We start from the raw sequence: 56,727 nt of genomic DNA, 5'->3' as shown, positions 1-56,727 counted from the left end.
GCCCGGCCCGCGCGCTCAGCCTGCTCGACCAGGTCGCCGACGCCCTCGACACGCTGCACAACCACGGCCTCGTGCACCTCGACGTCAAACCGGCCAACGTCCTCGTCACCAGCCGCGAGACCTCCCGCGAGCACGTCTACGTGGCCGACTTCGGCCTCACCCGCCGCGGCGCCACCGGCCACCGCACCCGCGGCGGCGACTTCCTCGGCTCGCCCACTTACGCCGCGCCGGAACACCTGCGCGGCGAACCGCTCGACGGCCGCACCGACCAGTACGCCCTCACCTGCGTGCTGTTCGCCTGCCTGACCGGCAACCCGCCCTTCCGCGGCGACGTCCCCACCGTCATCAAGGGCCACCTCGGCGGAGAACCGCCGTCGGTGGCGGCCGTGGTCGCGCTCCCGGCCGCACTGGACGACGTGATCCGCAAGGGCATGGCGAAAAGCCCGAACGACCGCTACCCCAGCTGCGTCGCGATGATCGCCGCCGCCAGGGTGGCGCTCGGCCCGCTCGCGACCTCGGACACCCCGCCGGGCCCCGCCCGGCCGAACGGACTGCCGGAGGCGGGCATGCAGCAAGGACCTGGCGCGGCTGGCGGGCCTGGCTCCGGTGGGCAGGGCGGTCCTGGTGGACCCAGCGGTCCGGGCGGACCGGGGACTGGCGGTGCCGCTGGACCCGGCGGGCCTGGTGCCGGTGGACCGGCCGGACCTGGCGGACCGGGCGCTCAGCCGGGAGGCCCCGGTGCGGGTGCGCCCGGCGGTCAGGGCGGTCCCGGTGCTTGGGGCGCCCCGCAACCCGGTCAAGCCGGATACGCCCAGGGCTACGGAGGCCCCGCCGGTTACGGCAACCAGCTCCCGCCCGGTTATCCAGCACAGCCCGGCCAGCCCCAGCCCGGACAGTCCGGCCAACCGGGCCAACCACAGCCCGGACAGCCGCAACCAGGACAACCCGGTCAGCCGCAGCCCGGCCAGCCTGTCCAGCAGGGCTACCCCGGCCAGGCGCCGGCAGGCCCCCCGCCCGGCTACGGCTACCCGGGCCAGCCGGGTCAACCCGGCCAACCCGGTCCGGGCCAGCAAGCTCAGCAAGGCCCCCCGCCCGGCTACGGCGGCTACCCGAACCAGCCCGGCTACCCCGGCCAGAACCCGAACCAGCAGAACCACCCGAACCAGGCCTTCGGCGACCCGATGCGGCTGCGCCCGCCGTCCCCGGCGGGCGGCGCGGGCGCGTTCGAAACGAAGCCCAAGAGCGGCGGCCTGAAGTGGCTGTGGATCGCGCTGGGGGTGCTCGTCGCGGCCGGACTGGTCGTCGGCGCGATCTTCCTCTTCGGCGGGGACGACAACGGCAGCGGCGGCACCGCTCCGACGTCGTCGGCTCCCAACATCCCGGTCGGTCCGGGCGGCTCGAAGTCCGCCGGTCCGTCGTCGCTGCGCCCGCCGCCGTCGTCGATCCACATCCAGCCGAGCCACTGACCCGGCTTCCCCGCTCGAGCTGGGCACCGGCGCTGACCTGCGCTCCTTGCACTCGACCCCGGAGAGTGCTAAACACGGCATTGGCACTCGACGCCGTCGAGTGCTAGGCGAGCGGTCACCGACCGCCTGCCTGAAGGTCGGGACGGTGAGGCTGACCCACCGGTCAGTCGTCCGTCGCGGGCACCGAGCCTGGCCGAGGACGTGTCCTGCTGCCGCCGCTGGAGACAGCGCGGCGGTGGCGCCCAATACCGGAGGACCACACCGCAATGGCCAAACTGATCGCGTTCGACGAGGACGCCCGCCGCGGTCTTGAGCGCGGCTTGAACACCCTCGCCGAAGCCGTCAAGGTGACCCTCGGCCCGCGGGGCCGGAACGTCGTGCTCGAAAAGAAGTGGGGCGCGCCGACGATCACCAACGACGGTGTCTCCATCGCCAAGGAGATCGAGCTCGAGGACCCGTGGGAGAAGATCGGGGCCGAGCTCGTCAAGGAAGTTGCCAAGAAGACCGACGACGTCGCCGGCGACGGCACCACCACCGCCACCGTGCTCGCCCAGGCGCTCGTGCGCGAGGGCCTGCGCAACGTCGCGGCCGGTGCCGACCCGATCTCGCTGAAGCGCGGCATCGAGGCGGCCGTCGAGGCCATCACCGAGCAGCTGCACAAGGCCGCCGTCCAGATCGAGACCAAGGAGCAGATCGCTGCTACCGCCTCGATCTCGGCCGCTGACCGCACCATCGGCGAGCTGATCGCCGAGGCGCTGGACAAGGTCGGCAAGGAAGGCGTCGTCACCGTCGAGGAGAGCAACACCTTCGGGCTTGAGCTGGAGCTCACCGAGGGCATGCGCTTCGACAAGGGCTACGTGTCCGGTTACTTCGTGACCGACCCGGAGCGCCAGGAAGCCGAGCTGGAGGACCCGTACGTCCTGCTCTTCGGTTCCAAGATCTCCAACGTCAAGGACGTCCTGCCGCTGCTGGAGAAGGTCATCCAGTCCGGCAAGCCGCTCCTGATCATCGCCGAGGACGTCGAGGGCGAAGCCCTGGCGACCCTGGTCGTCAACAAGATCCGCGGCACCTTCAAGTCCGTCGCCGTCAAGGCCCCGGGCTTCGGCGACCGCCGCAAGGCGATCCTGCAGGACATCGCGATCCTGACCGGCGGCCAGGTCATCTCCGAGGACGTCGGCCTCAAGCTGGAGAACGCGGACCTGTCGCTGCTGGGCCGCGCCCGCAAGGCCGTCATCACCCGTGACGAGACCACCATCGTCGAGGGCGCCGGCGACGCCGACCAGATCCAGGGTCGCGTCAACCAGATCCGCGCGGAGATCGAGAACTCCGACTCGGACTACGACCGCGAGAAGCTGCAGGAGCGGCTCGCGAAGCTGGCCGGCGGCGTGGCCGTCATCAAGGCCGGCGCCGCGACCGAGGTCGAGCTGAAGGAGCGCAAGCACCGCATCGAGGACGCGGTGCGCAACGCCAAGGCCGCTGTGGAAGAGGGCATCGTCGCCGGCGGTGGCGTGGCCCTGATCCAGGCTGCCGAGGCCGCGTTCGCGGGCCTGAAGCTGACCGGTGACGAGGCCACTGGCGCGAACATCGTCAAGGTCGCCGTCGAGGCTCCGCTCAAGCAGATCGCGATCAACGCCGGTCTCGAGGGCGGCGTCGTGGCGGAGAAGGTCAAGAGCCTGCCGCAGGGCCACGGCCTGAACGCCGCCACCGGCGAGTACGAGGACCTGCTCGCGGCCGGCGTGCCGGACCCGACGAAGGTCACCCGCTCCGCGCTGCAGAACGCCGCTTCCATCGCGGCGCTGTTCCTGACCACCGAGGCTGTCGTCGCGGACAAGCCGGAGAAGGCTGCTGCCGCTCCGGCCGACCCGTCCGGCGGCATGGGTGGCATGGACTTCTGAGTTCGGCTGCTTTCCGGCGAAGCCCGGTTCACCCTCGCGGTGGGCCGGGCTTCGCCCGTTCTGGGGCCAGCAACCGCCGGGCTCAGTCTTCGGGGGTCAGTACGGCGGCCGCGGCGTAGACCGGGAGGATCACCCCGGCCGAGAGCACGGCTCCGGCGACCGCGGCGATGCGCACCATCGAGGGGTCGACGTTGAGGTAGTTGGCCCATCCGCCGCACACGCCGGTGAGCATGCGGTCGGAGCGGCTGCGGAAGATCTTCTTGGCCGGTGCGGCCTGCACGTTGTCCGTCATGCCAGCAATACTCCGCGACCGGGGCGCCCCGCACATCCGGGATCGCCCCGGACCGCGACCCTGAAGTCTCCCTTACCCGCTGATCCGGCGGACCCGTTCGAACCGGTCCAGCCACGCCGCTTCCACCTCGGGCGACGCGGCGAACCCGGCGTAGGCGTCGGGTTCGGGTGCTTGCCTCGGCACCGGCAGATAACCGTCCACAGGGGACAGTGTGTTGGTGCAGACATCCCCGCGCAGCAACGACATCGTGCCGAGCCCGCAGGCGAAATCCAGCTCCGGCAGAGCCCCGGCGAGCGCGAGCCCGGCGGCCAGCCCGACGCTCGTCTCCACCGCCGACGACACCACGCAGGGCAGCCCGCACGCCTCGGCGACCTCCAGCGCGCGGCGCACTCCGCCGAGTGGGGCGACCTTGAGCACGGCGATGTCGGCGGCTCCGGCGACGGCGACCTTCAGCGGATCTTCAGCGCGGCGGATCGATTCGTCGGCCGCGATCCGCACCGAGACCCGGCGCCGGACTGCGGCCAGATCGTCAATCGTCGGACACGGCTGTTCGGCGTACTCGAGTCCACCGGCTGCGCGGTCCAGTTCGCCCAGAGCGTGCACGGCGGTGTCGACATCCCACGCCATGTTGGCGTCGACTCGGATCGCGCCGGACGGACCCAGCGCGTCTCGTACCGCTTCAATGCGCGCGCAATCCTCAGCCAGCGTCGCGCGTTTGTCCGCGACCTTGACTTTCGCCGTGCGGCAGCCGGAGTCGCGGACCAGTTCGTACGCGCGTTCCGGCGGCACGATGGGGACCGTCGCGTTCACCTCGATGCGGTCGCGGACCGGCTCTGGCCAGCCCTTTTCGCTCGCTTCGAGCGCGGCCGCGAGCCAGGGCACGCTCTCGGCGTCCGAATAGTCGGCGAACGGGCAGAACTCGCCCCAGCCGGCGGGGCCGCGGAGCAACAGTCCTTCACGGACGGTGATGTCCCGGAACCGGGTGTGCAGCGGGAGCGCGTAAACCTGCATGACTGTCGATCATGCCATCGCCGCGGCGAGGGGAACCGAGGTGCCGCGGGGGCCGTCTCAACGCCACAATGGAACGTGTGGACGGCCTCGACTTCCGGGTGCTCGGCCCGGCCGAGGTGCTGGCCGGGGACCAGGTGGTGCCGCTTGGCGGCAGCCGCCCGCTGATCGTGCTCGCCGGACTGCTGCTGCGGGCGAACCGGCTCGTGTCGGTCGACGTGCTCAGCCACTGGCTGTGGGGCGACGACCAGCGGCGATCGAAGGGCGCGCTGCAGACGTATGTCCTGCGGCTGCGCCGGGCGCTCGGCGACGGCGCGGCGATCCGCACCGAACGCGGCGGCTATTTGTTGGAGATTGACGAGAACGCGCTGGACCTCGGACGGTTCCGGCAATTCGCGGCGAGAGGCCGGAGCGCGGCGGAGCGAGGCGAACACCGTCGGGCGGCGGGTTATTTCGAGGACGCGCTGGGGCAGTGGCGGGGTTCGGCGCTGCAGAACGTCGAGTCGGACGCTCTGCACCGGGACGAGGTCGGGCAGCTCGCCGAGGAACGCACGCGGGTTCGTGAGCTGTGGGCCGAGACGATGCTGACGGTCGGCGAGTACGACACTGTCGTGCCGGAGCTGGAGCGGTTGACGCGCGAGCATCCGCTGCGGGAACGGCCCCATGAGCAGCTGATGTACGCGCTGCTCCGCTCCGGGAGGCAGGCCGAGGCGCTGGACGTCTACCGGCGGATCAGCGGGTTGCTCGCCGAGGAACTGGGCTTGGATCCCGGCGCTGGATTGCAGCGAGCACACCGGCTCGTGCTGGGCGGCGACGAGGGCACTCGCTTCCGGCCGCCGTTGGAACCCCATGTGCCGCACCAGCTTCCGGCCGACCTCGGTGCTTTCGCCGGTCGAGCGGCGGATCTGAAAGCCCTGCGCGCGTTGCTGCCGGAAGCGCTCGACGACGGCACTTCCACGCCGATCGCCTCGGTGGAAGGCATGGGCGGACAAGGGAAAACCACCCTGTCTGTCCACTTCGCACACCAGATCGCCGACCGTTTCACCGGCGGCCAGGTATTCCTGGACCTGCGCGGCTACGGTCCAGGCGCACCGGTGTCGCCGCTCGCCGCACTGGAGACGATGCTTGTCGCGCTGGGCGTACCCGCCGACCGAATCCCGTCCGGTTTGGACGAACGCGCGGCGACCTGGCGTACCTACACCACTGGCCGACGGCTGTTGATAGTGCTGGACAACGCGAACAGCACCGAGCAAGTGCGTTCTCTGCTGCCTGGCCCTGGATGTCTGGTCGTGGTGACAAGCCGATGGCAGCTACGCGGACTGGTCGCGACACACGGTGCCCGGCGAATCGCTCTGTCCGAATTGGACAGCGAAGAAGCGGTGGAGCTGCTCGCGTCGGCCATCGGCGTCGAACGGGTGCACGAGGATCCGGACGCGGCCAGCCGGTTCGTGCAGTATTGCGGCGGACTTCCGCTGGCGATCCGCATCCTCGCCGTGCGCGCGGCTCAGTTCCCGCGACTGCCGCTGGACGAGTTCGTGGCGGCGCTGCCGTCGGACGCCGGCCGGTTGAGCACGTTCGACCTCGGCGACGGCGACGAGACCAATATCCGCACAGTTTTCTCGTACTCGTACCGAGTTTTGTGCCCGTCGGCAGCGCGGTTGCTGCGGTTGCTGGCGCTGTCGACCGGGCCGGATTTGTCGCTGGGCATGGCAGTCGCGCTCAGCGGACGGTCCGAAAAGGAGACTCGCGGCGCTCTCGACTCGCTCGTTTCCACCCACCTGCTCATCCAGCCGAAGCCAGGCCGGTACCAGTTTCACGACCTGATTCGTGCCTACGCGACTGAATTGTCGGAGCAGGAAGACGACGCCGCTGAACGCGCGGCAGCCAGTTCGCGGCTCCTTGACTGGTTCATCACGTCGGCGCGGAACGCAGGCCTGGCGATGCGCCCGCACCAGCTGATGGACGAAATCGGCCCGATCCCCGCGGACGGTGCGCTGGAGTTCAGTGATTTCCATCGGGCGCTGGCCTGGTTCATCGAGGAACACGGGAACCTGATTTCGGTGATCCAGTGGTCGTTCCGGATCGGCCGGTACGCGCAATGCTGGCGGCTGGCGTGGTCGCTGTTCACCTATTTCGCCGGACGCGCCCGGGTGGACGAATGGCGGTATGTCTTCGAGATCGGCCTGCGCGCGGCGCGGAATTCCGGTGAACGGCACGGCGAAGCGGCAATCCTCAATGGACTCGGCGTGATCGAAGGAGTGGCCCGGAACTACGTGCTGGCGCGTGAATATCTGGAGCAGGCGCTGGCGGTGCAGCTGGAGCTGGGCTCGCTGCCCGGGGAGGCGCGGGCGCGCTACAACCTGGCGATGACCGCGCAGAACATCGAAGACTTTCCGGAGGCTTACCGGCACGGCCTGCGGTCGCTGGAAATCACGCGCGAACTGGGTTTCACCTCGGTGGAGGCGAACGTTTTGCGCGCTTTGGGCGACCTGTGCGCGATGATGGGCGACTACCCGCAGGCGCTGTCGCTCGCGGACGAGGCGCTGGCCTTGGTCCCGCCGGACGATCTGCCGCAGGGCCGGTTCTCGCTGGCCGCGCGGGCGCGCGCGTTGCTGGGTTTGGGACGGCACGTCGAGGGGATCGAGTGCCTGTCCGAGGCAGTCGACATGTTCTTCGCGATGGACGAGGAGTACGAGGCCGCGGACGTGCTCTCGGAACTGGGCACCGCACACCTGCGCTACGGCCGCACCGCCGCGGCGCGAGACTGCTGGCTGCGCGCGGTCCGCTTGCTGACACGGCTGGATCATCCCGACGCGGACCGGGTGCGGGCGTTGTTGGCGGGGTTGGTGCGGGGGTAGGTTCGGGCTTGGTGGCTGCGCTGATGCGGCCCGGCAGATTTGCTTCGGTCGCACTGCCGCCTGCAGTTGCTGACTGCGCGCGGTTCGGTTGTTGGTGAGGCGCTGCTGGCCGGGTGCGGGCACGGGCGGGTTTCGTGCGGACGCTTTCGACCGGGGCGTGAGGCTGGTAGCTGCGCTGATGCGGGGTCGCACCGCGGGCCGCGACTGCTGGCTGCGGACACGGTTGGCGGATGTCGTGCGTAGGTAATTTCGGTGAGGCGCGAGACTGGTAGCTGCGCTGATATGGGCCGGGCGGGTTTGGTGCGGGGTCGCTTCGGCCTGCGATTGCTGGCTGCGTCCGGTTCGGTTGTTGAGGAGGCCGGAACGTCCGCGCGGATTGAGCGCGGTGCGGCTGGCTAGCTCGACTCCGGGCAGCTTCGGCCGTTCAGCGGGATGTTCCCCGCTAGTCACCTGAGGGCAGCCGGGCGCGGTGGTCCGCGTGCCGACCCCCAGCGGCAGCACGTAGACCACCGGCGGCCCGTGCCACCACCCAACCGAAGTGCGCTCACTGTCCGCTCACTGTGCCGGGTCGGTTTCGGTGGGGAGGCCGAGCAGGCGGGTCAGCGTGACGGCGTTGTGCGGGGCCGCGACTTTGCTGTCGTTGTCGAAGTAAACGTGCACGTCCCGGCGGCCGCCGTCGTGCCATTCGGTGATCTTCGCGGCCCAGGCGCGCAGGGCTGAGTCGGAGTAATTGCTGGTGTAGAGCTCTTCCGAGCCGTGCAGGCGGACGTAACTGAAGTCGGTGGTCTGGTCCTCCCGGTACGGCCACGGCGCGTCGGCGTCGGCGGTCACCAGGGCGATCCGATGCTTTCTGAGCAGTTCTGTCGCTTCGTTCGTGGTGAAGCTCGGGTGGCGCACTTCGAGCGCGTGCCGCACCGGACGGTCGGGTCCCGATTCCAGAAACGCTCGGGACTTGAGCTTGTCGTCGTGCTTCGCCCCGAGCGCGGCGGCTTCCCCAGTGGTCCGGGGGAGCTGGCTGAGAAACGTGGAGACCCGATCGGGATCGAAGGCCAGGCGTGGCGGGAGTTGCCAGAGAAACGGACCCAGTTTGTCGGCGAGCGCGAGGACGCCGGATGCGTAGAAGTTGGCGAGCGCGGTTTCGACGTCGCGCAGCTGCTTGAGATGCGTGATGAACCGGCCGCCCTTGACCGCGAACAGAAACCCGGCCGGGGTTTCGGCGTGCCAGCCGAGGTATCGCTCCGGGCGCTGCAACGAGTAGAAGGAGCCGTTGATTTCGACGGCGTTCGTCCGGCGGGAGAGGTACTCGAGTTCGCGGCGCTGCGGCAGGCCGGACGGGTAGAACGCGCCACGCCACGGGGGGTACCGCCAGCCGGACGTGCCCACTCGGATCTGGCCGATCTTGCTCACCGCCTTTCGCCGCCGAGGGTTCCCGTGCGGACGGTTGCGGTAAACCCTTCCGCGCGGCTGTTTTCCGGACAGATGGGCTAAAGATCGGGACAGCTGTCCTGACTGAAGGGACGTAGGTCTCATGGGGCTGACTCCATTTCCTGGCCGTCGGGACTGGACTCGGAGGGGGACGGAGGAAGAGGCGACGCGGAAGTGCGGTGCGGGAGGGGAAGCTGAAACACGGGGGGTGCTGGGGCGGGGACGCGGTGAGCGGGAGTTGTGCCGTTTGGCTCCGGCCTTCCGGTTGCGGGGCATGGCGAACCTGACGCGGCCGCTTGCCGCGTTCTCGCGTCCGGTCGCGCTGAGCCCGGCACGGCTCCGGCGGAGCTGACTCCGGCTTGGCGGGCCCTGCCTCGTCGTGGCGGACCGGGCCGCGCGCTGGCGGAACGCCTTGCCTCGGCAGGGCTGGCGTTGCCTTGACGGACCGGGCTTCGTTCTGGCGGAACGTCTTGCCACGGCAGGATTGGCCTCGCCCTGATGCGTCTGCCCCCGGCTCGCGGGCCCGGCCTCGCCTGACGGACTCGAGCCCGGCGCGGTGGATCCGGCCGCGTCTTGGTGGGCTCGGTCCTGTTCCGGTGGAGACAGTCTCGTCTTGGCGGGTCTGGCCGCGCCTGACGGATCCGAAGCCGCCTCGGTGGATCCGGCTTCGTCTTGGCGGCCCGGGCCTCGCTTCGGTGGAGTCAGTCTCGTCTTGGCGGGCCTGGCCGCATCTGACGGATCCGATCCCGGCTCGGTGGATCCGGCTTCGTCTTGGCGGCTCGAGCCTCGCTTCGGCGGAGTCAGCCTCGTCGCGGCGGGCCCGGCCGCGTCTTGGCGGCCCAGGTCTCGCTTCGGCGGAGCCGGTCCCGTCTCGATGAACCCGGCAGCGTCTCGGCGAACCCGGTCTCGTTCCGGCGGAGCCAGTCGCGTCGCGGCGGGCCTGGCTGCGTCTTAGCGGTCCGGGTCCCGCCCCAGCGGAGCCAGCCTCGTCTCGGCGGGCCCGGCCGCATCTCGGCGGCCCCGGTGTCGCCCCAGCGGAACCAACCGTGCCTCGACAGACCCGCCTGCGTCTAGGCGGCCCCGGTCTCGCTCCAGCGGAATCAGCCGTGCCCCGGCGGACCTGACCCCCGCTCGCCAGGCCCGCCCCCGCCCTGACGGACCCATCCCGCCCCGGCCCAGGCACCCCGCTCCCTCACCCCCTCAGGCCCACGAGAACCGCCACCGGCGACTCTGCACCAAGGACGTCGCGTACTCCCGCAGGTTTCCCGGCTGGGTGAGGTACGTCGGGAGGCTGAAGGCGCGGTGCTCGGCCGCCACCGTCAGGGCCCTGGCGTGGGTGCGGGGCGGGGCGGAGACCGACAGTTCGAGCGAGTCGAAGCCCAGCGTCACCAGGGTCGCGCCGAAGCGGTCTTCCCAGCTGCGCAGGACCGCCGACAGTTCCGCGACCTGATCTGTCGACTTGATTATTCCCGTCCAGCCGATGAGGGCCGGGACGTCGGCGGGGCGGTCGGCTTGGACCAGGCCCAGCCGGTGCGGCGTGCGGGCGGCCAGGATCGAGCCGGTGTTGCCCGCTTCGGCCAGTGGGTCCGAGCGGCGGTGCGAGCGTTTCGCCAGCCCGGGGAAGCGGGTGCCGAACGGGCGCAGGCAGGCTCCGTCGCAGCAGGAACCGTCCCACCAGCGGGCCAGTACCTCGGCGGGGTCGGCGTTGCCGACGCGGTGGCCGGCGGGAGCGAGGCGGCCGCGGTCGTCCAGCCAGTCTTCGCCGCGGGCGGCGAAGCGCTGGTCGGGCGGGATCAGCACGGGCCACAGACCCGACCGCTCGAACTCCGCGACACAGCTCAAGTACCGCTGCGGCCGCGTGAGCGGCTCCTCCGACACCCAGATGCGCCCGTGCCAGCGTCCTGGCGGCAAGGTCTGGACCGGCGGTGCCCCGACGCCGGGGCGGAACGGTGCGATCGTCATGAGCTTCCCCTCGAACTGGTGTTCGGTGCCTGCATATCGAACAGTAGTTCGAACCACCGACAATTTCCAGGGCACCGGTCGCTCATCCGTTCGAGTGAACCTGGAAGAATCCCAGGTCGAGGGGCAAAAACACTCAGCGCCGGGAGACGCGGCGCACCCGGACCGCCACGAACAGGCCGACGGCGACCGCCACCGCGGCCAGCACGAGGTACTGGAACACCGACGCATACCGGTCAACCAGCGACCAGCTCTCCCCGAGCAGGTACCCGGCCACGACGAACGCGGTGTTCCACAGCAGGCTGCCCGCTGTCGTCAGCAGCAGAAACCGGCCGAACGGCATCCGTTCGACGCCCGCCGGCAGCGAGATCAGGCTGCGGAAGATCGGCACCATCCGGCCGAGAAACACCGCCTTCCCGCCGTGCCGGGTGAACCACGCCTCGGTTCGGTCGAAGTCGGTGACGTCCATCAGAGGCAGGCGGCTGAGCAGGGCCCGGCAGCGGTCTCGGCCGAGCAGGGCGCCCAGCCAGTAGACGATCACAGCACCGGCGAGTGAGCCCAGTGTCGTCCAGAAGAGGGCACCAGCCAGGCTGAAGGTGCCGCGGCTCGCGGAGAAGCCGGCTAGCGGGAGGACGAGTTCGCTGGGGATCGGCGGGAACAGGTTGTCCAGGCCGACGACGATCGCGGCGCCGACGCCGCCGAGCGAGTCCATCAGGCCGACGGCCCATCCCGCGAGGCCGGTGAGGGGTTCGGCGGGGGTGGCGAGCAAGAGGTGCACGGGAGTCCTTTCAACGAGTAACGCAACGCCGTTGAAGGTAGAAAGCCAAGGGGCGCAACACATTGCTGTCGGCCACCCGGAGAAATGCGGAAAACCTCAGTACGCGGCACCCATCGGGCTGGCTAGCCTGGCCAGCGTGAACAAACCGCGAGTGCTGCGCCGGACGGCGGGCGTCGGCTTGGGTGCGCTGACCGCGCTCATCGAGGTGCCGTATCTGGCACTTACTGCACCGCTCCTCGTCATCCCTGCCGCGCGACCGCAGGTGTTCCGTGGCGCGCGAAAGCTCGCCGAAACCGAACGCGCCCGGCTGCAGCGGTTCTTCGACGCACGGAACGGCGACGACTATGACGGCCGCCGCGCCCTGCAATACCTCGTTCCCCGCAGCTTGACCGGGCTTCTCGCGCTGGGAGTGTGGGTGTGCGTCGGCGCGGGGGTCGTGACCGGTGCGTTCTACTTCGTCCAACTGGTCACCGGGCAGGCTCCCGGCGGGTCAGGAGACGGGACGCTGCTGGACTGGCTCCCGGTACTGGTACTCGGCGCGATCGCGGTATTCCTTTGTGGACAGGGTCTGATCGGCACAGCTGCGCTCGATCGTCGGCTGGCGCGGCGGTTTTTCGGGCCGAGCAGTCAGGAATTGTTGCGGCGCAGGGTGTCCGAGCTGGCGACCACCCGGAGCGAAGTGGTCGAGGCGGTCAACGGCGAACGCCGCCGCATCGAGCGCGATTTGCACGACGGGGTGCAGCAACGGCTGGTCGCACTGGGAGTGTTGCTCGGCCGGGCGCGCCGCGCGAATGACGCCGACCGGACGGCTGAGCTGGTCCGGCAGGCCCACGAGGAAGCGCAGGAAGCGTTGCGCGAGTTGCGAGAGGTGAGCTGGCGCGTCTACCCGATCGCGCTTGACGAAAGCGGTCTTGAGGCCGCGCTGGAGTCGTTGGCCGAGCGCGCCACGATCCCGGTCGACCTCCGTTACGCGCTCGATGAGCCATCGCCGGAGTTGGCGACAGTGGTCTACTTTGTCGCTTCGGAGTCGGTCACCAACGCTGCCAAGCACAGTGCGGCCAGCAAGGTCATCATTGACGTCCGGGAGGAAGAAACGAGGCTCCTGGTCGAGATCACTGACGACGGTTGCGGCGGCGCAAAAGTCGGCGCGAGTGGCGGATTGTCCGGGCTGGCAAGGCGAGTGGCGGCGATGGACGGCGAATTCTCCGTACAGAGCCCCGAAAACGGACCGACCACAGTGCGGGTGACGCTGCCGTGCGAGTGATCTTGGCCGAGGACGCGATCCTGCTGAGGGAAGGCCTCGTACGGCTGCTGGCGGAGGAAGGCCACGAGGTGGTCGCCGCGGTAGGCGATGGTGAAGCGCTCCTCGAAGCGACCGCCGAACACCAGCCCGACGTGGTCGTCACCGACGTCCGCATGCCGCCGACCCACACCGACGAAGGACTGCGCGCAGCACTCGAAATCCGCGACCGCTGGCCGGACACGGGCGTGCTCGTGCTGTCCCAGTACGTCGAGAAACGCTACGCCGCCAAGCTGATCGGCGGTGACGGCGGCCGGGTCGGCTACCTGCTCAAGGACCGGGTGGCGCAGGTCGGTGACTTCCTCGACGCACTGGACCGGGTCGGGGCCGGTGGCGCGGCCTTCGACCCGGAGGTGGTGCGCAGGCTGGTCGCCCGCTCGTCACACGAGGACGCGCTCGCCCGGCTGACCCCGCGCGAGCGCGAAGTGCTGGAGAAAATGGCGCAGGGTCACACGAACGCGAGCATCTCGGCCCTGCTGTTCGTCTCGCAGAGCGCCGTGGAGAAGCACGCGAACGCGATCTTCGACAAGCTCGACCTGCCGCAAGCGAAGGGGTACAGCCGTCGCGTGCTGGCCGTTCTCCGTTACCTCGGTTCGTGAATCACAGCGGCCGACGCAAATCCTCCGCGTCGACAATGTGGTACGCGTAGCCCTGTTCGGCGAGGAACCGCTGCCGGTGCGCCGCGTACTCCGTGTCCACAGTGTCCCGCGACACGATCGAATAGAAGTGCGCCTGTCGTCCGTCGCCCTTCGGCCGCAACAGCCGCCCGAGGCGCTGCGCTTCCTCCTGCCGCGAGCCGAACGTCCCCGACACCTGGATCGCCACCGACGCTTCCGGCAGGTCGATCGAGAAGTTCGCCACCTTCGACACCACGAGCGTGCGCAGTTCGCCGCGGCGGAACTTGTCGAACAGTTCCTCCCGCTCCTTGTTGCGCGTCGAACCCTGGATCACCGGGGCCTCCAACTCCGCGCCCAGCATCTCCAACTGGTCGAGGTACGCGCCGATCACCAGCGTCGGCTCGCCCTCGTGCCGGTCCACAATGGACCGGATCACCGGGATCTTCGTCATCGCCGTGGCGGCCAGTTTGTACCGCTCGTCGGAGTCCGCGGTGGCGTACTGGAGGCGTTCGGATTCGGTCAGCGTCACCCGCACCTCGGTGCATTCCGCGGGCGCGATCCAGCCCTGCGCCTCGATGTCGCGCCACGGCACGTCGTACCGCTTCGGGCCGATCAGCGAGAACACGTCGCCCTCGCGGCCGTCCTCGCGCACGAGCGTGGCGGTCAGCCCGAGCCGGCGCCGCGACTGCAGGTCCGCGGTCATCCGGAACACCGGCGCGGGCAGCAGGTGCACCTCGTCGTAGACGACCAGGCCCCAGTCGCGCGAATCGAACAGCTCCAGATGCCGGTACTCGCCCTTGGTCTTGCGCGTGACCACCTGATACGTCGCGATGGTGACCGGCCGGATCTCCTTCTTCTCGCCGGAGTATTCGCCGATCTCGTCCTCGGTGAGCGACGTGCGCGCGACCAGTTCGCGTTTCCACTGCCGCCCGGCGACGGTGTTGGTGACCAGGATCAGCGTGGTCGCCTTGGCGTGCGCCATCGCGGCCGCGCCGACCAGCGTTTTGCCAGCGCCGCACGGCAGCACGACGACGCCGGAGCCACCCGCCCAGAACGCTTCCGCCGCCTTCCGCTGGTAGTCGCGCAGCTGCCAGTCGTCCTCGGCGAGGTCGATCGGATGCGCTTCGCCGTCCACGTACCCCGCGAGGTCCTCGGCGGGCCAGCCGACCTTCAGCAGCGCCTGCTTGAGCCTCCCGCGTTCGGACGGGTGCACGATCACCGTGTCGTCGTCGATCCGCGAGCCCAGCATCGGGCTGATCTTCTTGTTGCGCGAGACCTCTTCCAGCACCGCGCGGTCGGTGGTGGTCATGACCAGGCCGTGCGCCGGGTGGTTGGCGATCTGCAGCCGCCCGAACCGGCCCATCACGTCCACGACGTCGATCAGGAGCGGCTGCGGCACCGGGAAGCGCGAGTACGTGGTGAGCGCGTCGACCACCTGTTCCGCGTCGTGCCCGGCCGCGCGCGCGTTCCACAACGCGAGCGGCGTGATCCGGTAGGTGTGCACGTGCTCGGGCGCTCGTTCCAGTTCGGCGAACGGCGCGATGGCGATCCGCGCGTCGTCGGCGCGCGGATTGTCGACCTCGAGCAGCACGGTTTTGTCGGACTGGACGATCAGGGGGCCATCAGTCACCTCTCCTTTATACGTTCCCTCCCGGCCCGCGGCCCGGGGATGCCAAGATGGCGGGACGAAGCCGCGGGAGGGGACCCAGTGACCACACCACCGTTCGGCATGCCGCCGGCCGCGAACCCGTACCAGCCGCTCCCGCAGCAGCCGGTCCAGGGCGGCCCGAAGCGGGTGTCGGGCAAGCAGATGGCGCTCTTCGCCGCCCTCGTCGTCGCGGCGCTCGGCCTCGGCACGCTCGGCGCGTTCGGGTTCGCCGCGGTCGTGCGCTCGGCGGGACCGCCGGTCGCGGGCAGCTGCCTCTACCTGTCCTCGCTCGGCTCGGAAACGCAGACCTACACCGGAGCGGACTGCTCCGACCAGGCCGCCACCTTCCGCGTCGACACCGTCGGCACGGGCCGGTCCTCCTGCCGAGGCGAGGACTATGTGCGGTTCGAGCTGTACTTGTCGTCCCGCAACAGCACCAGCAGGCCGACGCAGACGCTGTGTCTCGCGTTGAATGTCGTGTCCGGCGAATGCGTGCGCGACGTTTCGGACGAGTCGAAGGTCAGCAAGGTCGCCTGCGACGACCCCAAGGCGGAAGCCCGCGCGGTCGTGCACGACGGGGAGCGGTCGGCGGACAGCTGTGAGGACAAGGACTTGTCGCTGGTCTACGCGGGACCGCCGGTGCGCACGATCTGCCTGAAGCCGACCGGGGCGAGCATCTGACGCCTCGTGAGTGTTTGTTCCGGTTCTAACCGGCGTGAACACTCACAAGGCGTTGGGAAGCATCGCCGCCACATCCAGCCGATTGGCTAGCTGCCCGGAGCTGTGCATGAGATCGGCCACGCGCTGCAGCCGGGTCGCCGACAGCGTGGTCGGGTAGCTGCCGAGCGAGATCAGCGCGGCGGTGGTCTGGTCGATGTCGGAGAACGTCGGCAGCGCGTCGCGCACCTTCGCCGAGTCGGACGCGGCTAGCTGCGCCTGGGTGAGGACGTTCCGGAAGACCGTCAGCGTGCGCGGGTTCGCCGCGGCGAACTGGCCGGTCGCGGCGTAACCCGACGCCGGGAAGTCCAGCGTCGCGCCGGTCGAACCGTCGGCGAGCACCTGCGCGCCCAGTTCTTTCTCCGCGCGGGTGATGTACGGCTCGACCATCAGCGCCGCGTCCGCGTCCCCGGACTGCAAAGCGGCGGGCATCTGCGAGAACGGCCGGGTCACGAACTCGATCTTCGACTTGTCGACGCCGGCGGTGCCGAGGACCGCCCGCGCGGTGAGCGCGCCGATGTCGTCGGGGGAGTCGACGGCGATCGTCGGCGATTTCTTCGCGGTGGGCTCGGTGTAGCTGGAGCCGGGCAACGTGACGAGCGCGATAGTCGTGCGGCCGAAGGTGTACGCCTCGCCTTGCAATTGCAGTGCGGTGCCGGATCCGGCGGCGCGGAACAGGGACACGTCGCTGCCGAACGTCACATCGACCTGGCCGGACTTCACTTTTTCCACGCCGTCGCCGTCGCCGAGTTCCACCAGTTGGACGTTTAGCCCGGCCTGGCGGAATTTTCCCGCCGCCGCCGCGATCCGCAGCGGGGCGGTGTCGATCGGGCTCCCGACGCCGACCCGCAGCGTCGCGCGTTCCGGGGGTTGCGCTTGTCCAGCGTCACTGGATCCGAACATGGAACAGCCGCTGAGTGCGAACAACGTCGCCACCAGCGCAAACCTCAGACCGGTCGCTTTCACATGCCATCCCCTGCCGGGAGAATCTCTGCCTCGTGCTGGATCGTATGGGCCGCTGCCCATACGATCGCCCGCAGGGCTGTGCCCCCGCCAGGGTGACTTCCCGATCTTTTCGCCGGCAACTACCAAGCGGTAGTTTCCGGCCGGAGCCCGATGACGTCCGTGGGCAGAGGTCCCCGCGGTGGAAAAGGAAGCACAGGTGACCCGTCGCGACGACCGTCCCCGTTCGGGTGACGCGACGGATCCGGCTGTCTCGCGACCGGTCGGCGGCCGGTGGCGGCTGCGGAACTGGCGGCTGCGCACCAAACTCTTCGTCGTCTTGCTGATCCCGGCGCTCGCCGTGGTCGTGCTGGTCGGCCTGCGGGTCAACAGCGACCTGCGCGACGCCCGCCAGCTCGCCGAGTTCGCCGCCCGTTGCCGGGTCGACACGAAGGTCGCCGAGGTCGTGCACCAGCTGCAGCGGGAACGCGACGTCACGGTGCGGTTCGTCGCGGGCGACCGCAAGGGGGCCACCGACGTCCTCGTCGGCCAGCGTGGCCGCGTGGACCTGGCGATCGGTGCGTTCGAGCGGTCGCTCGCCGACAGCAAGCCGCGGCTCGACGCGGCCGCGGCGGGCGATCTGCAGCAGAGCGATGACCGGCTGAGAGTGCTTGGCGGCCTTCGGTATTCGGCCGAACACTCGGCGTATCCGGCCGACGCGGTGCTTCGTTCCTACAGCGAGCTGATCTCCGGTCTGCTCGACATCAGCGACACCGCCGCGGCCGACGTCACCGAACCCGACCTGGCGCGGCTGCGGCTGGCCGGGAACGCGCTGGCGCGGATCAAGGACCAGATGTCGGTCAAGCGCGCGGTCATGGCCGCGGCGATCGCGCAGGGCACGCTCAACCGCGACCGGACGCGCGCCTTGCTCGGTGCGGAGGCCGAGCTGGCCGCCGCGCGCAGCGACTACCGCACCTTCGCCACGCCGGACGAGCAGCGGATGTACTCGGACACGGTGATCGGCATCGTCGTGGACATCGGCAACGACATGGTCGAGTCGGCGCTCACACGCACGGAGAACAACCAGTCGCTCTCCGGGCTGGACGCGGACCAATGGGACACCGCGTCGACGTACACGGTCAATCTCGCCCACCAGGTGCAGCAGGCGCTGCTCGTCCAGCTCCAGGAGAAGACGGACGCCCGTGCCGCCAGCGCCCGCGCGTCGACGATCTGGGACGGCGGAATCGTCATCGGCGTCCTGCTGGTCGCCGGCGTGCTGTCGGTGGTGATCGCGCGCTCGCTGCTGCGGCCGCTGCGGATCCTGCGCCGTACCGCGCTGGAGGTCGCCGACCACCGGCTGCCCGAAGCCGTGCAGCGGCTGCTCACCGAGCCCGATCCAGCGCCGGAAAACCTGCGCCACCGGGCGGCGGTCGCGCCGGTGCCGATCTTCACCCGCGAGGAAGTCGGCCAGGTCGCGCGGGCGTTCGACGCGGTGCACGGCGAGGCCGTCCGGCTGGCCGCCGAACAGGCGATGCTGCGCGAGAACGTGAACGCGATGTTCGTCAACCTGTCGCAGCGCAGCCAGGACCTGGTGGAGCGGCAGCTGTCCGTGCTCGACCGGATGGAGGCGGGCGAACAGGACCCGGACACCCTCGGCGGGCTGTTCGAACTGGACCACCTCGCCACCCGGATGCGGCGCAACAGCGAGAACCTGCTGGTGCTGTCCGGCACCGACCTGGTGCGCGAGGACACCGGGCCGGTGGTGGCCGACGAGATCATCGGGGCCGCACTGTCCGAAGTGGAGGATTACCAGCGGATCGAGATCGGCCCGGCCCCGGCGCTCGCGGTGCGCGGCAACGCGGTCAACGACCTGGTGCACGTGGTGTCCGAGCTGCTGGAGAACGCCACCCGGTACTCCGGGCAGCAGTCGGCGGTCACCGTGGAGAGCGCGCGGACGCCGGACGGCGCGTGGCGGATCGAGATCACCGACCGCGGCGCGGGCATGCCGCAGGCGGAGATCGACCGCACCAACGCGCGGCTGGCGCATCCGCCGGAGGTCGACGTCGAGGTTTCGCGCCGGATGGGCCTGTTCGTGGTCGCGACGCTGGCCGAACGGCACGCCATCGCGGTGAAGCTGAGCCCGGCCGAGGGCCGCGGGCTCACCGCGACAGTCGTCGTCCCGGCGGCGTTGATCACCGAAGCCCCGCCGCTGCCGCAGCCGCCCCCGCCGGTCGAACCGGAACCAGCGCCGGAACCGGAGCTGCTGGCCCCGCTCGCGCCGCTGACGCCGGTGGAAGAGCCGGAGGAGCCCGCCGAACTGGTCGCGCCGACGTTGGAGGACGCCGGTCCGCTGCGGCGCGCGCCGGTGGTCGAGGAAGCGCCGTCGTGGCCGGCCGAGCCGGCGCGGTCGCATCTGGAGATCGACGCGCCGACGGATCGGATGCCGGCTTATCGCGATGTGCTCTCGCGCTGGTTCGATCTCTCCGCGCCGCCGGAGGAGCCGGTGGTGCCGGAACCGCGCGTCGTCGCGCCGATGCCGGAGGTGCCCGCGTTCGAACCGGAGCTGGAGCCCGAGCCCGAAGCCGCCGAGCCGCGGCACGCCCACGAGGCTCCGGAGTTCCCGACCGAGGACCCGGACGAGGCAGCCCCCGAATGGCCGACGCCGGAACACCTGGAACAAGAGGACGGGGCCGAGGACACCTGGCCGTTCCTGCGGGTCGCCGACGTGACCGGCGGCCCCGCAGCGGAGCCGGAGGAGCGGCCGATACTCTCGCTTTCCCCCGACGCTGTGCGCGCCCGGATGACGAGCCTGCAAGGCGGCTTCCGGCGCGGCAGGCACGCCCGGGGGGAAGACACCCCGCCACTGGATCGAAACGGATGAGGCATGAGTTCGAACACCGCCCTGCTGGAAGTGATCGCGCTGGGCTCCCGCGACGCGGAGCGGGCGCAGGAGGGCGGAGCGGACCGGCTCGAACTGGTCGCCGACATGGCCAGCGACGGGCTCACCCCGAGCGAGGCGACGGTGCGCGAGGTGCTCGCGGCCACTGATCTGCCGGTACGCGTGATGCTGCGCGCGGAGAACACTTTCGACGCCCGCGCGATCGACGAGGTGCGCGCCTCGGCGGCCCGGCTGGTGGCCGCGGGCGCGCAAGAGTTCGTGTTCGGCTTCCTGACCGAGGACGGCGAGGTCGACGCCGAAGCGTGCCGCGTGCTGCTGAAGGAGATCGACGGTCGGCCGTGGACGTTCCACCGCGCCATCGACCGCTCGCGCGACCCGATCGCCGCGTACGACGTGCTGGCCGAGCTTGGCTGCGACACCGTTCTGGCGGCGGGGCACGCGAACGGGGTCGCGAGTGGACTGTCGGTGCTGCAGCAGCTCGCGCGGCGGACCGACGGCCCGGCCCTGCTGGTCGGCGGCGGCTTGCGGGCGCAGCAGGTGCATTTGCTGCGGGCCGGCGGCGTGCGCGGCTTCCACGTCGGCGGCGCGGTGCGTCCGTCCGGCTGGGACGCTCCGGTGGACGCGGCGGCCGTGCGCGAGTGGGCCGAACTCGTCAAAGGCTGACGCTCCAGCTCATTGAAGAAGGGAACCTCGCCGGGAATTCCAATTCCGGCAAGGTTCCCTTTTTTGCTTGACGAGCACACTGCGAGTGTGTGCGCAAGCAGTCCGGAATGTCCGCGGCTTCCGTCTTCCGACCTCCGGGGGTTTCCGGATTTAGCGGGACGCCGCGGCGTGAATCAGTCATAAATCGTGCAAGTGGAAAACAAACCAACCCCGATAAGGTCAGCCAAAAGTAGGTTTCTTTGTTTCGAGCGGTTTTTTAGGGTCAGTGATACGGGTCGGTACCGCGATTTCGCCGGCCCGGTCCCCGCCTCTCGAGAGGAATTCCCATGCGCTTGCGCAAGCTTGTCGCCGCCGCGGTCCCGCTGCCGGCGTTGCTGTGCCTGTCCGTGGCCGGCGTCGCGAACGCCGATCCGCTGGTCGCCCTTTCCGGCAACGCCGCACCGCTCGCCGCCAGCGCGCGGTCCGGCGATGTCGCCGCCGAGCAGCAGATTCCCGCCGCACTGTCCCTCAAATTGCACAACCAGCAGGCGCTGGCACGCTTCCTTTCCGACGTGCAGGACCCGGCCTCGCCGCAGTACCACCGCTTCCTGTCGCCGGAGCAGTTCACCGCGGCGTTCGGCCCGACGCAGGCCGAGGCCGACCAGGCGGTGAATTTCCTCAAGCGCAGCGGGGCGCAGGGCATTGAGGTTTCCGGAAACCGTCAGGCGATCACGTTCTCGGCGACTGCCGGACAGCTGGAATCCGCCTTCCATACGCGCATCGGCAATTACACCGACACCGTCACCGGACGGAAGTTCTTCGCGAACGACTCCGCGCCGGAACTGCCCGCGTCGGTGTCCTCGGTGGTCGATTCGGTGGTCGGCCTCGACAATCACGCGGTGAAACACCACGCGAAGCCGACGCAGGCGCCGCGCACGGTCAAACCGGTGACTCCGACCATCCTCAAGACCGCGTACGGCACCAGCGGAATGTCCGCCACCGGAGCGGGGGTGAATGTCGGTTTCGTGGAGTTCGACGGGTACAAGAAGTCCGACATCACCGCGTACGACACGAAGTACGGCCTCAAGGCGGGCACGGTCAGCACGGTTTCGGTCAACGGAGCCAACTACGACGCCAGCCCCGGCGACGGCGAGACCGAGGTCGACCTGGACATCGAGGTCGTGCACGCGCTCGCCGCGCCGGCGAACGACTACGTGTACGAGGCCCCGAACTCCAACGCGGGCGAGCTGGCGATGTACCAGAAGATCGCGTCGGACAAGAAGGTCAGCGTCGTTTCGATCTCGTGGGGCTCCTGCGAGGCGGCGGAAGGCTCGGCCGCGGCCAACAGCGTCGACAAGGCGCTCGCGACCGGCACCGCCGAGGGCATCAGCTACTTCGCCGCCGCTGGCGACGACGGCACCACCGACTGCGCCCGCCAGACCGGCAGCAAGGCACAGGCGGTGGACTTCCCGGCGTCGAGCCCGAACGTCTCCGGCGTCGGCGGCACGCAGCTGACGGTGAACTCGTCCAACGGCTACAGCAGCGAGACGACGTGGAACGACGGCGCTTCGGGCGGGGCCGGCGGCGGTGGCATCTCGACCATCTTCGCCGCGCCGTCGTGGCAGTCGAAGCAGAGCACGACCAAGCGCAAGGTCCCGGACGTCGCCGCGGACGCCGCGCAGGGCTCGGCGTACACGATCATCTCCGGCGGCCAGGCCGGGAACGTGTGGGGCACCTCGGGCGCGGCTCCGCTGTGGGCGGGCTTCGCCGCGCTGCAGAACCAGGTCCACCAGGGCGGGCTCGGCAACCTGAACGCGAAGTTCTACAGCATCGGAAACGGTTCCTCGTACGGTTCCGGTTTCCATGACGTGACGACCGGCAACAACACGTTCAACGGCACCACCGGCTTCTCCGCAGGCAAGGGTTACGACCAGACGACCGGCTGGGGTTCGTTCAACGGCTCCGGACTGTCCAAACTGATCGGCTGAACAAGGTTGTCGCGAGTGCCTGTCCCGGGAGACCGGGACAGGCACTCGCTCGTGTCATGTGGACTGAACCGGCTACGGACAATGGCTGATTGACCAAGATCCGGGACGCTGTTTTGATGGCCGGGTGCAGCCTCTCCTGACGCCTAAGCAGCAGGCCCTCGTCGACCGCGCCGCCAAGCTCGCGGACATCTTCGCCGAGCGCGCGGCCGAGCACGACCGGGACAACACCTTCCCGCACCAGAACTACGACGACCTGCGGGAAGCGGGCTTCCTCCGGCTGTCGGTGCCGGAAGAGCTGGGCGGAGACGGCGCCGGGCTGCCGGAAATCCTGCCGGTGCTGGAACGGCTGGCGATGGGCGACGGCGCGACCGCGCTGGCGTTCACGATGCACCTGTCGCCGCTGGGACAGTGGGCGAGCGTCTGGCGGCGCACGAAGGCGCCCCGGCTGGCGGAACTGCTGCGCAAAGCGGTGGACGGCGAACTGATCTGGGCGTCGATCACCAGCGAAACGGGCCTGCGCAACGACATGACGGACGCGAAAACCCGCGCCGTCCGCGTCGAGGGCGGCTTCGAACTGACCGGCCGCAAGAGCTTCGCTACGAATTCGGCGGTCGCCACGCACTGCTCGACCACCGCCCGCTACGAGGACGCCGACGGCGGCCCTCGGCTGCTGCTGTGCCAGATCGCGCTGGACCAGCCTGGCGTCACGATCCACCAGACGTGGAACACCATGGGCATGCGCGGCACCCAAAGCAACGACGTCGAACTGAACAAGGTGTTCGTCGAGGACGCGGCGGTCGTGCACTCGCTGCCGGTGAAACACCTCGACTCGCGGGTGCTGGAAACCGTGTGGGCCTGGGCGATGCCCGCGTTTTCGGCGGTCTACACCGGAATCGCGGCGGGTGCGCTGGACTGGACCGTGCAAATGCTGATCCAGCGCGGCAAGGCGGAAGACCCGGTGCTGCAGGACGTGATCGGCGAATGCCAGATCCTGCTCGAAAGCTCCCGCGCGCTGATCTATCGCCAGGCTGACGAGGTGATGAGCCGCCGCCTGTTCACCGGGGACATCCAGGACGGCGTCGCCCGCAGCGCGGTGGTGAAGTACACGGCGGCGAACAACGCGGTCCAGGTGATGCAGCGGCTGGTCGACGCGCTGGGCGGGATGTCTTACACGAAGGCGTTGCCGTTCGAGCGCATGTGGCGGGATGTACAGGCGAGCACGTTCATGCCGATGGGCAATCTGGCGACCCGGAAGCTGGTGGGGGCCAACGTGCTGGGCGTGCGGACGCTGCCGGAGATCGGTCCGGACGAGACGGGGCCGGGGTCTCGGGCCAAGGGGTGAGGGGGAGGGCGCGAGTGGGGCTTGGGTTGGGTTCTCGTGAGTGTTTACGCCGGTTCTAACCGGCATAAACACTCACGAGGCCCTCAGCCCTCTGCCGCGGCCTTTTCCTCCGCTGTCTCTGCTTCGGACGCCGCAGCGGCCTCCGCCGCCTCCTGTTCCGCCAGGTCCGCCGCCGCCTGCATCGCCGGGCCGTGCAGCAACCGGGCCACTTCACCGCGCAGGGAAACGAATTCCGCCGATTCCCGCGTCGTGATCTGGTCCCGCTGGGCAGGCAGGTCGACCTTCAGATCGGCCACGATCCGGGCAGGCGACTTCGACAGCACCAGCACCCGGTCGCCCAGGTACACGCTTTCGTCGATGTCGTGCGTCACCAGCAAAACCGTCGTGCCCTGTTCGACCTGGACCCGGCGCAGCAGGTCTTCCAGCTCGAACCGCGTTTGCGCGTCCACCGACGCGAACGGCTCGTCCATCAGCAGCAGCGCCGGACGGCTCGCGAGCGCGCGAGCGATCGAAACCCGCTGCTGCATCCCGCCGGACAGCTGCCACGGGTACTTGTTCTCCGCGGCGGACAGCCCGACCGCGGCGAGTGCTTCGGCGGCCCGGGCACGCCGGGTCGCCTTGTCGAGTTTGCTCCAGCGCAGCGGGAATTCCACGTTCTTCGCGACCGACAGCCACGGGAACAGGGAACGGCTGTAGTCCTGGAACACCACGGCCAGATCGTCCGGCACCGAGGTGACGCGGTCGCCGTGCAGGCTCACCGTGCCCCCGCTCGGCGGGATCAGGCCGGCGATCGCGCGCAGCAGAGTGGACTTGCCGCAGCCGGACGGGCCGACGATGCACGCCAGCTGCCCGGTCTCCACCGTGAACGACAGTTCGTTGACCGCGACGTGCGCGGACTCGCCGCTGCCGTAGCGGTGGCTGAGGCCGGAGACCTCGAGCATGGTCGACATAACGGGAAACCTTCCTAGTTCCGGCCGGGCTGCCAGCCGAGCACCCGGCGTTCGATGCCGAGCAGCGCGGCGTTGAACCCGTACCCGAGGATGCCCAGCAGCACGATCCACGCCCACATCTGGTCGAAGTCGTAGGCCCGCTGGGCGGCGAGCAGCGCGTAGCCGATGCCGTTGAGCGCCCCCACCAGTTCGGAGATCGCCATCAGGATCAGCGCGATCGAGAGCGACAGCCGCAGCCCGGCGAAGATCTTCGGCAGTGCCGCGGGCAGCACGACCAGCCCGATCCAGTACCGCTTCGGCGTGCGGAACGCGCGCGCCGTCTCCACCTTGACCTTGTCGACCGACCGCACCCCGTCCACAGTGTTCATCAGAACCGGCCACAGCGAACCGAAAATGATCGTCGCGGTCTGCATGCCCGGCCCGATGCCGAACAGGATGATGAACACCGGCACCAGCGCGGGCGGCGGAATGGCGCGGAAGAACGCGAACAGCGGTCCCACGTAGTCCATCGCGGTGCGCGAACGGCCCAGCGCGGTGCCGAGCGCCACGCCGATCACCACCGCCAGCAGCCAGCCGCCGAGCACCCGGCCGAGGCTCGGCAGGATGTGGTCGAAGACCGGATCGCCGAGGAACAGCTGCGAAGCCGGGCCGGAGAACCACAGTTTCGCCGCCGCGGCAGCGATTTTCGACGGCGGCGGGAAGAACACGCTTTCGCTCAGCCGGGTGGCGATCTCCCACAGCACCACCAAAATGACGAACAGCAGCCACTTGCGGGCGAAGCCGCTGAGGCCGCGGCCCACCCGGCGCGTCACGGTGGACGGCTTCTCGACCACACTCACGCGGCGGCTCCTTCGACGGCGCTGCTCCAGCGGAACAGCCGGTGGCCCAGCCGTTCCAGGCCCTCGTTGACGAGGAAACCGAGGATCCCGGCGATGACCGTCCCGGCGAGCACCAGGTCCATCCGGCCCGGCCCGGAACTGGCTTCGAGCACGAACTGCCCGATGCCGAGTTTCGCGCCGGCCAGGAATTCCGTGCTGATCACCAGGATCAGCGAAATGGCCGCGGACAACCGGATCCCGGTGAACACGAACGGCGCGGCGTGCGGCAGCGCGACCGAAGTCAGCACCCGCGCGCGCGGAGTTCCGTACGTGCGCGCGGTTTCCAGCAGCAGCGGGTCGATCTCAGCCAGCGCGTAGATGGTGTTGAAGAGAATCGGCCACACCGCCGCGTACACGGCCAGCGTGATCTTCGCTTCCGGGCCGCCGCCGACGACGATCAGCACCAGCGGAATCAGTGCCACCGAAGGGATCGGCCGCAGGAATTCGACGATCGCCTTGGTCGCGTCGCGCAGCCAGCGGACGCTGCCGAGCAGCAGACCGGCGGGGACCGCGATGGCGATCGAGATGAGCAGCGCGATCATCCACGCGAGCACCGAGGCGATCACGTCGCGGACGAATTCGACGTCGCCGAGCAGTTCGCCGATCCGGGCGAACACGACGGTCGGCGGGGGCAGGTCGTTCTGGTCGATCAGACCGGCCCGCACGACGGCCTCCCAGATCAGGAGGAAGCCGAGCAGGCCGGTCAGGTTCCGGACGAGGCGCACGTCAGGACGCGTTCGCCTGCGGGACGATCATCGACTGCACGTCGATCTTCGACTGGATCGAGCCGAACTGCTGCAGCAGGTCGGGCACCCGCTGGATGCGCCGAGCGTCCAAAGTGGACTGGAAGGTCAGCAGGTTCGTGATCTTCGCGGTCGCCTCGTCCACCTTCGAGTACTGGATCATCAGCGGCTCGATCTTGGAGCGGTCGGACGCTTCCTTCGTGGCCCGCAGCATCGCGCGCTGGAACGCGGCGACGGTCTTCGGGTTCGCGTCGGTGAACTTGCCGAGCGAGCCGTAGCCCGCGGTCGGGAAGTCCTTGGTGCCGCCGGAAGCGGTGTCGATGACCTCGACCGTCCCGTTGACCTTCGCCGACTGCGTGATGAACGGCTCGGTGAGGAAGCCCGCGTCGATGTCGCCGCGCTTGACCGCGGGGCCGATGTCCGGGAACCGCAGCGAAACCCACTGCACGTCGTTGAAGTTCACGCCGTTGTCGCGCATGACCGACTTGGTCAGGGTGTCGCAAATCGTGTTGGTCGCGGTGATCCCGATCTTCTTGCCCGCGAGGTCGCGCACGGTCTTGATGTTGCTGTTCGGCATCGCCACGACCTCGGTGCTCTTCGGGCCGGCCGAGGAGGCGTCGGCCACGAGCTTGATGTCCGCGCTGCCCTTGCTCTTGGCGATGAAGAACGGCGTGTAGCTGGCGTAGGCGATGTCGACCCCGCCGGACAGCAGCTTCTGCAGCGAGGCGTCACCGCTGGCCGCGTCGACGGCCTCGACGTCGAGCCCCTCGTTCTTGAAGTAGCCGTTCTGGACCGCGAGGTGGAAGGGCACCACGTCGATCGTCGGCATGATCGAGACCTTGATCTTGGCCTTCTCGACCCCGGAGCCGCCCTTCGAGCTGCCCGAATCGTCCGATCCGCCCAGCAGGCCGCAGCCGCTGGCGGTCATCGCGACACCACCCGCCATCGCGAGCGACAGGAACCCTCGCCTGCCGTAACTGCGCCGGCTGCTCACCGCTTCATCAAACAAGGTCGCTCCTAGCAAATGGGCCCGCGTCTGACATGGACGCGGGGGGAAGGTGGCTCATTGTCCGGAGTCACGCGGCTACTGTAGAGAACCAGCACGATCACTTACAATGGGTGTTCATATACGATTCAGAAGTGGCACTCGTCACTCGATCAGGTGATCGAATCCCCTGGTATGCCCGGGTATGTGAACGACCCGTGGGTGCCCGATGAACCTTGATCCGCTGCCTGGGTGCTCTCCGGGCAACTTCTGGAGGGTTACAAATGGGCCAGGCGTTCGCTACCCTCTGCTCCTGCAATGTGAGGTGTGGACCACCGATGTAGTGAGAGCAGGACTTGCGAAAAGGCTCTCCGCACACGTCGGCGACAAGCCGGCGGAGGGTGGCCTCGGCCGAACGGACCAAGAGATCGACCACGTGCGGGGACCGAACGTCATGCCAGACCTGAACCGATTCCGCGCCCGAGGTGACGGGCAGCCGCACCGGGAAGTCGATCTTTTCACTCGAAAGGGTGTAACAGTTCGGGCCGCGGTCCAGACCACTCAGGTGGCGGATTACCTGCCGGGAGCGTGCGCGTAGTGGCCACGAGCACGGCAGGTTCGGAATCAACGGGCCCCTCGGGCCCGGACGGTGGTGCGGCGGTGCCGAACGAAGACACCGCGGGGGCAGGGGAGGCCTCCGCTCAGGAGAACGCGGGGACCGCGCAGCAGCGGTCCTGGCTCGCGCTCGGCAACTGGCGGCTGCGGTCGAAGCTCGCGCTCATTCTCCTCATCCCCACGATCACCGCACTGGTGCTCGGTGTCCTGCGCGTGGTCGACGACGTGCGGTCGGCGGTCGACCTCAACCACACCGCCAACCAGGTCGCCTTCGCCGAGAAGGTCACCGCGGTGGTGCACGACCTGCAGCGCGAGCGCGCGCTGGCCGTGGTCCGGATCGCCTCCGGCGACCCGCTGCGCCAGACCGGCCTCGACGCGCAGATGGCGAAGGTCGACCGCGACGTCGACGACCTGCGCAACGCCGCGGTCAACCTCGAAAGCGACGACCAGGCAGCCAGCGACCGTTACGCGCACGGCCTCCAGCGCCTCGACGCGCTGCGCCCGCTGCGCGCGGCGATGACCACCTCGGCCTACTCCGACCGCGCGGTGCTCGACACCTATTCCTCGGTGCTCGACTCGCTGATCCAGCTCGGCCGCGAGGTCTCCACCGCGACCACCGACCGCGACCTGCTCCGCCTCGGCACGAGCACGCAGTCGATCAGCGAGGCGAAGGAGTTCATCCTCCGCGGCGACTCCGCACTGCAGATCGCCGCGTTCCGCGACAACTTCCCGGGCAACCTGATCGACGAGACCCGGGCCGCCGAGGCCAGCGGCGACGCGGCGATCACCGCGTTCCTCGCCAACGCCACCGGCGACCAGGTCCAGCTCTACAACGACACCTACTCCGGCCCCGAGGTCGACGAGCGCCGCCGGTTGCAGACGCAGGGCTTCTCTTTCGCCCAGCAAGGCCAGCCGCTCAACCTCGACGGCACGAAGCTCGGCCAGGACTCCACCGTCGCCGCCGACAAACTGCGCGCGGTCGAGGTCAACCTGCTGACCCAGCTGCGCGCGCAGGCCGACGAACTGGCCAGCAACGCGGTGCGCTCGGCGTGGGTCGGCGGGGTCATCGTCCTCGCCGCGCTGGTCGCCGCGCTGATGCTGATGCTCGTCATCGCCCGGCTGATGCTGCGCCCGCTGCGGGTGCTGCGGAAGACCGCGCTGGACGTCGCCTACACCCGGCTGCCGGAAACGGTGCAGGCCATCCTCGACGACCCGGACCCGGTCAACGCCTCGAAGAAGGCGGTCGCCCCGGTGCCGGTCCTCACCCGCGACGAGATCGGCGAAGTGGCGCGCTCGTTCGACGTGGTGCACGAACAGGCGGTCAAGATGGCCGCCGAACAGGCACTGCTGCGCGAGAACGTCAACGGCATCTTCGTGAACCTCTCCCGCCGGTCGCAGCGGCTGGTGGAACGCCAGCTCGGCGTGATCGACCGGCTCGAGGCCGACGAGCAGGACCCGGACCATCTCGCGAGCCTGTTCGAACTCGACCACCTGGCGACCCGGTTGCGCCGGAACGGCGAATCGCTGCTGGTGCTTTCGGGTGCGGGCCTCGCGAAGTCGGTGCCGAAGCCGGTGCCTGCGGCCGACGTGATCGGCGCGGCGGTGTCGGAGATCGAGCAGTACGCCCGCATCGAGATCGGCATCGTGCCGGAGGTCGCGGTGCAGGGCCTCGCGATCCACGACCTCGTGCACGTGCTCGCGGAACTGCTCGACAACGCGACCTACTTCTCCGAACCGGAAACCAAGATCACCGTCCGCGCGGTCATCACGCGCAAGAAGGCGCTGGCGATCCAGGTCACCGACCACGGCGTCGGGATGAGCGAGGAGCGCCTCGCCGAGGTCAACGAGCGCCTCGCCGACCCGCCGGACCTGGACGTGTCGGTGACCCGGCGAATGGGTCTGTACGTGGTCGCCCGGCTGGCCCAGCGGCACGGCATCGAGGTGCGGCTGCGCGAGAACGAGGACATCGAGGGCGGCGTGATCGCCCGCGTGGTGGTCCCGGTCGAGCTGCTCACCCAGGTCCGTACTGTTCCGCCGGCGCTGCGCAACACCCCGCCGCCGCCGAACCGCAACGAGGTTTCGCACCCGAGCCTCCCGCCGCTGAACCGCGAACCGGCACCGCAGAACCCGCTTCCGCTCGCGCCGCCGCCCTCGTCCGCCGAGCTGACCGAGGCGATGGGGTCGGCCGGTTCCGGCGGGGCGGCGGAGAACGGCGGCCTGGTCCCGCTCGACCAGCCGATCAGCCTCGACGACCTCGTGGCGGGCAACCGCGCGGCCGGTCCGTTCCTCAGCCCGGCGACGCCCGCCGCCGAAGCCCCGGCGTGGCCGACCGCGGAGGACCTCGCCCCGCTCACCCGCGAGTCGTACGGCGAGGGCGCGAGCCTGGCGCAGACCGAGTTCCCGCCGCTGGTGCTGCCGAAGCGGGAGCCGAAGTACGTCGCTCCGGAAGCGCCGAAGGAGCAGCCGGCCTCCGAGTCGGACGGTTCCGCCGCGCTCGAGGACGACGTCCCCACCCGGCGGCTGCCGATCTACCAGTCGGTGCTGTCGCGCTGGTTCAGCGAGGGCGAGGACGGCGACACCGGCACCGGCACCGGCACCGGAACGCCCCAATCCGCCGCGCCGGAGCCGGAAACCGCCGAAGCCCCCGCGCCCAAGCCGGAGGAGATTCCGGCGGCCGAGCCGAGACCGCAGGCGGCCGAGGCGCTCGAATCGACGCCGCTCTACCCCGGTTCCGACGAACCGGAGGACGACAGCTGGCACAGCGTCTCCGACGAGGGCTGGCAGGCGGCGCAGTCGCTGCTCGAATCCAAGAACGAGGAGATCACGTCCGCCGGGCTGCCCAAACGCGTGCCCAACGCGTACCTGGTCCCCGGCTCGATCGGCAACGCACCGGAACCGGCGCAGCAGAATTCGTTCACCGACGCGACCACCGGAATGCCCGGAACGGGTGCGATCACCCGCTCGGCGACGGCTGCCCGCAGCCGGATGGCAAGCTTCCAGCGTGGGTACAAGTCCGGAAGGCACGCACTGAAGGAGCGGCCGCCGGACGCCCGGCTCGACGACGACGGGGTTCGCGTCACCGGGGCCGGGTATGTGAGCGACAGCAGTGAGGAGCGAGAGTGACACGGGCGGGAGTGCAGCCGGGAGGCGGCTCGGTGCAGCCGAACGGCAGGCAGGCCGGGGGCAGTGCGGCGAGCAGCTTCGCATGGCTGATCACGGACTTCGTCCACCGGGTGCCCGGTGCGGCGCACGCGGTGGTCGTCTCGGCCGACGGTCTGCTGCTCGCGTCTTCGCGCGGGCTGCCGAAGGACCGGGCGGACCAGCTCGCGGCCGTCGCTTCGGGGCTGACCAGCCTCGCGCGCGGCGCGGCGAAGGTGTTCGAAGGCGGCCCGGTCGCGCAGACCGTGGTCGAAATGGCGAACGGATTCCTCTTCTTGATGTCGGTGTCCGACGGCTCGTGCCTCGCGGTGCTCGGCTCGCCGGAGAGCGACATCGGCTTGGTGGTGTACGAAATGACTCTGCTGGTCGAACGGGTCGGCCAGCAGCTGACACCGGAGATGCGGGCACAACTGCAGGGCGCTGCGGTCCGTCGCTAGGCGGACCTAGGACTACAGGAGTAAACCGTGGACGACGGGCGCTTGCGCGGCGATGGCCGGCTCGGTGACGAGCACACCGGGGGCTGGGGCGATCGGGACCAGAGCCGGGAGGACTGGAAGTCCTTCCGGGACCGGGTCGACCGCGAATGGCGTTCAAGGGACGTCCAAGCCGCGGATTCCGAGCCGGTGCGCGAACCGCCGAACTGGCTGACCGATTCCAACGCCGGGCAGCAGCCGGGCATCACCGCGGTGCCCGGGTACCGCGAGCGGCTGCTCGGCGGACCGGGTTCGGAGCTGTTCGGAGGGGCGAGCGGACCGCTGTACGACTCGGCCGAGTTCGCCGCGTTCAGCGCCGACCGCGACCGGGCGGGACCCTCGTCGAACGAGCTGGCCGCCGCGCTGCCGATGCAAGCGGCGGGCGAATACGCGGACGAGCCCGCCGAGGTGGAGACCTCCGGGCTGGTCCGGCCTTACTTTCGTACCCGCGGTCGCACGAAACCGACCTACGACCTCGCGATCGAGGCGCTGGTGTCGACGAGCGAGCAGGGCAGGGTGCTTGACCGCGTCCGTGTGCCGGAGCACCGGTCGATCTGCGACCTGTGCCTCGACACCCGGTCGGTCGCCGAGGTGGCCGCGCTGCTGCGGCTGCCGCTCGGCGTCGTGCGGGTGCTGATTGGTGACGTGGCGGGCCTCGGCCTGGTGCTCGTGCACACGAGCAGCAGCACGAATTCGGGCGACCGCCCCAGTATCGAGTTCATGGAAAGGGTGCTCAGTGGGCTTCGGAGAATTTGACTCCGACGCGAACACACCGCAGACGGGTCCGACCTCGTCGGCCAAGATCGTGGTCGCGGGTGGGTTCGGTTCGGGCAAGACGACTATGGTCGGGGCGATCTCCGAGATCGACCCGCTGACCACCGAGGCCATGATGACCGAGGCCAGCGTGGGCCACGACGACGTGTCGGCGACGCCGAACAAGTCGACCACCACGGTGGCCATGGACTTCGGCCGGATCTCGCTCGACTCAGACCTGGTGCTGTACGTGTTCGGCACGCCGGGCCAGCACCGGTTCTGGTTCATGTGGGACGACCTCGCCGTCGGTGCGATCGGCGCGGTCGTGCTGGTGGACACGCGCCGGCTCGCGGACGCGTTCCCGTCCATCGACTTTTTCGAGAACCGGAAGCTGCCTTACGTCGTGGCGATCAACTGCTTCGACCGGCTGCTGCACCACCAGATCGAGGACGTGCGGCACGCGCTCACGATCTCGCCGTCGGTGCCGATCATGGCGTGCGACGCGCGGGAACGGGAGTCGGCGAAGCAGGTGCTGATCTCCGTCGTGCAGCACGCGATCGCGCACGACACGGCTTTGCGGGCGGGCTAGTCCCCGCCTCCGGTCCCCGCCGCCGTCTGCGAAGGAGGCGTCCGCCGACTCCCAGATTCCCGTTACACCCCCGGCTCGGGTGCGGCCGTTGGAGTGAACTCCGAGGGCTTCACCCGCTTCGGGGAGTGGTGCCTCCGAGCGGGCAGGCCGAGTAGTCCTGTCCGCTTGCGGCCGAGGCCGACCGCCCCTGATCGGGGCGTCGGACCGGCGGTGACCTGCACGGACATCCCGCTGCGCACGGTGGCCGCCGCCACCACCGAGTGACCCGCGAATGCGTGGTTGTGCATGCGTTCGCGCGACGTTACATCCGGCAGACACGTACCGTGCCCGGGCACACGCTCGACACGACCGGGTGCGTGAATACGCTGGAACGACGACTTCACCGCGGCCGGGCGAGGATGGACTCGCACGCCGCGAGGCGGGCGTCCGGCAGCGTTCGAGGAGCTTGGAGGGGCAGTGACCGATTCCGACCGGCCAGCGGACCAGGGCACGTTCAGCTGGCTGATCTCGGATTTCGTGCGCCGGGTCCCGGGTGCGGCGCACGCGGTGCTGGTGTCGGCCGACGGACTGATGCTCGCACCTTCGGAGGGTTTGCCGCAGGAGCGCGCCGAGCAGCTGTCGGCGGTGGCGTCCGGGCTGATCAGCCTCACCCAAGGCGCCGCGCGGTGCTTCGAGGCGGGCGGCGTGAACCAGACCGTGGTCGAGATGGAGCGCGGGTACCTGTTCCTGATGTCGGTCACCGACGGGTCCTGCCTGGCTGTGCTCGCCGCGCCGACGTGCGACATCGGAACGGTGGCGTACGAGATGACCCTGCTGGTCGAGCGGGTCGGCGAGCAGATCACGCCGGAGCTGCGCGCCCAGCTGCAGGGCGGCGGGGTGCTGGGGTAGCCGATGAAGATCTCGGGTTTCGGAGACCAGGACACGGGCGCCTGGGACGCCCTCCACAAAGGCACGGAACGGGAGTCGTTCGACTCGCCGAGCCGGTATGAGCTGAGTTCGCTGAGCCTGCGGTTGCCGCACCGGCAGCCGCGGCCCTCGCCGCCTCCGCCTCCGCCTCCGCCGCCCGCTGCTCGACGACCGGAGCCCGTTCGCCGTCCGGAACCTGCCCGCCGTCCGGAACCCGCTCCTCGTCCGGCTCCCGCGCCCGCGCCGCGTCCGGTGCAGCAGGCGGTCGCCCCGCGTCCGGTGGCCCCGGCTCCCGCTCCGGTTCAGGAAGAGAACTGGGACGACGGTTACGAATGGGTCGAGGACGGCGAATCCGGTTACTGGGAAGAGCCCCGGCAGAACCACCGCTGGGAAGAACCGCCATCGCGGCCTGCGGCGCACGACCCGTACTCGTTCGACGAATACGCCGGTTCGCCCGGCCCGGACGACCGCGTGGTGCCGGAAGGTTCGGCGTACCAACGGCAGCACGTCGAACAAGCCACCCGCAGCAGGCACGCGCTGGTCGAAGAGCCTCCGGCGGAGGACCAGTATTCCTATGGCGGCCCGCCTTCTGGAGTGTCCGAATTGGACCGGTTCTGGTCCGAAGAGGAGTCGGCGCAGCCTGAACCGGAACCGCCCGTCCAGCCGGCGAAGTCGCGGGTGCGGCCGTACGCGCGGACCCGAGGCCGGACGCATTCGGACCACAACCTCGCGCTGGAGGCCCTGGTCTCCACCAGCGACGAGGGCCGCCGCTACCGCGGGGTGCGCTCGATCGAGCACCGGCGGATCTGCGATCTGTGCCTGGAGACCCGGTCGGTCGCCGAGATCGCCGCGCATCTGCACCTGCCTCTTGGAGTGGTGAAGGTGCTGGTGGGCGATATGGCGGACATCGGTCTCGTCATGCTGCACCAGACCGATCTGGTGCTGGGGGACCGGTCTTCGCGGGAGTTCATGGAGCGGGTGCTGCAGGGGCTGCGGAATCTCTGAGCGCCCGCTCTGCTCCCGTTCCGCCCGCTCCCGCCTCGCCCTGCCCCGCCTGCACTCGCGCGTCGGCTCCGCCCCGCCTTGTCCCCGCTCCGCCCCGCCTTGTCTTGCGTTGCCTGCTCACTTCCGGGCCCACCCCAATGTGGCATTGGGTGCGTCAGACGCACCGAACGCCACATTGGGTGCGTCACATGCACCCAATGCCACATTGGGGCGCTCTGGCCCGAACGCCACTTCGGCGCACCCAACGCACCGAATGCCACTCCGAGGCCCGTTCAACACACCCAACACCGCCTCGATGCGCCGGATGCCCCAAACACCACAACCGACGCACCCAACGCCACTCCGGAGCGGCCTCAGTCCTCGACCAACGCCGCGGAAGTGATGCGGTGCAACGGATACCGCTCGTGGTTCGCGCCCTCAAGCACCCCGCCGCCGACTCGCAGCGGGCGTACGACCCGTTGGCTCGCCGTGCCGCGTGAGTCGACGAAGCCGATCCACACCTCGCGCTGTTCGAGCGTCGCGCGCGACAGCAGGTCCAGCGTCGCCGTGGTATCCGCCCCGCCGCCGCCCGGTGCGCGGACTGTCGAACCGCGCCGCCGTGCCGAAGCTTGGTCTCCTGCGCGGAGGTTCGACACGATCCGCGTCGCCTGTTCGTCGGTCAGCACAGCCTGTTCGCCGGGCCGTGCGCGAGCCGCGCGGGCGCGAGCGGGGAGCCTGCGTCCGGTGGGCCGCAGGTCGACCACCCGGCCGTCCGGACCTTCCGCCGCGGGGGCGAAACCCGCGCCACGCAAGGCTTCCAGTACTTCGGCCAGGGGTGCGGAGCTGATCAGCACCGTCGGTGCGATCAGCCGCAGGTCGTACTCCGCGGCTACCGGGTTCGCGAGGACCTCGGCGAGCAGTGCCTCGTCGTCGCAGCGCAGGAACGATCCCGCGGTGCCGCCGCGCAATCGGCCGTGGCGGCGGGCGACGTCGTCGATCAGGTACGTGAGGCCTTGCGGTATCGGGGTCGCCGACTTGTCGCGGAACATCGCGTGCAGTTCGTCGGCGGTCCGTCCGGTGTCGAGCGCCCGCCGCACCGATTCCTCGGTGATCCGGTAAACCGTTGCGTGCCCAGCGGATTCGACGTTCGCGACCGCGGCCATGTCCGCCGCCAATTCCGGCTCCAGCGGGCCCGGCGCGACGACGGTCAGGTCAGCTTGCACCAGCACGTGATCGATCGGCGCGGGCAGTGCGTCGTGCATCGCCTCGACCGCGCCGGAGCGGTCGTCCTCCAGCAGCAGCCGCGTGGCGGTGGTGAGCGCACCGAGACCGACGAGGCCCAGTGCGGTTGCCTCGGCCATTGTCCAGCGGACGGTTTCGTCGCGCAGCCGGCCGCCTCGCCGGGGTGCGCGCCAGGCAAGGACGGCCACCAATTCGTCGACGCTTTTCACGCCTGCGCCCGGATTCAGCTCGGCCAGCGCGGAAAGCACGCGGTGTCGCGAAACCGGCGCGAGCGGCCGTCGCAATTCCTCGGACAGCGGCGCGATCGGCTTGTCTTTCCCGTCCCGGCCACCGGCGAGACCGGGCAGCCGCGGCAGTTCCAGCCACGCCTGCGCGAGCGTCATCCACCGCTGCACCGACGGCGACGCGAGCCAGCTGTCGGTGAGCATGGTGGGCACGTACTCCGGGGTGGTGTTTTCGCTGTCCGCAACGAGTCCCGCGCCGACGACCAGCTCCACGAGCAGCGTCGCACGGGTCTCGTCGATTTCGAGATCCTTGGCGATCTTCTTCAGCTCGCGCACTCCGAGCCCGCCCGCCTTGAGCACCGGCGGCGGCGCAGCCGACCACATCCGCAGCAGAGATTCCGTCTGCCGCAACAACTCCATCGCTTCGCCGGCCGCCGTTTCGTCCACAGTGTCCGTCCGATGTGGATTGACGGGCAGCTCTGGCTCAACCAGCGTGTCCGGTTCGAACGCGCGGCCGCCGCGCAGCAGCAGGCCGAGTTCGCGCGGAAGCTCGACGGTTTGGTCGTCGCGGCGCAGCAGCAGGCCGCGCGCGAGGAGTTTCTGCACCGGCGTGGCCGCGTCGGACAGTCCGACGTCGAAGCTCGCGTCGCGGGTGCGGCCGATCGGGGGCCCGGCGGCCAGCGCTGTCAGGACCGCCCGCTCGTCGTCGCCGACCTCCGCGAGGCGCGCGTCGATGTCGGTGGCGGCCAGCGCGGGCGACGGCGCGCCGAGCCCGGCGGGGAACGGCCCGAGCGCGTCGCGAGCCGCGGGCGGCACTCGCAGTTCGTCGTCGGTGCCCCAGACGAGAGCCCGAGCGCGCAGGCGCGCGAGCGGTTCGCTGACGTCGCGGCCGACCAGCGCCGTCACCGCGGACACCGGCGTCGGCTCGACATCGGCACCGGCGACCAGCAACGCGTCGATCACCGCGAGCGTGAACGTGTCGAGGTCTTCGCAGGCTCGGGCGACCGACCCCGGCGTGCCCGCGCGGGTGGCGAGCACAGTGGTGTCGGACGGAGGAGGGGTGGACAGATCGCGACGTGTGCGCAGCAGTTCGGCGAGTGCGTCGTCGGACTCCGCACGCAGCCAGTCCGCCAGAGAGGTCGCGGGCATAGACACCCAGGATACCGGGCGGGTGCGCGCGCACGAGCGGTGTTCGGGCAGACTGTGTGCGAGTTTGCCGGACGAGGGCCTCGGAGGAAGCAGTGGCGAAGGGCGACAAGCAGAGCAAGGGCATCGACCCGACGTGGCCGGGCGAGCCGGGCGAGCACCCGGTCACCGAGCTGTCCTCGGACCGGCAGGGAGCGCTTTCGCCGTTCGGCGACCTGGCCTTCCCGCTCGACACGGTGCCCTACGTGCACCCGGAGACCGAGATCAACCGCTGACCTGCGGACGCGTTCGGGGGCACCGCGACCGGCGGAGCCCCCGATCCTGAAGTTACTGGTCAGTCACCCGGTTGGGGTGGGGTGGCGCGGGTCACCGGACTAGATTCGAGCCGTCCGAACCCACTCCACCAGCGGGGAGTACGTGTCATGCCGGTTCCCGGTCCCGGGTATTCGATCACCGTCCGGGTCGAGGCCCCGGCCTCGTCCACGGCCGCGGGCGATCTCACCACCGCGGTCGGCCGCGTCGGCGGGGTGCTGACGGCGTTCGACGTCGTCGAATCGCACCCGGAAACCATCGTGATCGACATCAGCGCCAACGCGCTGTCGGAGAACCACGCCCAAGACATCACCCAGGCGCTCGATTCGCTGCCGGGCGTGCGCGTGCGCAAGGTCTCGGACCGGACGTTCCTGATCCACCTCGGCGGCAAGATCGAGGTCAGCCCCAAGGTCGCGCTCCGCAACCGTGACGACCTCTCCCGCGCGTACACGCCGGGCGTCGCCCGCGTGTGCCAGGCGATCGCCGCGAACCCCGAGGACGCGCGCCGGCTGACCATCAAGCGCAACACCGTCGCGGTGCTCACCGACGGTTCCGCCGTGCTCGGCCTCGGCAACATCGGCCCGGCCGCCGCGCTGCCGGTGATGGAGGGCAAGGCGGCGCTGTTCAAGAAGTTCGCCGACGTCGACGCCTGGCCGGTCTGCCTGGACACCCAGGACACCGAAGAGATCATCATGATCGCGAAGGCGCTCGCCCCGGTGTACGCGGGCATCAACCTCGAGGACATCGCCGCGCCGCGCTGCTTCGAGATCGAGAAGCGGCTGCGCGAGCAGTTGGACATCCCGGTCTTCCACGACGACCAGCACGGCACCGCGATCGTCGTGGTCGCCGCGCTGCGCAACGCGCTGCGGGTGGTCGGGAAGAACATCGAGGACTGCAAGATCGTGGTCAGCGGCGTCGGCGCGGCCGGTTCGGCGATCATCCGCCTGCTGCTGCGCAAGAACCCGGGCGACATTGTGGCCGCCGACATCGACGGCGTCGTCTACCCCGAGCGCGGCAACCTCGACGACAACCTGACCTGGATCGCCGAGCACACCAACTCCGACCGCAAGTCCGGCACCCTGCACGACGCGCTGGTCGGCGCGGACGTCTTCATCGGCGTCTCGGCCCCGAACCTCTTCGGCGCGGAGCAGGTCGCCACGATGAACGACAACGCGGTCGTTTTCGCGCTGGCCAACCCGGACCCGGAGATCGACCCGCTGGAGGCGCAGAAGCACGCCGCGGTCGTCGCCACCGGGCGCAGCGACTTCCCGAACCAGATCAACAACGTCCTGGCGTTCCCGGGCGTCTTCCGCGGCCTGCTCGACGCCGCCGCGCACAACATCGACGACAACATGCTGCTGGCCGCCGCCGACGCGATCGCCGACGTGGTGGACAACGGCAAGCTCAACGCGTCGTTCATCGTGCCGAGCGTGTTCGACAACGCGGTGGCCCCGGCGGTCGCCGAAGCGGTGCGCAATGCGGTTAAGGCGGAACGCGCCAGCTGACCCAAACTCGCTCCGTCCGTGAAGGGCTCCTTGAGGGAATCAGATTCCCTCAAGGAGCCCTTCACGGACTTTGGGCGAAGTTGCGCAGTAGCCTCGCGGGCGTGAGTGAACTCAGCCATGTCGACGAGTCCGGCGCCGCCCGGATGGTCGACGTTTCCGGCAAGACCGCGTCCGCGCGCACCGCGCTCGCCGGCGGGACCGTCCACACCACGGCGGAGGTCGTCGGCCTGCTTTCGGCCAACGGCCTTCCCAAGGGCGACGCGCTGGCGACCGCGCGGATCGCCGGGATCATGGGCGCCAAACGCGTGCCCGAGCTGATCCCGTTGTGCCACCAGATCGCGCTGTCCGGGGTCAAGGTGGAGTTCGAACTGGACGGTGCCGCGGTCCACATCAGCGCGACGGCCAAGACCAAGGACGTCACCGGCGTCGAGATGGAGGCGCTGACCGCCGTCGCGGTCGCCGGGCTGACGCTGCACGACATGATCAAGGCCGTCGACCCGGCCGCGACGCTCGACAACGTGCGGCTGATCCGCAAGGACGGCGGCAAGACCGGAACCTGGGAGCGGCCATGACCAAGACCGCGCGCGTCATCGTCGCCTCCAACCGCGCCGCCCGGGGCGTCTACGAGGACAAGACCGGCCCGGTGCTCGTCGGCTGGCTGGCCGGCCGCGGCTACGAGGTGCCGCCGCCGGTCGTCGTCGAGGACGGCGACCCGGTGGGCGTCGCGCTGCGAGCCGCGGTGGCCGACGGCGTCGCGGTGATCCTCACGACCGGCGGCACCGGCATCTCGCCGACCGACCGCACCCCGGACGTCACCCGCGCGGTGCTCGATTACGAACTGCCCGGCGTCGCGGACGCGATCCGCGCGGCCGGACTGCCGAAGGTGCCCACCGCGGTGCTGTCGCGCGGTGTGGCCGGAGTCGCGGGCCGGACCCTCGTGGTGAACCTTCCGGGGTCGAGCGGCGGCGTGAAGGACGGTCTGCGGGTCCTGGAGGACATCCTCGAGCACGCGGTCGACCAGCTCGCCGGCGGAGACCACCCGCGCGAGGCCGCTCCGTCCGGCCCCGCAGTGCGGATCCTGCGGGCTGACGTGAGCGACCAGCCGCTGTCGGTCGAGGAACACGCACAGCTGGTGGAGGACGACGCGGCGGGCGCCGTGGTCACGTTCTCGGGCGTGGTCCGCGACCACGACGGCGGCAAGGGCGTGCGCGATCTGACCTACGAGGGCCACCCGACGGCTCGCGACGTGCTCGCCGAGGTGGTCAACGACCTCGCCGCGCGCTGGAAGGGCGTGCGGGCGGTGGCGGTGAGCCATCGGGTCGGCGCGCTGACGATCGGCGACGTCGCGCTCGCCTGCGCGGTCGCCGCCGAGCACCGCGGCCAGGCGTTCACCGCGTGCGCGGAACTGGTGGACGAGGTGAAGGCGCGGCTTCCGGTGTGGAAGCACCAGCACTTCACCGACGGCACCGACGAATGGGTCAACTCGCCCTGACCCCCCTCGTGAGCGGCTGAACCCACGGGGAGGCCGCTCACGAGCCCGGACACGACGAAGGGCCCCACCGCCAGGGGATTTGACGCGGTGGGGCCCTTCAGACGTTCTGTCACAGCAGCAGCTGCGCCGGAACCCGCCTCACGAGGAGGCTCGGATTCACTTGGTGGCGAGCTTCTGGCCGACCACGATGAAGTTCGCGTTCGACACGTACTGCTTGTTCAGGTCCTGCAGCTTCTGGTAGCCGCCCTGGATGTTGTGCTCCTTGGCGATCTTCGAGAGCGTGTCGCCCGCCTTCACGGTGTAGTCACCGTTCGGGTTGGAGTTCGCCACCGCCGCGGCGACAGGCTGGGTGACCTGCTGCTTCTTCGGGGCAACGCTCTTCGGGGTCGCCTTCTTGGTGGCGGTGCTCTTCTTCGGGGTCGCCTTGTGCGCGGAGGCCGAGCTGCCGGCCTTCTTGCTGCACACCGGCCACGCGCCGGGGCCCTGGCCCTGCATCACGCGCTCGGCGACAGCGATCTGCTGCTCGCGCGAGGCGCCCTGCGGGCTGCCGGTGCCGCCGTAGGCCTTCCAGGTGCTCTGGGTGAACTGGAGACCACCGTAGTAGCCGTTTCCGGTGTTGGTGTTCCAGTTGCCGCCGCTCTCGCACTGCGCGATGGCGTCCCAGTTGGTCGCCGACGCGGGGGTCGCGGCGATCGCGAGGGGAGCGCCGACCGCGATACCCGCGACTGCGACACGGGCGATGGTGCGGGTGGCGGCGGACATCTTGCGGTGCTTGCCTCGGTAAGACATCTGAAAACTTCTCGATTCCTGCGCCTACGAGCACGATGCTGCGGGTCGGGTTGGGAGCCCGTCCGCCCGTTGCCGGGCGGCTGACGCGGACGTCGCACGACGCGCCGTCTTCGTCCCCTCGTCTCTGTCCGGAAATGCTTTCGCTCGGGGTATGGGTCCGGGGATCCGTCGGACAGAGCTGGGCGCTACGGATTCCCGGTGTTGCTTGGTCGGTCGGGGCCAACCGAAAAGCGACGGTACGTAATTCGCGGCGTGATCGGAAATCATTCGGGCTGTGACCTACGTCACAGTAACGGCACGCAACCTGTCTCGATCCGCCTGTTTTCGCAGGTCAGAGCGCCGTTATCTGGCCGTTTTCTAGCCGAGATATTTCACGGATCGTGAGGCTTGGGTCACGTCGATAACGCGTCAAGGGGCCATTCGCAGCAGATAAGGGCGGGCACTCTAAACCACTCGTCAACGGTCGGCCACTGCCCGCCGAGTGGTTCTTTGAGCTGCGGAAATACGCCGTGAGCGAAACGCTTCGGAGAGTAGGGATAAAGCGCGTTGATCGCTCAGCGCGCCAGTGCCGCCATTCGCCGTGGTCCGGACCAATCGGCCGGAAACCGCCGCTCCGGCGGCCAGCGCGGCGCTCAGCCGGGTGAACGGGGGCTTTCCGGCGGCTCATCCGCCGGCGAACGGCGGGAGGACGTCCAGACGGGCCCCGTCACTGAGCGCGCGGCCGCGATCGCGGACCGCCACCTCGTTGACCAGGAAGCTCGCCGCGTCGAGAACGCGGGAAAGTTGCCCGGGGTGCAGCTCGCGCAGTGCCTGGACGGCGTCCGCCACCGTCGCGCCTGCCGTCAGCTCCACCTTCTCCTCTTCAGTGCCTGCCGCGGCCCGCGCCGAGGCGAAGTACCGGACGACGACCGTCAGCGGGGCAGAGGACGCCGAGGGAGAGGTCATGGCTCAACCGCCGATCGCGCTCATCGGCCGGATCGGCTGTGCGAAGCCGGCCTCGTTGATCTCGTGGCCCGCGAGCTTGCGCCACATCGTGTCCCGCCACGCGTCCGCCACCTCCTCATCGCGCGCGCCCGCGCGCACGAGGGAACGCAGGTCCGTCTCGTCGTTCGAGAACAGGCAGGAGCGGACGGCGCCGTCGGCGGTCAGCCGGGTGCGCTCGCAAGCGGAGCAGAACGGCCTGGTCACCGACGCGATGACGCCCACGTCGCCCGGTCCGCCGTCGACCAGCCAGCGTTCGGCGGGGGCGCCGCCGCGCGGGGCCGGGAACGGGGTGAGGGCGAAGGCCTCGCCGAGCATCGCGAGGATCTCCTCGGCGGTGACCATGTCGCGGCGGTTCCAGCCGTGCTGCGCGTCGAGCGGCATCTGCTCGATGAACCGCAGGTGGTAGCCCTCTTCGAGGCAGAACCGCAGCAGCGGCACCGCCTCGTGCTCGTTGTAGCCGCGCATCAGCACGGAGTTGATCTTCACCGGCGACAGCCCGGCGTCGCGGGCGGCGGCGAGGCCGGCCAGCACGTGCGGCAGCCGGTCGCGGCGGGTCAGCTCGGCGAAGCGCTCGCGGTCGATGGTGTCGAGCGAGACGTTGATCCGGTCGAGCCCGGCGGAAACGAGGCCGGGGGCGCGTTTGGCCAGCCCGATCCCGTTGGTGGTCATGGACACCCGGGGCCGCGGTTCGAGCGCGGTGATCCGCTCGACGATCTGTTCCAGGCCCGGGCGCAGCAGCGGTTCGCCGCCGGTCAGCCGGATGTCGGTGACGCCGAGCTGTTCGACCGCGATCCGGATGAGCCGGACGAGTTCGTCGTCGGTGAGCACCTGGTCGCTCGGCATCCAGTCGAGACCCTCGGCGGGCATGCAGTACGTGCAGCGCAGATTGCACCGGTCGGTGAGGGAGACTCGCAGGTCGGTCGCGACGCGGCCGAAGGAGTCGACGAGGCCGGGGTGCTCGGGCCGGGGCGTGCCGGACGGGCCTCGGTTGCCGGGGACGCGAGGAAACCCGAGATGTACTGCCGTCATTACGCTCACGATAGCTCGCGCCGCCGGAAAAGGCAGTCTTGCGAAAAACCTGGAAACCACCCTCGGTTCCGATGTGGAGGCACTCGGTGAGCACCGGCGAGACGAATGGTGAGCTGACTCACTTCGCGGCGGTGGCGGCGCGACTGCGCACGCACATCGTCCTCCGGCACGCTCGCGACGCCGCGCTCGAAGGGCTCTCGGCGACCGAACTGCAGGCTCTCGAACTCGCCGGGCAGGCCGCGAATTCCCTTACTCCAGGCCGGATCGGGCAGCTCACCGGCTTGTCGACGGGTGCGGTGACCGGTGTGCTCGACCGGCTGGAGAAGGCCGGTCTGGTGCTCCGCGAACGCGACCGGACCGATCGCCGGAAGGTGCTCGTGACGATCACCGAGGCCGGTTCGCGGCGGCTCGACGCGATCTCCGCGCGGGTCGCCGACCGGCTTGCCGGGGTGCTCGCGGAGTTCACTTCCGCGGAACGGAAAGTGCTCGGGCGTTATCAGTTCGCAATGCTCGAAGCGTGGGGCGAAAATAGGGACCCCGCATAGCTTTTCCGCATCTGCGGGGATAATGTTCCAGCCATGCCGCAATTTCGGTTGTCCGAGGCCGCTCGACTGCTCGGCGTAAGCGACGACACCGTCCGCCGGTGGGTCCGCGCGGGTCAGCTGACCGCGACGGACGACGCCGCTGGCCGCAAGGTCGTCGACGGCGCTCAGCTCGCCGCGTTCGCCCGGGCGCAAGCCACCGGACCGGACGACCCGTCGGCGGTCGGCCGCTCCGCCCGCAACCGCTTCGTCGGGCTCGTCACCGAGGTCATCGCCGACAAGGTGATGGCGCAGGTCGAACTGCAGTGCGGGGCGCATCGGGTGGTGTCACTGATGAGCACCGAGGCGGTCCGCGAACTCGGGCTGCGCCCGGGCGTGCTCGCGGTCGCCGTGGTCAAGGCGACCACCGTCGTGGTGGAAACCCCGGAAGGATCCAGATGAAGAAGCTCGCCCTCGCCGGTGCCGCGGCGATCGCCTTGGCCGCCAGTGCCTGCAGCTCCGGCGACCAGCCCAGCTCGGGGTCCGCGCCCGCCCCTGGCGGTGGCGCGAGCGGCACGCTGACCGTGTTCGCCGCGGCCTCGCTCACCGAGTCGTTCACCGTGCTGGGCAAGCAGTTCGAGGCCGCGCACCCGGGCGTCAAGGTCACCTTCGACTACGAGGGTTCCTCGTCGCTCGTGCAGAAGCTGGACAACGGGGCCAAGGCCGACGTCTTCGCCTCGGCCGACCAGAAGAACATGGACAAGGCCGTGCAGGACGGCGTGATCGACGGGCAGCCCTCGGTGTTCGCCACCAACAAGCTCGCGATCGCCGTGGCCAAGGGGAACCCGAAGGGCATCAAGACCTTCGCCGACCTGACCAAGCCCGGCCTGAACGTGGTCGTGTGCGCGCAGCAGGTGCCGTGCGGTGCGGCCACGAAGAAGATCGAGCAGAGCACCAAGACCACGCTGAAGCCGGTCAGCGAGGAGACGAACGTCAAGCAGGTGCTGGCCAAGGTCCAGTCGGGCGACGCCGACGCGGGCCTGGTGTACGTCACCGACGCGACCTCGGCCGCGGGCAAAGTGGACAAGGTCGACTTCCCGGAGTCCTCGGGCGCGGTGAACCAGTACCCGATCGCGGTCGTCAAGAACGCCCCGCAGGCGGCGCTGGCGAAGCAGTTCAGCGACTTCGTCCTCGGCGCGCAAGGCAAGGCCGAACTGGCCAAGATCGGGTTCGGCCCTGGCAAGTAAGGCGGGCGCGGCGGCCGAGACCCGGCCGCCGCACGCCCGGGTGCCCCTGGTCCTCTGGTTCCCCGCCGTCGCCGCGCTCGCGCTCGTGGTGCTGCCGGTCGTCGGCCTCCTCGTGCGGTCGGATCTCACCCGGCTGCCGTCGCTGCTGGTCACGTCCTCGTCGCTGAACGCGCTCCGGCTGTCGCTGGTGACCGCCGCACTGTCCACAGTGGCCTGCGTGCTGCTCGGCGTGCCGCTGGCGATCGTGCTGGCCCGCTCCCGGGTGCCCGGCGTCCGGATGCTGCGTTCGATCGTGCTGCTGCCGCTCGTGCTGCCGCCGGTGGTCGGCGGTCTGGCGCTGCTGTACCTGCTGGGCCGCAAGGGTTTCCTCGGCATCCTGATCACCTGGCTGACCGGCGAGCAGGTGCCGTTCACGACGGCCGCGGTGGTGCTCGCGCAGACGTTCGTGGCGATGCCGTTCCTCGTCGTCAGCCTGGAGGGCGCGTTGCGCGGCTCCGGCGACCGTTACGAGCAGGTCGCCTCGACCCTCGGCGCGCGCCCGTGGACGGTGTTCCGCCGGGTGACACTGCCGTTGCTGCTGCCGGCTTTGGGTTCCGGAGTAGTGCTGAGCTTCGCTCGCGCGCTCGGGGAGTTCGGCGCGACCATCACGTTCGCGGGCAGCCTGGAAGGCGTGACCCGGACGCTGCCGATCGAGGTCTACACGCAGGCCGAAGTGGACATCGACAGCGCGGTCGCGCTCGCGTTGCTGCTCATCGTGGTCGCGATCCTGGTCATCGCGGTCGCGCGGCCGCGATCGTGGGAAGGCGGGCTGCGGTGACGCTTTCGGCGAAGCTGGCGCTGACCCGCGGCGAGTTCTCGCTCGACGTCGAGTTCACCGTGCCCGGCGGCACCGTGCTCGCGCTGCTCGGCCCCAACGGTTCCGGGAAATCCACTGTGCTCGGCAGTCTCGCCGGTCTGCTGCCGGTGACCTCGGCCGACGTCACGCTCGCCGATCGACGGCTGGCCGGCAACGGCGTCGACTTGCCGCCGCACGACCGGCGGATCGGCCTGCTGTCCCAGGACGCGCTGCTTTTCCCGCATCTGTCCGCAATGGACAACGTCGCGTTCTCGCCGCGCTCGACCGGTGCCAGCCGGGCGGAGGCGCGGGCGATCGCTTCGCGGTGGCTGGCTGAAGTGGACGCGGTTCAGTTCGCGGGCCGGCGGCCGAGCCAGCTGTCCGGCGGGCAGCAGCAGCGGGTCGCGATCGCGCGAGCGCTGGCGTCCGCGCCGGATCTGCTGTTGCTGGACGAGCCGTTCGCCGCGCTCGACGTGGACGCGGCACCGGCGATCCGCGGCCTGCTGCGCCGGGTGCTGCGCGACGGTCCGACGACCGTGCTGGTCACGCACGATCCGCTGGACGCGTTGGCGTTGGCCGACCACGTCGCGGTGATGAACGGCGGCCGGATCGTGGAACGCGGGCCGACCCGGGAGGTGCTGGCCGCCCCTCGGACGGCGTTCACCGCGCGGATCGCCGGGCTGAACCTCGTTGCGGGCACAGCGGTCGAGGGCGGTCTGCGCACCGCTTCGGGTGAGGTGGTGACGGGTATTCCGGTGCCGGACGTGGTCGTCGGGGAACCCGCGGTGGCCGTCTTCGCGCCGAACGCCGTCGCTGTTTATCCACACGACGGCGAGCAGCACGGCAGTCCGCGCAATACGACGGACGCCGTCGTCGCGGCGCTCGAACCGCACGGGCCGGTGATCCGCGTCCGGGCCGAGGGCGACGGCTGGGCGCACGGCCTGACCGCCGACCTCACCCCGGCCGCCGTCGCCGAACTCGCGCTGGAACCCGGTTCGGCGGTGATGCTGTCGGTGAAGGCCGCGACCGTGGCGGTGCATCCGGCCGCGGCTTCCTGACCCGGCCCGCCTATTTCGTTCGACGGCGAAATATGTCTCATCAAGACAAGAGACGGAAAGAATTGCGCGCCGGCGAATGCACCGGTGTTTGCGGAATTTCCGCTGTGGCCGTTTTCGTCGTCCGCCGCGAGGGTCTCGCGCGCGTGATAGGTTTTCGCGTATGAGCGAAGGCCGGTGGACGTATCTCTCCGACATGGACGGTGTGCTGGTCAGGGAGGAACACCTCGTCCCGGGGGCGGACGAGTTCCTCGCCGAACTCCGGAACAACGAGATCGACTTTTTAGTGCTCACCAATAACTCGATCTACACCCCGCGCGACCTTCGCGCGCGGCTGTTGCGCACTGGTCTGGACATCCCCGAGGAGTCGATCTGGACCTCGGCGCTGGCCACCGCGAAGTTCCTGTCGTCGCAGCGGCCGAACGGCTCGGCGTTCGTGATCGGCGAGGCCGGGCTCACCACGGCGCTGCACGAGGTCGGCTACGTGCTGACCGAACGCGACCCGGACTACGTCGTGCTCGGCGAGACCCGCACGTACAGCTTCAGCGCGATCACGCGCGCGATCCGGCTGATCGAGGGCGGCGCGAAGTTCATCGCGACCAACCCGGACGCGACCGGCCCGAGCGTCGAGGGCTCGATGCCGGCCACCGGGTCCGTCGCGGCGCTGATCGAGCGGGCCACCGGCCGCTCGCCGTACTACGTCGGCAAGCCGAACCCGTTGATGATGCGGTCCGCGCTGCGCCGGCTGGGCGCGCATTCGGAGTCGACGCTCATGATCGGCGACCGGATGGACACCGACGTGCACTCCGGGATCGAGGCCGGGCTGCAGACCATCCTGGTGCTCACCGGCATCTCGAACGAGGATTCGGTGGAGAACTACCCGTACCGGCCGACGAAGGTGATCGGCTCGGTCGCCGACCTGATCGGGCGAACGCTCGACCCGTTCGGCGAAGGCTGACCGCCCACCGCTCGGGATCAGGGCATATCGTCGAACAATGAGCGTCTATGTGGTGGGCGACGTCCACGGGCACCGGGACGCCCTGGTCGACGCACTGCGCGCCGAGGGCCTGGTCGACAGCGACGGCAACTGGGCCGGCGTCGACGACCGGCTGTGGTTCCTCGGCGACTTCACCGACCGCGGCCCGGACGGCGTCGGCGTGATCGACCTCGTGCGCGGACTGCAGGGGCAGGCGGCGGAGGCGGGCGGGTCGGTGGAAATGCTGCTCGGCAACCACGAGATCCTGCTGCTGGGCATGTACCACTTCGGCGACCGCCCGGTGCCGTCCGACTTCGGCCCGCGCAGTTTCGCGCGCAGCTGGGAGATCAACGGCGGCCTGCTGTCGGACCAGGACCGGCTCACCCCCGAGCACATCGAATGGCTCACCGAACGCCCGCTGGTCGCGGTCGACGAGGACCATCTGCTGCTGCACTCCGACACCCTCGAGTACCTCGACTGGGGCGAGGACCTCGACACGATCAACGCCACCGCGCACGACATCCTGTCCGGCAGCAACATCGAAGCCTGGTGGGACGTGTGGCGGCGGATGACCACCCGCTACGCCTTCCGTGGCCCGGACGGCGAGGAGAACGCCCAGCAGCTCCTCGACGCGCTGGGCGGCTCGCGGATCGTCCACGGGCACAGCGTGATCGCGGATCAGCTGGGCATTCACCCGACGCAGATCGAAGGCCCGTACCTCTATGCCGGGGGGAAAGCGCTGGGCATCGACGGCGGGCTGTTCGTCGGCGGGCCGTGCCTCGTGGTGAAGCTGCCCTTCGAGCCGGAGGACTAGCTGGCCGCGTAACGGAGTTCGAGGATCCCGGACGGGAAGGCGGTGCTTTTGACCAGCCGCAGCCGCCGGGCCTCGTCGAGTTCCGGGAACAGCGCCGCGCCCGTGCCGGTGACGGCGGGCAGCACCCACAGCCGGTACTCGTCCACCACGCCGAGCTTGATCAGCGAGTGCAGGAATTCGGTTCCGCCCGCGGCGACGAGATCCTTGCCCGGCTCGGCCTTGAGCTTGGCGATCTCTTCCGCGAGGTCGCCGCTGGCGATCCGGGTTTCGGCCCAGTCTGCGGTGGTCAGGGTTCTGGAGAACACGACCTTGGGGATCTCGTTCATCGGCTTGGCCGACGGGTGGTCCGCGGTGGGCCAGAAACCGGCCATGGCCTCGTAAGTGTTGCGGCCCATGAGGAAGGCCCCGGCCTCCCACAGCTGGTCGACGAAGTATTTCTCCTGCTCGGGGTCGTCGATCGACATCATGACGTCCCGGATCCCGTTGTCGGCGTCGGCGCTCTTGCCGTCGAGGGAGACGTAGAAACCCAGGATCAGCTTGCGTGTGTTGGTCATGGGCATAGCCTGCAACCGATGGTTTGAGTTGTCAAGACAAAATTATTTTTCGGTGGGATCTGGCGTTGGGCACCGGGGGAAATGGCTGGTCAGAGGTTGGCGGGAACCTGGCAGTCGCCGGTGGGAGGGCGGCTAGACGTCGACCGCCCGTCCTCCGGTCAAGGCTCAGCGCTGACGTCGCTAACCCCAGCGACGAGCCCGCGGCCCGGTAGCCCAGCCGCGGGCTCGTCAAGCGAAAGCCGCCTCAGGCGTCCACGATCTCCTTGCCAAGCGGCATCAGCGAGATCGGGATCATCTTGAAGTTGGCCAGTCCCAGCGGGATGCCGATGATCGTGAGGCACTGCAGCGTCCCGGTGATCAGGTGGCCGATGCTCAGCCACAGCCCGGCGACCAGGAACCAGATCACGTTGCCGACGAAGGAGCCGACCCCGGCCTCGCGCCGGTCGACGACGGTCCGGCCGAACGGCCACAGCGCGTAGTTCGCGATCCGGAACGACGCGATGCCGAACGGGATCGTGACGATCAGGACGCAGCAGACGACTCCGGCGAGCAGATAGCCCAGCGCCATCCAGAAACCGGCGAGGACAAGCCAGATCACGTTGAGGATCAGTCGCATCAGACGTACAACTCCCCGCTCATTACGGTGACGGCCTGGCCGCGCAGCAGCACGCGGTCGTCGCGGATTTCGGTGCGCACGGTTCCGCCTCGTGCGGAGAGTTGCTGTCCGACGAGAGTGGTTTTGCCCAGCTGCCGAGCCCAGTACGGGGCCAGCGAGCAGTGCGCGGAACCGGTGACGGGATCCTCGTCGACGCCTACGCCGGGGCCGAAGAACCGGCTGACGAAGTCGTCGCCCTGTGCGGTGATGATGAGCCGTCCGGTCCAGGTGTCGCGGAGGGCGTCGAGGTCCGGCTGGGCATGACGGACCGCTTCGACGCTTTCGAGCACCGCGAAGAGGTTCTCGCGGGCTCGGCCGGTGAACTTCGCGGGCAGGCCGAGAATGCGGGAGAGGTCTTCGCCGGTCTCGATGGGCGGGTCGGCGGGGAAGTCCATCTCGATCCAGCCGTCAGTCTTGGTGCAGGTCAGCTGGCCGCTGAGAGTGTCGTAAACCTGGTGTCCGCCAAGTACCTGCGTGACGGCGATGGTGGCGTGCCCGCAGAGCGAGACCTCGTCGGTCGGCGTGAACCAGCGGAGCGATTTCGCGCCTTCGCCGGTGTTGACGACGAAGGCGGTTTCGGAGTGCTTCATCTCCGCCGCGACCTGCTGCATCCACGTTGCGTCCGCTGGTTGTTCGAGCACGACGACGCCTGCCGGGTTGCCGGCGAAGGCCTGGTCGGTGAAGGCGTCGACTAAGTGGAACTGCATAGAGCTGATCCTGCCTTGCCGCGCGGGGCCAAGGCATCGGGGATTAGCCCTGAATTCTCAGCGCACGCCCTCTTCGATCGTCTCCAGCAGCCATTTCCGCAGGTGTGTGCCCGTCGACGGCGTGAAGTGCAGCCGGAAACCGCCGTCGGGCAACGGTTCCGAGAACGTCAGGTAGCGACCGCCGTCGGTGTCGACGAAGGTCGCCGTCGAGACCGGGCGCAGCGTGCCTTGTCCTGGCCGCAGCGAAAGTTCCACGGTTCCGTGCCGGTGCAGCGGCCATTGCGAGTACCCGGCCAGCGCGTCGCGGTCCTGGCGCGAGGGAGGCGGGTACTCGGCGTTGCGTTTCGGCGGCGGCGCTTGGGTGATCGCGACCGGGGACACCGGGAGCGCCGGATAAGGCGGGAACATGCTCAGCACCAGATCCACCAGCCGTTCCGGCCGAACCTGGCGGAAGCGAAGCCCGTCGTCGACCTGTTCCGAGAACACGCCGAGGCCCTCGCCGATGCACGCGCGGTACAGCACGGTGCCGGACGGCAGTTCGGCCGCGCGCACGATGATCAGGACGTCTGGCCTCGTCCAGGCGCGCAGGGTCGCTTCGACGTCCCGGTCGAGTTTCTCCGCGTCCGCGAGGCCCCGGCCGCGCAGCGCGTTCCACGCTTCTTCGGCCAGCCGGTGGTGCTCGGTCATCGTCGCGCCCGCGCTGCGGATCTCGAACGGATGCCACGACGCGGGCAGCCCGGTGCGCCGCACCGCCACGTCGGTCTCGGTCCAGCCCAGGGAGAATTCCTCTGGCAACGTCCCAGTCCCCTCGTGCACGAAACAACCCGCACCGAGGGTAGCGGAACGCGCACGACGATCAGCCGCTCGTGGCGGCCCACCCCATAACGAGGGTGGCGGAAAGGTCCGAAATCGCGCTTAGACTCGGGCCCGTCGAAGAAGACCGCCACGGGAGGCACCGATGCCTGACGCGCCTGCACTGCCGAGTTACGCCTCCGGGACCTCCAGCGTCCCCCTGCTCGGCGACACGATCGGGGACAATTTCGACCGCACGGTGGCCGCGTTCGGCGACCGGGACGCGCTCGTCGACCGCGAGGCAGGCGCCCGCTGGACTTACCGCGAACTCGCCGCCGAGGTCGATACCCTCGCGCACGGGCTGCTCGCGTCCGGAATCGGCAAGGGCGACCGCGTCGGCATCTGGTCGCCGAACCGGGCGGAATGGACGTTCCTCCAGTACGCGACGGCGAAAATCGGCGCGATCCTGGTCAACATCAACCCGGCCTACCGTTCGCACGAACTGAAGTACGTGCTCAACCAGGCGGGCATCCGGATGCTCGTGGCCGCGGACAAGTTCAAGACCTCCGACTACGCCGCGATGATCGAAGAGGTCCGGCCGGAGTGCGCCGGGCTGGAAGCGGTCGTGCTGCTCGGCACGTCGTCGTGGACCGACCTGATGGAGTCCGGTCGCGGCGGCGATCCGGAGCGGCTGCGGCAGGTGCAGGCCGCGTTGTCCGCGGACGATCCGATCAACATCCAGTACACCAGCGGCACCACCGGTTTCCCCAAGGGCGCGACGCTCAGCCATCACAACATCCTCAACAACGGCTTTTTCGTCGGCGAGCTGTGCAATTACACCGAGAAGGACCGGGTCTGCATCCCGGTGCCCTTCTACCACTGTTTCGGCATGGTGATGGGCAATCTCGCGTGCACCAGCCACGGCGCGTGCATGGTCATCCCGGCCCCGGCGTTCGACCCGAAGGCCACGCTCGCCGCGGTCGCCGCCGAACGCTGCACTTCGCTGTACGGCGTGCCGACGATGTTCATCGCCGAGCTGAACCATCCGGAGTTCGTGACGTTCGACCTCGGCTCGCTGCGCACCGGCATCATGGCCGGATCGCCCTGCCCGGTCGAGGTGATGAAGCAGGTCATCGACCGGATGGGGATGACCGAGGTGTCCATTTGCTACGGCATGACCGAGACGTCGCCGGTGTCCACGCAGACGCGCGCCGACGATTCGGTGGAGCGCCGGGTGTCCACGGTCGGCCGCGTCGGCCCGCATCTGGAGTCCAAAGTGGTCGATCCGGAAACCGGGCTGACCGTGCCGCGCGGCACCCCGGGCGAACTGTGCACCCGCGGCTATTCGGTGATGCTCGGCTATTGGGAGGAACCGGAAAAGACCGCCGAGGCGATCGACGCCGCGCGCTGGATGCACACCGGCGACCTCGCGATCATGGACGACGAGGGGTATCTCAACATCACCGGCCGGATCAAGGACATGGTGATCCGCGGCGGCGAGAACATCTACCCGCGCGAGATCGAGGAATTCCTCTACACCCATCCGGATGTGCTGGACGCGCAGGTGATCGGCGTGCCGGACGTCAAATACGGCGAGGAATTGATGGCCTGGATCCGGATGCGCGAGGGTGCCGATCCGCTGACCACCGAAGCGGTGCGCGAGTTCTGTCAGGGCAAACTGGCGCATTACAAGATCCCGCGCTACATCCACGTGGTCGAGGAATTCCCGATGACGGTGACCGGAAAGGTGCGCAAGGTCGAAATGCGCCAGCAGTCGGTGACCTTGCTCGGGTTGGAACAGGCGGCCGCGCAGAAGCACGCGTGAGCCTCGTGAGTGTTCATGCCGGTTAGAACCGGCATGAACACTCACGAGGAGGTCAGGCGGAGGCGGCCGCGGCGGCTTCGGCGAGCGCCTTTTCGTCTTCCTCGCCGAAGGTGTCTTCGAGCTGTTCCGGCGAGTAGTCGAGGTCGATCTGCTCGACCGGGGTGCCCCGCGCGGATTCGATCGCGCCGAGGCGGCGCTGGGCGCGGTCGGCGGCGTACTGGATCAGCTCTTCGGGGTCGTTGTCGAACGGGACTTCCTCGAATTGGTCCTGCACCCACTGGATCATGCCGAGCGCGTGCGGCAGCAGTTCGCCCATGCGTTCCTGCACGGCGTCCCACATCGCGTCGTCCGCGGCGACGTGCCGGCGGCAGGTGAAAGTGCCCCACGCCATGTGGCGGCGCTCGTCGTCGCCGATGCGGCGCACCAATTCCTGCATTCCCGGCAGGATCTGGTTCTGCGTGCAGATCAGCTGCCACGAGTAATACCCGGTGAGCGCGAGGCTGCCTTCGATCACGTGGTTGTACGTCACGCTCGCGCGGATCTGGTTGAGCGGGCTGGGATCGTCCTCCAGCGCGCGCAGCGACTGCGGCAGTTCCTCGTAGAAAAGCTTGCGGTAGTGCGGGTTTTCCGCGACGTAGGAGTGCAGGTCCTCGTCCAGTGCGACGGCGTCCATCCAGCGCCGGAAAACCTCGACGTGCTTGGCTTCCTCGAAGCAGAACTGCGTCAGGTACATCTCGTCGCCGAACCGGCCGGTGGCCGACATCGCGCGCATGAACGGCTGGATGTCCTCGGTCACCGCCTCCTCGCCCGCGATGAACTGCGCCACGAGATAGGTGGTGGAGCGTTGCTGTTCGGGCGTCAGGCTTTCCCAGCCCGCGCGTTCCTGGCTGAAATCGAGGTCCGCCGGGTTCCAGAACTTCTTGTTGCCCTTGACGAACAGCCGCAACGGGAACGAGTCCCAGTTCAGCCCGCCCTTGCGCAGGGACGAGAATCCGCTGCGCAACTCCGGAAGCGTGTCGGTCATGACTGGCCCTTTCGTTTCACTCCGTTGTGGACGAATTGGTCGATGGCGGGGGCGAGCACCGCGAGCACCGATTCCGCGGCCTCGGCCGCGGAATGCGTCGGCAGCACCAGGTGGCTGAGCGACAGCCGGACCACCGTTTCGGCGAGCAGCGCGGCGGCTTCCGGCGTGAGCCGGGGTTCGAGCGCGAGGTACTGCTGCGTCGCGAGATCGGCCGACGCGGTGAGGATCGGCTCGCCGCGCGAAGTCAGCAGGGGGAGCAGATCCTCGCCGGCCTCGGTGCCGAGCGCCGCCGCGATCAGCCGGTTCTCCCTGGCGTGCTCGATGGTGTAGACGACCGCGCCGCGGATGCCCGTGAGCAAACTCTCCGCGTCCTCGAACCGGCAGCGGATGCCGTCCAGGAATTCCGCCGCGACGCGCAGCGCGACGGCCTGGGTGAGCGCCGCCTTGCTGCCGAACTCGTTGTAGACGGTTTGCCTGCTGACCCCGGCTTTGCTGGCGACGTCGGCCATCCGGAGGCCCTGATGGCCGCGGTCGGGGAGCAGGTCCGCGGCCGCGTCCAGCAGCGCCTCGCGGAGCGTTGCCTTGGTTCGCTCGGTGAAGCTGGTCACACCGCCAGCTTGACACAGACTAAATCTGTGTCAAGAAGCTTTACCTGGACGGTCCACGTGTACAGCGAAGGGGGAGGAACTGTCGGTGCGGACAGCTACCGTGTGGGACGTGGGCATCACTGTGGGGTTCGACCTCGACATGACATTGATCGACCCGCGGCCGGGCATGGTCGCGGCGATGAACGCGCTCGGGAAGAAGTCCGGGCTGCCGTTCGACGGGGAGGCGTTCGCTTCGAACCTCGGGCCGCCGCTCGATCAGGCGCTGCGTGATTTCGGCGCGCCGGAGGACCGGATCCCCGAGCTGATCTGGCAGTTCCGCGAGCTGTACCCGCAGCTGGTCGTGCCGAGCACGGTCGCGCTGCCCGGCGCGGCCGAGGCGCTGCGCGCGGTACGGGCGGTCGGCGGGCGGACGCTCGTGGTCACCGGGAAGTACGGGCCCAACGCGCAGATGCACGTCGACGCGCTGGGCCTGGAGGTCGACGCGCTGGTGGGCGAGCTGTGGTCCACGCAGAAGGCGGCGGCCCTGCTGGAACACGAGGCGCGGGCGTACGTCGGCGACCACCTCGGCGACGTGCGGGGCGCGCGAGCGGCCAGCGCGGTGTCGGTGGGCGTGGCGACCGGGCCGTGCACCCGGGAGGAACTGGCCGCCGAAGGCGCGGACGTGGTGTTCGACTCGCTCGCCGAGTTCCCGGAGTGGTTCGCCAGGACGTTCGTGGAGACTGCGGTGTAACCCGCGGGTCAGCCGTGCTTTCCGGCGCGCGCTTCCTGGATCAGGGCGATCAGCCCGAGCAGCAGGCCGAGCGGGGTGATCACCCCGGCGGCCGCGCTGAGCCACACCGGCAGGTTCTCGAGCCCGGCGGCGAACAGCACGAACACCGTCGCCACCGCGAGCATGCCGATGGCGAACAGGCCGATGCCGAGCCGCATGAGGATCGGTTTGCCGGTCTGTTTCGTTGGGCTCTCCATGGGGTGAGAGTAACGGGACTATCCGCTTCTCCCCAGAGGCTGTGGCGAGATACGCTTGTCGGACGCGCGCCTCGAGATCGCTCGGGGCGCGTTCGTCGTGACCTGCACAGCAGAAGGACTGGTGAGGGAAGTGCCGACCGGCAAGGTCAAGTGGTACGACGCGGAGAAGGGGTTCGGCTTCGTCACGCAAGACGGCGGCGCCGATGTCTACATCCGCAAGGCCGCGCTGCCCCACGGCGTGGAGGGCCTGAAAGCCGGGCAGCGGCTCGAGTTCGGCGTGGCCGACGGCAGGCGCGGGCCGCAGGCGCTCTCCGTCCGGCTGCTGGACCCGCCGCCGTCGGTCGCCGAGGCTCGCCGCCGTCCCGCGGAGGAGCTGCACGGCCTCATCGAGGACATGATCAAGCTGCTGGAGCTGAAGGTCCAGCCGGACCTGCGGCGCAACCGGTACCCGGATCGCAAGAACACCAAGCAGATCGCGGAGATCATGCGCGCGGTCGCGCGCGACCTCGACCCGTGATCGGCAGCCCCGCGGCCCTCGCTTCGACCTAGAAGTCCGTGAAGGGCTCCTTGAGGGAAAAAGATTAACTCGATGTGCCCGTCACGGACTTGTCGAC

Annotated in this window: 52 protein-coding genes (1 of these 52 only partly in view); 30 read left to right on the top strand and 22 right to left on the bottom strand. The window is 69.5% G+C overall.

Annotation, left to right across the window (positions count from 1 at the left end; all coding sequences use genetic code 11):
- Window positions 1–1,466, top strand: the 3' portion of a protein-coding gene (locus ACWGIC_RS19590; protein ID WP_452077360.1) for a serine/threonine-protein kinase. It extends 334 nt beyond the left edge of the window; the window shows 1,466 of its 1,800 coding nt (coding positions 335–1,800); its start codon lies beyond the left edge, outside the window; it ends in the stop codon at window positions 1,464–1,466.
- A gap of 266 nt (window positions 1,467–1,732) precedes the next feature.
- Entirely contained in the window at window positions 1,733–3,361 is a 1,629-nt protein-coding gene (groL, locus tag ACWGIC_RS19585; RefSeq protein ID WP_009083991.1) for a chaperonin GroEL, read from the top strand.
- 82 nt (window positions 3,362–3,443) lie between these two features.
- Here the strand turns inward: groL and ACWGIC_RS19580 are convergent, their stop codons facing one another.
- Together ACWGIC_RS19580 and ACWGIC_RS19575 are read right to left on the bottom strand one after the other, a co-directional pair.
- On the bottom strand, window positions 3,444–3,653 hold the full coding sequence (locus tag ACWGIC_RS19580) for a PspC domain-containing protein (protein WP_037807882.1): 210 nt from the start codon (window positions 3,651–3,653) through the stop codon (window positions 3,444–3,446).
- Between the two features lie 72 nt (window positions 3,654–3,725).
- On the bottom strand, window positions 3,726–4,664 hold the full coding sequence (locus tag ACWGIC_RS19575) for an o-succinylbenzoate synthase (protein WP_452077359.1): 939 nt from the start codon (window positions 4,662–4,664) through the stop codon (window positions 3,726–3,728).
- Between the two features lie 68 nt (window positions 4,665–4,732).
- On the opposite strand from ACWGIC_RS19575, the gene ACWGIC_RS19570 reads away from it, so the two are divergent.
- Window positions 4,733–7,519 (top strand): BTAD domain-containing putative transcriptional regulator, encoded by a 2,787-nt coding sequence (locus tag ACWGIC_RS19570; protein WP_452077358.1) that lies wholly within the window; start codon window positions 4,733–4,735, stop codon window positions 7,517–7,519.
- Between the two features lie 555 nt (window positions 7,520–8,074).
- On the opposite strand, the gene ACWGIC_RS19565 is transcribed toward ACWGIC_RS19570, so the two are convergent.
- The 3 genes from ACWGIC_RS19565 to ACWGIC_RS19555 all read right to left on the bottom strand — a co-directional run bounded on the left by ACWGIC_RS19565 (window position 8,075) and on the right by ACWGIC_RS19555 (window position 11,681).
- Window positions 8,075–8,926: a DUF72 domain-containing protein gene (locus ACWGIC_RS19565; RefSeq protein WP_452077357.1), complete on the bottom strand. Its 852-nt coding sequence runs from the start codon at window positions 8,924–8,926 to the stop codon at window positions 8,075–8,077.
- Between the two features lie 1,218 nt (window positions 8,927–10,144).
- Window positions 10,145–10,906 carry a DUF4253 domain-containing protein gene (locus tag ACWGIC_RS19560; protein WP_452077356.1) on the bottom strand — a complete coding sequence of 254 codons (762 nt, stop codon included), beginning with the start codon at window positions 10,904–10,906 and terminating at the stop codon, window positions 10,145–10,147.
- Between the two features lie 133 nt (window positions 10,907–11,039).
- Window positions 11,040–11,681: a DedA family protein gene (locus ACWGIC_RS19555; RefSeq protein WP_452077355.1), complete on the bottom strand. Its 642-nt coding sequence runs from the start codon at window positions 11,679–11,681 to the stop codon at window positions 11,040–11,042.
- 136 nt (window positions 11,682–11,817) lie between these two features.
- Between ACWGIC_RS19555 and ACWGIC_RS19550 the strand changes: the two genes are divergently transcribed.
- Window positions 11,818–12,945 (top strand): histidine kinase, encoded by a 1,128-nt coding sequence (locus ACWGIC_RS19550; RefSeq protein ID WP_452077354.1) that lies wholly within the window; start codon window positions 11,818–11,820, stop codon window positions 12,943–12,945.
- On the top strand, window positions 12,936–13,580 hold the full coding sequence (locus ACWGIC_RS19545; protein ID WP_452077353.1) for a response regulator: 645 nt from the start codon (window positions 12,936–12,938) through the stop codon (window positions 13,578–13,580). The genes ACWGIC_RS19550 and ACWGIC_RS19545 overlap by 10 nt, the downstream gene beginning before the upstream one ends.
- A gap of 1 nt (window position 13,581) precedes the next feature.
- Here ACWGIC_RS19545 and ACWGIC_RS19540 read toward each other — a convergent pair whose 3' ends face one another.
- Window positions 13,582–15,228 carry a DNA repair helicase XPB gene (locus ACWGIC_RS19540; protein ID WP_452077352.1) on the bottom strand — a complete coding sequence of 549 codons (1,647 nt, stop codon included), beginning with the start codon at window positions 15,226–15,228 and terminating at the stop codon, window positions 13,582–13,584.
- 78 nt (window positions 15,229–15,306) lie between these two features.
- Between ACWGIC_RS19540 and ACWGIC_RS19535 the strand changes: the two genes are divergently transcribed.
- The gene (locus tag ACWGIC_RS19535) at window positions 15,307–15,927 is read left to right on the top strand and encodes an LppU/SCO3897 family protein (protein ID WP_452077351.1); all 621 of its coding nucleotides are present in this window, start codon (window positions 15,307–15,309) and stop codon (window positions 15,925–15,927) included.
- 42 nt (window positions 15,928–15,969) lie between these two features.
- Here ACWGIC_RS19535 and ACWGIC_RS19530 read toward each other — a convergent pair whose 3' ends face one another.
- Entirely contained in the window at window positions 15,970–16,866 is an 897-nt protein-coding gene (locus ACWGIC_RS19530) for an ABC transporter substrate-binding protein (RefSeq protein WP_452077401.1), read from the bottom strand.
- A gap of 259 nt (window positions 16,867–17,125) precedes the next feature.
- Between ACWGIC_RS19530 and ACWGIC_RS19525 the strand changes: the two genes are divergently transcribed.
- The 4 genes from ACWGIC_RS19525 (at window position 17,126) to ACWGIC_RS19510 (ending at window position 23,776) form a co-directional block, all read left to right on the top strand.
- Window positions 17,126–19,786, top strand: coding sequence for a sensor histidine kinase (locus ACWGIC_RS19525; protein WP_452077350.1), 2,661 nt, complete (start codon window positions 17,126–17,128; stop codon window positions 19,784–19,786).
- Window positions 19,787–19,789: 3 nt separating this feature from the next.
- Window positions 19,790–20,467, top strand: coding sequence for a copper homeostasis protein CutC (locus ACWGIC_RS19520; RefSeq protein WP_452077349.1), 678 nt, complete (start codon window positions 19,790–19,792; stop codon window positions 20,465–20,467).
- A 326-nt stretch (window positions 20,468–20,793) separates the two neighbouring features.
- Window positions 20,794–22,434, top strand: a complete 1,641-nt coding sequence (locus ACWGIC_RS19515) for a S53 family peptidase (protein ID WP_452077348.1) — start codon at window positions 20,794–20,796, stop codon at window positions 22,432–22,434.
- Window positions 22,435–22,558: 124 nt separating this feature from the next.
- Entirely contained in the window at window positions 22,559–23,776 is a 1,218-nt protein-coding gene (locus ACWGIC_RS19510) for an acyl-CoA dehydrogenase family protein (protein ID WP_452077347.1), read from the top strand.
- Between the two features lie 83 nt (window positions 23,777–23,859).
- Here ACWGIC_RS19510 and ACWGIC_RS19505 read toward each other — a convergent pair whose 3' ends face one another.
- From ACWGIC_RS19505 to ACWGIC_RS19490, 4 genes are read right to left on the bottom strand one after another with little or no spacing between them, the layout of a single operon-like run.
- Window positions 23,860–24,726 (bottom strand): ABC transporter ATP-binding protein, encoded by an 867-nt coding sequence (locus ACWGIC_RS19505; RefSeq protein ID WP_452077346.1) that lies wholly within the window; start codon window positions 24,724–24,726, stop codon window positions 23,860–23,862.
- A gap of 14 nt (window positions 24,727–24,740) precedes the next feature.
- Window positions 24,741–25,565, bottom strand: coding sequence for an ABC transporter permease (locus ACWGIC_RS19500; RefSeq protein WP_452077345.1), 825 nt, complete (start codon window positions 25,563–25,565; stop codon window positions 24,741–24,743).
- The gene (locus tag ACWGIC_RS19495) at window positions 25,562–26,329 is read right to left on the bottom strand and encodes an ABC transporter permease (protein WP_452077344.1); all 768 of its coding nucleotides are present in this window, start codon (window positions 26,327–26,329) and stop codon (window positions 25,562–25,564) included. The genes ACWGIC_RS19500 and ACWGIC_RS19495 overlap by 4 nt, the downstream gene beginning before the upstream one ends.
- A 1-nt stretch (window position 26,330) precedes the next feature.
- Window positions 26,331–27,293 (bottom strand): ABC transporter substrate-binding protein, encoded by a 963-nt coding sequence (locus tag ACWGIC_RS19490; protein WP_452077400.1) that lies wholly within the window; start codon window positions 27,291–27,293, stop codon window positions 26,331–26,333.
- Between the two features lie 699 nt (window positions 27,294–27,992).
- On the opposite strand from ACWGIC_RS19490, the gene ACWGIC_RS19485 reads away from it, so the two are divergent.
- From ACWGIC_RS19485 to ACWGIC_RS19460, 6 genes are all read left to right on the top strand, one after another.
- On the top strand, window positions 27,993–31,070 hold the full coding sequence (locus tag ACWGIC_RS19485; protein ID WP_452077343.1) for a sensor histidine kinase: 3,078 nt from the start codon (window positions 27,993–27,995) through the stop codon (window positions 31,068–31,070).
- On the top strand, window positions 31,067–31,543 hold the full coding sequence (locus ACWGIC_RS19480; RefSeq protein ID WP_369871052.1) for a roadblock/LC7 domain-containing protein: 477 nt from the start codon (window positions 31,067–31,069) through the stop codon (window positions 31,541–31,543). Before ACWGIC_RS19485 ends, ACWGIC_RS19480 begins: the two co-directional genes overlap by 4 nt.
- A gap of 27 nt (window positions 31,544–31,570) precedes the next feature.
- Entirely contained in the window at window positions 31,571–32,335 is a 765-nt protein-coding gene (locus ACWGIC_RS19475; RefSeq protein ID WP_452077342.1) for a DUF742 domain-containing protein, read from the top strand.
- A complete protein-coding gene (locus tag ACWGIC_RS19470; protein ID WP_370933780.1) occupies window positions 32,316–32,921 on the top strand; it encodes a GTP-binding protein in 606 nt (201 codons plus the stop codon). Before ACWGIC_RS19475 ends, ACWGIC_RS19470 begins: the two co-directional genes overlap by 20 nt.
- Before the next feature lie 456 nt (window positions 32,922–33,377).
- Window positions 33,378–33,809 carry a roadblock/LC7 domain-containing protein gene (locus tag ACWGIC_RS19465; RefSeq protein ID WP_452077341.1) on the top strand — a complete coding sequence of 144 codons (432 nt, stop codon included), beginning with the start codon at window positions 33,378–33,380 and terminating at the stop codon, window positions 33,807–33,809.
- 3 nt (window positions 33,810–33,812) lie between these two features.
- Window positions 33,813–34,832 carry a DUF742 domain-containing protein gene (locus ACWGIC_RS19460; protein ID WP_452077340.1) on the top strand — a complete coding sequence of 340 codons (1,020 nt, stop codon included), beginning with the start codon at window positions 33,813–33,815 and terminating at the stop codon, window positions 34,830–34,832.
- Window positions 34,833–35,185: 353 nt separating this feature from the next.
- Here the strand turns inward: ACWGIC_RS19460 and ACWGIC_RS19455 are convergent, their stop codons facing one another.
- Complete coding sequence (locus ACWGIC_RS19455) at window positions 35,186–37,426, bottom strand: helicase-associated domain-containing protein (RefSeq protein ID WP_452077339.1); 2,241 nt, start codon at window positions 37,424–37,426, stop codon at window positions 35,186–35,188.
- Window positions 37,427–37,518: 92 nt separating this feature from the next.
- On the opposite strand from ACWGIC_RS19455, the gene ACWGIC_RS19450 reads away from it, so the two are divergent.
- The 4 genes from ACWGIC_RS19450 to ACWGIC_RS19435 all read left to right on the top strand — a co-directional run bounded on the left by ACWGIC_RS19450 (window position 37,519) and on the right by ACWGIC_RS19435 (window position 40,732).
- The gene (locus tag ACWGIC_RS19450) at window positions 37,519–37,698 is read left to right on the top strand and encodes a hypothetical protein (protein WP_452077338.1); all 180 of its coding nucleotides are present in this window, start codon (window positions 37,519–37,521) and stop codon (window positions 37,696–37,698) included.
- Window positions 37,699–37,845: 147 nt separating this feature from the next.
- Window positions 37,846–39,240: a malic enzyme-like NAD(P)-binding protein gene (locus tag ACWGIC_RS19445; protein WP_452077337.1), complete on the top strand. Its 1,395-nt coding sequence runs from the start codon at window positions 37,846–37,848 to the stop codon at window positions 39,238–39,240.
- 101 nt (window positions 39,241–39,341) lie between these two features.
- Window positions 39,342–39,812 carry a cyclic pyranopterin monophosphate synthase MoaC gene (gene moaC, locus ACWGIC_RS19440; RefSeq protein WP_452077336.1) on the top strand — a complete coding sequence of 157 codons (471 nt, stop codon included), beginning with the start codon at window positions 39,342–39,344 and terminating at the stop codon, window positions 39,810–39,812.
- Window positions 39,809–40,732: a molybdenum cofactor biosynthesis protein MoaE gene (locus tag ACWGIC_RS19435; protein ID WP_452077335.1), complete on the top strand. Its 924-nt coding sequence runs from the start codon at window positions 39,809–39,811 to the stop codon at window positions 40,730–40,732. The genes moaC and ACWGIC_RS19435 overlap by 4 nt, the downstream gene beginning before the upstream one ends.
- 156 nt (window positions 40,733–40,888) lie before the next feature.
- Here ACWGIC_RS19435 and ACWGIC_RS19430 read toward each other — a convergent pair whose 3' ends face one another.
- From ACWGIC_RS19430 to moaA, 3 genes are all read right to left on the bottom strand, one after another.
- On the bottom strand, window positions 40,889–41,521 hold the full coding sequence (locus ACWGIC_RS19430) for a transglycosylase family protein (RefSeq protein ID WP_452077334.1): 633 nt from the start codon (window positions 41,519–41,521) through the stop codon (window positions 40,889–40,891).
- 663 nt (window positions 41,522–42,184) lie between these two features.
- Window positions 42,185–42,466, bottom strand: coding sequence for a MoaD/ThiS family protein (locus ACWGIC_RS19425; protein WP_452077333.1), 282 nt, complete (start codon window positions 42,464–42,466; stop codon window positions 42,185–42,187).
- Window positions 42,467–42,469: 3 nt separating this feature from the next.
- A complete protein-coding gene (gene moaA, locus ACWGIC_RS19420) occupies window positions 42,470–43,534 on the bottom strand; it encodes a GTP 3',8-cyclase MoaA (protein WP_452077332.1) in 1,065 nt (354 codons plus the stop codon).
- Between the two features lie 86 nt (window positions 43,535–43,620).
- Here moaA and ACWGIC_RS19415 point away from each other — a divergent pair, with 86 nt between their 5' ends.
- The 7 genes from ACWGIC_RS19415 to ACWGIC_RS19385 all read left to right on the top strand — a co-directional run bounded on the left by ACWGIC_RS19415 (window position 43,621) and on the right by ACWGIC_RS19385 (window position 48,982).
- Complete coding sequence (locus tag ACWGIC_RS19415) at window positions 43,621–44,079, top strand: MarR family winged helix-turn-helix transcriptional regulator (RefSeq protein ID WP_452077331.1); 459 nt, start codon at window positions 43,621–43,623, stop codon at window positions 44,077–44,079.
- Between the two features lie 33 nt (window positions 44,080–44,112).
- The gene (locus tag ACWGIC_RS19410) at window positions 44,113–44,517 is read left to right on the top strand and encodes a TOBE domain-containing protein (protein ID WP_452077330.1); all 405 of its coding nucleotides are present in this window, start codon (window positions 44,113–44,115) and stop codon (window positions 44,515–44,517) included.
- On the top strand, window positions 44,514–45,302 hold the full coding sequence (gene modA / locus ACWGIC_RS19405; protein WP_452077329.1) for a molybdate ABC transporter substrate-binding protein: 789 nt from the start codon (window positions 44,514–44,516) through the stop codon (window positions 45,300–45,302). The genes ACWGIC_RS19410 and modA overlap by 4 nt, the downstream gene beginning before the upstream one ends.
- A 40-nt stretch (window positions 45,303–45,342) precedes the next feature.
- Window positions 45,343–46,119: an ABC transporter permease gene (locus ACWGIC_RS19400; RefSeq protein WP_452077328.1), complete on the top strand. Its 777-nt coding sequence runs from the start codon at window positions 45,343–45,345 to the stop codon at window positions 46,117–46,119.
- Window positions 46,116–47,195: a sulfate/molybdate ABC transporter ATP-binding protein gene (locus ACWGIC_RS19395; RefSeq protein ID WP_452077327.1), complete on the top strand. Its 1,080-nt coding sequence runs from the start codon at window positions 46,116–46,118 to the stop codon at window positions 47,193–47,195. Before ACWGIC_RS19400 ends, ACWGIC_RS19395 begins: the two co-directional genes overlap by 4 nt.
- A 160-nt stretch (window positions 47,196–47,355) precedes the next feature.
- Window positions 47,356–48,150 carry an HAD-IIA family hydrolase gene (locus ACWGIC_RS19390; RefSeq protein WP_452077326.1) on the top strand — a complete coding sequence of 265 codons (795 nt, stop codon included), beginning with the start codon at window positions 47,356–47,358 and terminating at the stop codon, window positions 48,148–48,150.
- Window positions 48,151–48,187: 37 nt separating this feature from the next.
- Complete coding sequence (locus tag ACWGIC_RS19385; protein ID WP_452077325.1) at window positions 48,188–48,982, top strand: metallophosphoesterase; 795 nt, start codon at window positions 48,188–48,190, stop codon at window positions 48,980–48,982.
- Here ACWGIC_RS19385 and ACWGIC_RS19380 read toward each other — a convergent pair.
- The 4 genes from ACWGIC_RS19380 to ACWGIC_RS19365 all read right to left on the bottom strand — a co-directional run bounded on the left by ACWGIC_RS19380 (window position 48,979) and on the right by ACWGIC_RS19365 (window position 51,714).
- Window positions 48,979–49,536, bottom strand: a complete 558-nt coding sequence (locus ACWGIC_RS19380) for a dihydrofolate reductase family protein (RefSeq protein WP_452077324.1) — start codon at window positions 49,534–49,536, stop codon at window positions 48,979–48,981. The two genes, ACWGIC_RS19385 and ACWGIC_RS19380, sit on opposite strands and share 4 nt — an antisense overlap.
- A gap of 244 nt (window positions 49,537–49,780) precedes the next feature.
- Window positions 49,781–50,152 carry a YccF domain-containing protein gene (locus tag ACWGIC_RS19375; RefSeq protein ID WP_452077323.1) on the bottom strand — a complete coding sequence of 124 codons (372 nt, stop codon included), beginning with the start codon at window positions 50,150–50,152 and terminating at the stop codon, window positions 49,781–49,783.
- Entirely contained in the window at window positions 50,152–50,898 is a 747-nt protein-coding gene (locus tag ACWGIC_RS19370; protein ID WP_452077322.1) for a PhzF family phenazine biosynthesis protein, read from the bottom strand. The genes ACWGIC_RS19375 and ACWGIC_RS19370 overlap by 1 nt, the downstream gene beginning before the upstream one ends.
- Window positions 50,899–50,955: 57 nt before the next feature.
- Entirely contained in the window at window positions 50,956–51,714 is a 759-nt protein-coding gene (locus tag ACWGIC_RS19365) for an ESX secretion-associated protein EspG (protein WP_452077321.1), read from the bottom strand.
- Between the two features lie 142 nt (window positions 51,715–51,856).
- On the opposite strand from ACWGIC_RS19365, the gene ACWGIC_RS19360 reads away from it, so the two are divergent.
- Window positions 51,857–53,515 (top strand): AMP-binding protein, encoded by a 1,659-nt coding sequence (locus ACWGIC_RS19360; protein ID WP_452077320.1) that lies wholly within the window; start codon window positions 51,857–51,859, stop codon window positions 53,513–53,515.
- A gap of 52 nt (window positions 53,516–53,567) precedes the next feature.
- On the opposite strand, the gene ACWGIC_RS19355 is transcribed toward ACWGIC_RS19360, so the two are convergent.
- Together ACWGIC_RS19355 and ACWGIC_RS19350 are read right to left on the bottom strand one after the other, a co-directional pair.
- Window positions 53,568–54,539: a R2-like ligand-binding oxidase gene (locus ACWGIC_RS19355; RefSeq protein ID WP_452077319.1), complete on the bottom strand. Its 972-nt coding sequence runs from the start codon at window positions 54,537–54,539 to the stop codon at window positions 53,568–53,570.
- Window positions 54,536–55,147 (bottom strand): TetR family transcriptional regulator, encoded by a 612-nt coding sequence (locus ACWGIC_RS19350; protein WP_452077318.1) that lies wholly within the window; start codon window positions 55,145–55,147, stop codon window positions 54,536–54,538. The genes ACWGIC_RS19355 and ACWGIC_RS19350 overlap by 4 nt, the downstream gene beginning before the upstream one ends.
- 109 nt (window positions 55,148–55,256) lie before the next feature.
- On the opposite strand from ACWGIC_RS19350, the gene ACWGIC_RS19345 reads away from it, so the two are divergent.
- Entirely contained in the window at window positions 55,257–55,877 is a 621-nt protein-coding gene (locus ACWGIC_RS19345; RefSeq protein WP_452077317.1) for an HAD family hydrolase, read from the top strand.
- Window positions 55,878–55,885: 8 nt separating this feature from the next.
- Here the strand turns inward: ACWGIC_RS19345 and ACWGIC_RS19340 are convergent, their stop codons facing one another.
- On the bottom strand, window positions 55,886–56,113 hold the full coding sequence (locus ACWGIC_RS19340; protein WP_452077316.1) for a hypothetical protein: 228 nt from the start codon (window positions 56,111–56,113) through the stop codon (window positions 55,886–55,888).
- Between the two features lie 130 nt (window positions 56,114–56,243).
- Here ACWGIC_RS19340 and ACWGIC_RS19335 point away from each other — a divergent pair, with 130 nt between their 5' ends.
- Entirely contained in the window at window positions 56,244–56,630 is a 387-nt protein-coding gene (locus ACWGIC_RS19335) for a cold-shock protein (protein ID WP_101437344.1), read from the top strand.
- Window positions 56,631–56,727: the final 97 nt, after the last annotated feature.

The sequence above is a fragment of the Amycolatopsis sp. NPDC054798 genome, from assembly GCF_053611505.1.
This window is presented reverse-complemented; position numbering and strand designations above follow the sequence as displayed.

What these genes read in the sequence shown, in the direction of transcription:
- groL (WP_009083991.1), top strand. Translation starts at nt 1,733, where the DNA reads ATGGCCAAACTGATCGCGTTCGACGAGGACGCCCGCCGCGGTCTTGAG.
- ACWGIC_RS19580 (WP_037807882.1), bottom strand. Translation starts at nt 3,653, where the DNA reads ATGACGGACAACGTGCAGGCCGCACCGGCCAAGAAGATCTTCCGCAGC.
- ACWGIC_RS19575 (WP_452077359.1), bottom strand. Translation starts at nt 4,664, where the DNA reads ATGCAGGTTTACGCGCTCCCGCTGCACACCCGGTTCCGGGACATCACC.
- ACWGIC_RS19570 (WP_452077358.1), top strand. Translation starts at nt 4,733, where the DNA reads ATGGAACGTGTGGACGGCCTCGACTTCCGGGTGCTCGGCCCGGCCGAG.
- ACWGIC_RS19560 (WP_452077356.1), bottom strand. Translation starts at nt 10,906, where the DNA reads ATGACGATCGCACCGTTCCGCCCCGGCGTCGGGGCACCGCCGGTCCAG.
- ACWGIC_RS19530 (WP_452077401.1), bottom strand. Translation starts at nt 16,866, where the DNA reads ATGTTCGGATCCAGTGACGCTGGACAAGCGCAACCCCCGGAACGCGCG.
- ACWGIC_RS19520 (WP_452077349.1), top strand. Translation starts at nt 19,790, where the DNA reads ATGAGTTCGAACACCGCCCTGCTGGAAGTGATCGCGCTGGGCTCCCGC.
- ACWGIC_RS19515 (WP_452077348.1), top strand. Translation starts at nt 20,794, where the DNA reads ATGCGCTTGCGCAAGCTTGTCGCCGCCGCGGTCCCGCTGCCGGCGTTG.
- ACWGIC_RS19505 (WP_452077346.1), bottom strand. Translation starts at nt 24,726, where the DNA reads ATGTCGACCATGCTCGAGGTCTCCGGCCTCAGCCACCGCTACGGCAGC.
- ACWGIC_RS19490 (WP_452077400.1), bottom strand. Translation starts at nt 27,293, where the DNA reads ATGGCGGGTGGTGTCGCGATGACCGCCAGCGGCTGCGGCCTGCTGGGC.
- ACWGIC_RS19460 (WP_452077340.1), top strand. Translation starts at nt 33,813, where the DNA reads ATGAAGATCTCGGGTTTCGGAGACCAGGACACGGGCGCCTGGGACGCC.
- ACWGIC_RS19455 (WP_452077339.1), bottom strand. Translation starts at nt 37,426, where the DNA reads ATGCCCGCGACCTCTCTGGCGGACTGGCTGCGTGCGGAGTCCGACGAC.
- ACWGIC_RS19445 (WP_452077337.1), top strand. Translation starts at nt 37,846, where the DNA reads ATGCCGGTTCCCGGTCCCGGGTATTCGATCACCGTCCGGGTCGAGGCC.
- ACWGIC_RS19435 (WP_452077335.1), top strand. Translation starts at nt 39,809, where the DNA reads ATGACCAAGACCGCGCGCGTCATCGTCGCCTCCAACCGCGCCGCCCGG.
- ACWGIC_RS19430 (WP_452077334.1), bottom strand. Translation starts at nt 41,521, where the DNA reads ATGTCTTACCGAGGCAAGCACCGCAAGATGTCCGCCGCCACCCGCACC.
- ACWGIC_RS19425 (WP_452077333.1), bottom strand. Translation starts at nt 42,466, where the DNA reads ATGACCTCTCCCTCGGCGTCCTCTGCCCCGCTGACGGTCGTCGTCCGG.
- moaA (WP_452077332.1), bottom strand. Translation starts at nt 43,534, where the DNA reads ATGACGGCAGTACATCTCGGGTTTCCTCGCGTCCCCGGCAACCGAGGC.
- ACWGIC_RS19410 (WP_452077330.1), top strand. Translation starts at nt 44,113, where the DNA reads ATGCCGCAATTTCGGTTGTCCGAGGCCGCTCGACTGCTCGGCGTAAGC.
- modA (WP_452077329.1), top strand. Translation starts at nt 44,514, where the DNA reads ATGAAGAAGCTCGCCCTCGCCGGTGCCGCGGCGATCGCCTTGGCCGCC.
- ACWGIC_RS19390 (WP_452077326.1), top strand. Translation starts at nt 47,356, where the DNA reads ATGAGCGAAGGCCGGTGGACGTATCTCTCCGACATGGACGGTGTGCTG.
- ACWGIC_RS19385 (WP_452077325.1), top strand. Translation starts at nt 48,188, where the DNA reads ATGAGCGTCTATGTGGTGGGCGACGTCCACGGGCACCGGGACGCCCTG.
- ACWGIC_RS19380 (WP_452077324.1), bottom strand. Translation starts at nt 49,536, where the DNA reads ATGACCAACACACGCAAGCTGATCCTGGGTTTCTACGTCTCCCTCGAC.
- ACWGIC_RS19375 (WP_452077323.1), bottom strand. Translation starts at nt 50,152, where the DNA reads ATGCGACTGATCCTCAACGTGATCTGGCTTGTCCTCGCCGGTTTCTGG.
- ACWGIC_RS19370 (WP_452077322.1), bottom strand. Translation starts at nt 50,898, where the DNA reads ATGCAGTTCCACTTAGTCGACGCCTTCACCGACCAGGCCTTCGCCGGC.
- ACWGIC_RS19360 (WP_452077320.1), top strand. Translation starts at nt 51,857, where the DNA reads ATGCCTGACGCGCCTGCACTGCCGAGTTACGCCTCCGGGACCTCCAGC.
- ACWGIC_RS19355 (WP_452077319.1), bottom strand. Translation starts at nt 54,539, where the DNA reads ATGACCGACACGCTTCCGGAGTTGCGCAGCGGATTCTCGTCCCTGCGC.
- ACWGIC_RS19340 (WP_452077316.1), bottom strand. Translation starts at nt 56,113, where the DNA reads ATGGAGAGCCCAACGAAACAGACCGGCAAACCGATCCTCATGCGGCTC.